The following is a 57,671-nucleotide window of genomic DNA, read 5'->3' on the forward strand; positions in this document are numbered from 1 at the left end:
TCAGCGTCATCGGTTTCCTTCAGCCGGGAAAGACCCCAGCGCTCGATTGCGAGATGCATCTCCTCGGCGAGCTCGAGGTCACCAATGCCAAGGTCGGCACGCTTCGGAAACTGCGCTGGCTCGCGACCGCGTTCCTTAACCGCACGTCGGTTTCATCCGGCAAGATGCTTGCGGTATCGGCAAACCGGATCCAGTCGATCCTCGACGGCCTTGCCCCATTCGATGGGCTGGTGCTCAATTCGGTGCAGTTGCCGGCCGCCTTCGCACAGGTCTTCCGACCCTATCCGTCCGTCTATGTCGCCCACAATGTCGAGGCCGATTCCGCCTTCGAGAATGCCGAGCGGGCAACGGGCACCATCGAGCGCTTTCTCTTTCGGCGAGAAGCGCAATATCTCGAACATTACGAGCAACACCTGGCGCAGAATGCCGTCGCCGTCTGGACTTTTGCAGAGGCGGATCGCTTCGGCTTCGGCCGCGCTGTCAGTGAGCGTGCCTTCGTTCTGCCACTGGTAACCGGCTGGGACGCGCCGGCCGCGCCGACTGGCGAACCTGATCAGGACCTCCGCCACGATCTCGGTTTGATCGGCACATGGAGCTGGCGGCCGAACAGGCTGGGTCTCGACTGGTTCCTCGCCGAAGTCGTACCGCATCTGCCCGAAGACATGTCGATCGCGATTGCCGGTCAGTTGGACGGCGTGCCTTCGGTTTCTCATCTCGGCGTCCGTTTCGTAGGGAGGGTGCCGGACGCGCGCGCCTTCGTCACCGAAAGCGCGGTCGTCCCGCTCATCAGCCGTGGCGGCAGCGGCGTGCAGTTGAAGAGCCTTGAGACCTTCGAACTCGGCATGCCGTGCGTGGCGACGCAGGCGTCGCTGCGTGGCATCGATGCGACCCCCGACAATTGCGCCACGACCGATGATCCCGCGGAATTCGCGCGCCTTCTGGTTGAAAAAGTCGCCAAGGTGCGGGCCGGCGACCGTCAACGTCTCGACGGCTCTGCCTTCCACCGTGCTCAGAAAGTGCGGCTGATGCGGGTGATGCGCAATGTGCTGGCCGGCCTGGCGCCTGCGAGCGCTGCGGAGGGACCGTCGCTGCCACCGGACTTGACGGTCCATGAAGGGGGGCGGTCGTGACGCAAATCGTTGCCACGAACAACGCTTCTCTGTCGCGGCGTCCGATCCTCGGAATGCCGGTCGTCGATCTCGGCTGGGCGAAGGCTTTCGCCTTTGCTGCCGAAGCGCTTTCGCGGCCAGGCGGGCAAACTGTCCTTGCCTTCCTCAATGCCAACAACGCCAACCTGATGATGCGCGATGCAGAGTATCGTGCGGCGCTGGCGCGCCAGGTTGTCTTTCCGGATGGGCACGGCGTCGATATCGCTTCCTATCTATTTTACGGGCGCATGTTTCCAGCCAATCTGAATGGCACGGATTTCGTGCCGTCACTGCTGACCTATCTCGAAAGGCCACTACGCATCGCGATGATCGGCGCGCGGCCCAAGGTGCTCGCCCGTGCCGCCGAGAATTTTCAGGCGCATGCGCCGTGGCATGAGTTCATGCCGGTTTCCGACGGTTTCTTCGACCGGGAACGGTCCCCGGAGATTCTCGCTGAGGTCCGCGCGTTGAAGGCAGATATCCTCTTGGTCGCGATGGGTAGTCCGGGCCAGGAGAAATGGGTCGATGCCCATGTCGGCCCTGAGGATGTCCGGCTGGTCATTTCCGTCGGCGCGCTTTTCGATTTCGTTGCGGAAGAGTTTCCGCGGGCGCCGAAATTCCTGCGCCGGCTGAGGTTGGAGTGGTTCTTCCGTCTGGCGATGGAACCGCGGCGCATGTGGCGCCGCTACGTTCTCGGAAACCCGCTTTTCCTGTGCCACGTCCTCTGGCACAAGCTGTCGGGACGCTCGCGCGAACCGATCGCCGACACCAGCCTTCGGACGGGAACATCGTGAACGGTCAGACCATGCGCACCGCGGTTGTCACAGCGTCCTACGCGAACGATTTCGAGCGTTGCCGGCTCATGTGCGAAAGCATGGACCGCAAGCTCCAGGGCGATTGGAAGCACTATCTGCTGGTGGCCGATTTTGACGTGAAGCTCTTCCGGCAACTTGAGGGGGCTCGGCGGGTGGTCGTCAGCGAGGGCGATCTCTTGCCCTGGTGGCTGCATCCGGTCACTGACCCATTGTCCGCCGGTCGCAGGAAGGTGTGGCTCAGTCCCTTCGGTCTGCCATTGCGTGGCTGGCATGCACAACAGCTGCGTCGCCTGGCGCTCGCGCGCCATATCGACGAGGCGGCGATGTTTGCGGTCGACTCCGACGTCGTGTTCCTGCGCGCCTTCGATCCCGCGAGCCTTTGGCAGGGGGATCGGCTGACGCTCTACCGCAACGACGGCGCGATCGACGCGCATATGCGCTCCAACCACCTTGAATGGCTCGCCCATTCCGATCGCCTTCTCGGCATCGGCCCCTATCACCTGCCGGCCAATGACTACATCAACACGCTGATCGCCTGGCGCACGGACACATGCCGGAAGCTGCTCAGCCACATCGAGGCGCAGCACGGCCGCAATTGGGTCCGCGCGATCACGCGGACCCGCGCATTCTCGGAATGCACGATCTATGGCCGCTACGTCGACGAGGTGCTCGGCGGGGAGGGGCACGTTCCTTCCGATGCTGCGCTCTGTCACGTGCTCTGGTTCGAGGACAGCTATAGGCAGGACCTCTCCGGCCTCAGGGATTTCCTGAGGGATATGGAGCCGCACCAGATCGGCATCGGCGTTCAATCCTTCGTCGGGCACGACCTCGACGATATCCGCCGCGCGATCGTCGAACTCGCCGCCTGAAGGTTCTACCGGCGTCAGATGACGCGTTCAGCGGGCTTCCTGAGCGCCGCGTAGGTCAGAACGAAGGAGAGGGCGTAGAGCGCGAAGAAGATCCCATTGAGCGACGGTGCCCATGCGGCTACATCCGTCGTTGTCCGCAGCAACAGCACCAGCAGCGCCACCTTGACGACGCCGGCGATCAGCAGGTTCAGCATGCGCCGCACCGTCCGGCCCGTCGCATAGAGCAGCTCGGAGTGGTACTCGATCAGGTTGCGGAATGAGGGAACGAGAAGGATCATCGCGATGATCGGAGCGGCGGCGGAGACGTTGCGGCCGAGGCCGTTCGGGAAGATCCAGAGATAGAAAGCCATGGCCGCGATGGCTGCAAGCGAGGCCAGCGCCACCAGGAGTTCGATCGACAACCTGGTCCGCCAGCGCGCGATCGCCTCGGGCGTGCGCATGATGCGCTGGACGAGCAGGGTGTTGAACGACCGCACGGGAAGTGCCGTCAGGTCCGCAAGCCGCATCAGGATGGCGTAAAGGCCGGAGACAGCCGGGCCGCCGATGGCAAGCACCGCGATCTTGTCGAATTCCGACTGGATGTAGAACAGCACCTCGGCACCGGCGACGGAGACGGAATCCGACCAGCGCCGGAAGTAGAGGCGGGGCTTCCAACGCAGCCGGACCCGGGGATAGAACCACAGGAGCGCCACGACGAGGCCGAGCGCATTGGCGGCCAGGTAAAAATAGGACCAGGCCTCAAGCGTCTTCCAGGATAGGAAAGTGAAGAGCAATGCAGCACCGGTGCGGATCGCGGTACCGATCACCACGAGCAGCGCCCCGCGCCCGAAACGGCCAAGGCCATTCAGCACGATGACCGCGGTTTCCAGTCCGCGCCAGCAGATGATCTCCGCCAGCATGAAGGCGGAAAAGGCGGTCGCCGTCATGTCTCGGGAAAATAGGGCAAGGAAGGTGACGGCGCAGATGATCGCGATCAGCGGCAGCGAGAGCACCGCGCCGACCAGGAAGCCGGCGCTATAGGTCCCGACCAGCAGCGGCTTTACGGTGGCCACCCGATAGAGCGGCGACATGAAGCCGAAGGCAAGGACGCGCGAGATCATGATGCCGGCCGCTGACGCCGTGGCAAAGAGACCGAAATCGGCGATGACAAGCGTGTTCGCGACGGCGATGAAGTAGATGAGTGACAACACGAGCCGCCCGGCCGAACCCCCGGTCATGGAGAGATAGGCGTGGATCAGCGCCTGGTGGCGGAGATAAAGCGCTTTGACGCGATGAGGCACGGCCGACGTTCCAATAGCGCGTTTCCCGTCGAGGCCGATGGAAGCGCTCTATCTCCTTGTTTTTACGCAGTTTCGGACGCAGGGCTTGCTGGCCTTCTGCTGAAACCGCTCTCCGCCTATCGTCATAGACGGGAAAGCTTAATAAGGCGTGAGATCGTCGCTGTTTGCGCGCGCCGGGCCCACGGATATTAACCATTTGTTTTCCATGTTTCCTTAGGTTGGCTTCACTATTCGGAATTCGCCGTCTCGGCAGCCGCGGGATCAGTCATGTTCAACATCGACGACGAGAAACGCCCGGTTCCGCGTGCATCGTTGCTCGATTTCGTAGCCGAGGACACGCGCGGTTCCGCGCGCGCGCAAAAGCCCCGCGCGGCCGATACGCCTGCGTCAAGTTCGCCTTTGCTCAATCGTCTGTCCGCAGCCGGCGGATCGTCCGGCCATTCCGGTGGACGAAACACGACCCGCCCAGCGGTGCAGCCGGCAACCGGTGTGAAAGTGCCCAAGGGAGCCAAGGCATCGGCCGAGCATCGCCGTGCCTTCAGCGGCATGGGCGACAGGCTGGTGCGCTGGTTGGCCGACAGCCGACCGAATGATACCCAGCCGCCGGCCACACCTGCCGATGGGAATTCGAGCGATCGGCCCCTCGTCGACATCAAGACCGTCCTGCGCTCCGTCTGGCAACTGCGCAAGATCATCATTGCGACGACCGCGCTCGGCGCCGTGGGCGGCGTTCTGCTCGCGCTCTCGACGCCCAGCGTCTACGTCGCCGAAAGCAAGCTCTACGTGGACCCGCGTGAGGTGCGGCTGACGGATTCCGATCTGTCGAAACAATCGCTGGCGACCGAAGGCATTCTCGCCCTCGTCGACAGCCAGCTTGAAGTGCTGCGCTCGCGCACCGTGATGGAGAAGGTTGCAGCCGGTCTGGACCTCGAGAAGGATCCGGAATTCGCAGGCAAGGCCGGCGGCGACGCATCCGCCCGTGTGCTGAAGAAGCTGGGAGAAGCCATCCAGGTCTGGCGCGACCCGAAGACCTTCATCGTCACGGTCGAGGCGCAGACGCGCGACCCCGAAAAGTCTGCACTGATCGCCAACCGGCTGGTCGAAACCTTCCTTGGCGAGGAAACCGCGGCACAATCCGGCTTCTTCCAGAAGACGACGGTGGCGCTCGACGCCCGGATCAAGGAATTGAAGGCCGAGCTCGACGCTGCCGAAAAGGCAGTCGAGGACTACAAGGCGACCAACGACATCGTCGGCGCCGGCGGCGAGTTGATTGCCGACAAGCAGCTCCTGAGCCTCAGCGACCAGGTCGCCGCCGCCCGCAACCGCATCGCCGAAGCAAAGGCGAAAGCAGAAGCCTCGGGCAAGGTGCAGTTGAATGACGTTTTGACCGGGGCCTACCCGGAGGAAATCAACTCGCTGGCGCTGTCCGAGCTGCGCAAGCAATTTGCCGCGACCAGGGCGCAACTGAGCGCGCTTGACGCGAGCCTCGGGCCACGCCACCCGCAAAGGATTGCCGCCCAGCAGGCGCTCGAAGCCTCGCGCTCCGAAATCGCCAACGAACTGCGTCGCATTGCGGCCGCGGCCGGGACCGAGCTCGATCGCGCCCAGCGCACCGAGCAGGACCTGCTGCAGCAGCTTGCGGTGCAAAAGGCGCGACAGATCGATTCGTCCGCCGAATTCGTCGCTTTGCGTGAACTGCAACGGAAAGCCGCAGCAACCCGCGAAATCTACGAATCCTTCCTGAAGCGCGCCGGCGAAACGCGCGAAGAGGAAAAGCTGACGGCCAAGAACATCCGGGTGATCTCCAAGGCCGAGCCGGCACTGCAGGCAAAAGGCCCCTCCCGCAAGATCATCGTGATCGCCGCCACCATGGCGGGCTTCTTCGCGGGTTTCGGCCTCGGCGTTTTGCTCGGCATCTATCGCAGCATGCGCGGTCTGTTTGCCGGCCCCGGTGCCGAGCCGAAGCGCGATCAGGATCCGGAGCCACCGGAGCCAGAGGGTGGTCCCGAACCATCGCAGCGCAAGCAGCTGCACGCCGATCCGGCTCCTGCCAGGTCCGATCTTCCGCCGCAGTTCAGCCCGGCGGCCCATCATGCGCAATCGTTGACTGCCGCTTACGCCGCCGCCCGTCGTGGCGAAGCGGGAGAGGCAACGGCCAAGCGCCCGCTGCCGTCTGCAGAAGCGGAGAGCGACACCGATATCGCCAAGGTGCAGGAAGATCTGCGGGCGTTGAGGTGCCGCGTCGAGCATTATTCGCGTCAGAAGCTGGCGCGTGGATAGACCATCGCCAAAGCGTGGCCTCCATTCACTTTGCGATTCTGGGGAGATCGCACTCTCACGATTTTGAGCGCCCCCATCTTCGCCTTTCACCTTTGAAAGGAAATGCCCCTGGCGGAACGAAACATCCGCCATCCTTGTCGCAGCCTCTTGCATTTATGCGTTTGGAACAGCATAGGGCGCTTTGAGGCCATCGCCTTTTCCCGGGCGAACTAGAGTGTGCCGCGTGAACAGGAAGCCAGGAGGAACATGCCGTGACGACTGTGATTGATGGCAAGAAAGTCGCCGCTTCGGTGATCGAGACCGTGAAGGCGGCGACCAAGGCGCTCGAGACGGATGCCGGTGTGCGCGCGGGTCTGGCCGTCGTGATCGTCGGCGACGATCCGGCAAGCCACGCCTATGTTTCCTCCAAGAGCAAGATGGCCAAGGAATGCGGCTTCCTGTCGATTCAGCATACGCTGCCTGAGGCAACGACGCAGGAAGAGCTCGCGGCGCTGGTTGCAGAACTCAATGCGGATCCCTCCATTCATGGCATCCTCGTGCAGCTGCCGCTGCCCAAGCACCTGAATTCCGAACCGATCATCCAGTCGATCCTGCCGGAAAAGGACGTCGACGGCCTTCATGTCGTCAACGCCGGCAAGCTGGCGACCGGCGATCTCGACGGCGGCCTCGTCTCCTGCACGCCGGCCGGCGCCATGGTCTTCGTGCGCCAGACCCATGGTGACGACCTCTCCGGCTTGAATGCCGTCGTCATCGGCCGTTCGAACCTGTTCGGCAAGCCGATGTCGGCGCTGCTTCTTGCTGCCAATGCGACCGTGACGACGGCGCATTCGCGCACCAAGGATCTGGCCGCCGTCTGCCGCAATGCCGATATCCTCGTTGCCGCCGTCGGCCGTCCGGAAATGGTGAAGGCGGATTGGGTGAAGCCCGGTGCGACCGTGATCGACGTCGGCATCAACCGCGTGCCGGCGCCGGAAAAGGGTGAGGGAAAATCCAAGCTGGTTGGCGACGTCGCCTTTGCCGAGGCCGCTGAGGTCGCAAGTGTGATCACTCCGGTTCCAGGCGGCGTCGGCCCGATGACCATCGCCATGCTGATGGCGAACACGGTGATTGCCGCTCATCGCAAGGCCGGCCGCAAGCCGCCGCGTTTCTGATCCCGGTTCACATGGAATTACAAGACGCGTCGCAAATGCGGCGCGTTGTCATTTTTGCGGGGCAGGTCCGGTCGAGGCGCGCACGATGAGTTCGGCCCGCCAGAGTTCCTGTTCCGGATAATCGCCACGTTTCAGGATGCCGCCGATCAGCCGTGTGGCGATGCGGGTACCGGCTGCCCTCAGCGACGAGCGCGTCGTCGTCAAAGGTACACTGAAATTTTCAGGCTTCAGCATCGGCAGCACGTCGTCGTGCGCGATCAGCGAGATATCGTCGCCGATCTTCAAACCGGCCTGATTGATCGCTCGCACCGCGCCGAGCGCCAGCACCGTACTCGAGCAGAGCACCGCGGTCGGCGGCTGCGCGTGCTGCAGGAAGCGCTGCATGCTGCGGTAGCCGTGCTCGTCGGTCATCAGCGAATGCTCGACCAGCGCCTCGTCGAGCGTGAGGCCGTGTTCGGTAAGCGCGCGCAGCATCCCCTTCTTGCGGCGGATGGAAAAGCTCAAGTATTCCGGCCCATTGATCAGCGCGATCCGCTGGTGCCCAAGCTGAATGAGCAGCCGCGCGGCATCGTAGAAGGCACTGGTGTTGTCGATGTCGAGGAAAGGGTAGTCCCGGCTTTCGCCGATCGATCGGCCATGCACGACGAATGGGATCGATAGAGATTTCAGCATGGCGATGCGCGGGTCGTTGGCGCGCATATAAGCAAGGAAGAGGGCATCGACATTGCCGCTTGCCGCCAACCGCCTGAAGGTGACTTCCTCGTCTTCCGGCGCGCTCGGGTTGAGCACGAAATGGAAGTCGTGCTTGACTGCCTCTTCCGCAAGGCCCGCGAGAAATTCGCCGAAATGCACGTCGGAATCGATGCCGGGCGCAATCGGCATGACCATGCCGATGGAAAAGGCTCTGCCGGTGGCCAGCCGTTGGGCGGCGCGGTTTGGCCGATAGCCGGTCTCGCGCACGGCCTGCAGCACGCGCTGGCGGGTCTCGGCGTTGACTTCCGGATAGCCGTTCAATGCGCGGCTGACTGTCGTCTGGGACAGGCCGAGCAGTTCCGCAAGTTGCTTGAGATTGACCGCCATGGTCAGGATTCCTCCCAAAGCGCTTTGGATATCCGTATGATTTTTGGTGTTTGGTCCCAGCGCCTAGGCGTTTGTGTAGCATCCGTTTTTCGAGCAACAAAGTGGAATTCAACCATTGCGCGGTGCAAAACGTTACCGCAAAGCACAAATTCGTCGCATTGAGGACAGGGATGGGAAATCTCTTGACTCCTCGCGTGTCGCAATGGTTTGTTAGCGAACTCAAAGCGCTTTGAATTTTTGCGCATTGTCGACTGCCCGGCGGGATCCGGGTTCATCTTGGGAGGAGAAGGACGTGAAGAGATCATTGCTGTTGGGCGTGGCGGCTTTTGCCCTGTTCGCAGGTGCCGCCGGCGCCGCGGACCTCAAGTTCAAGCCGGGTGAGGATTCGAAGTTCAACTGGGCGAGCTTCGAGGAATTCAAGAAGGGTCACGACCTCAAGGGCCAGACGCTGACCATCTTCGGTCCGTGGCGCGGCGAGGACGAGGCTCTGTTCAAGAGCGTTTATGCCTATTTCACCGAAGCGACGGGCGCCGAGATCAAGTACTCGTCGTCGGAAAACTACGAACAGCAGATCGTCATCGACACGCAGGCCGGCAGCCCCTCCGAAATCTCGATCCTCCCGCAACCGGGTCTGATCGCCGATCTCGCCTCCAAGGGCTACCTGACGCCGCTCGGCGACGACACCCAGAAGTGGCTGCTCGACAACTACGCCGCTGGACAGTCCTGGGTCGACCTCTCGACCTACAAGGGCAAGGACGGCAATGCCGCGCTCTATGCCTTCCCCTATAAGATCGACGTGAAGTCGCTCGTCTGGTACTCGCCGGAAAACTTCGAGGACGCCGGCTACGAAGTGCCGAAGACCATGGAAGAGCTGAAGGCGCTGACCGAGAAGATCGCCGCTGACGGCGGCAAGCCCTGGTGCATCGGTCTCGGCTCGGGCGGTGCGACCGGCTGGCCGGCAACCGACTGGGTCGAAGACATGATGCTGCGCACCCAGCCGGCCGACGTCTATGACAAGTGGGTCAAGAACGAGATTCCGTTCACCGACCCGGCTGTCGTGGGCGCAATTGACGAGTTCGGCTGGTTTGCCAAGAACGACAAATTCGTCGATGGCGGTGCAGCGGCCGTTGCTTCCACCGACTTCCGCGACAGCCCGAAGGGTCTGTTTGCCTCGCCGCCGAAGTGCTACCTGCACCACCAGGCGTCGTTCATTCCGTCCTTCTTCCCGGAGGGCACGGTGATCGGTGAGGACGCCGACTTCTTCTACATGCCGCCTTACGAGAGCAAGAAGGATCTCGGCAATCCGGTGCTCGGCGCCGGCACGCTGGCGATGATCACCAAGGACACGCCGGCAGCGCGTGCCTTCATCGAATTCTTGAAGACGCCGATCGCCCATGAAGTCTGGATGGCGCAGACGAGCTTCCTGACGCCCTACAAGAGCGTCAACGTCGACACCTATGGCAACCCGCCGCTGAAGAAGCAGGGCGAGATCCTCCTGAATGCCACCACCTTCCGCTTCGACGGTTCCGACCTGATGCCGGGCAAGATCGGTGCGGGTGCGTTCTGGACCGGCATGGTCGATTTCGTCGGCGGCAAGTCGTCGGCTGAAGTCGCCGATGGCGTTCAGAAGGCCTGGGACGCGATCAAGTAACAAACTCCGGGCGGCAGAAATGCCGCCCGTTACCGATCCGGGCACGATGCCAGAGCGGGGCGAGGAGAAGTGTATGCGGTTTTCCGCTCGCTTCCTGCTCCTAGCGATGAAACGCGGCGCGCCCCAATGAGAACGGCGACAATCGCCAGCCCTGCACGCGACCGTGCATCGAGGGGGAGGGACATGTCATGTTGTTTCAGCTTTTAAAGGCTGCAGGGTTCATGTTGGGCGGGGTCATCGGCTGCGCCGCCTATTTCTGGGGAACCAGTTTCATTCTCGACCTGATCTTTCCGTCGAAGGGAAAATCCGGTGCTATCGCCTCAAGAAACCTGCGTATCACCAATGCCATCCGTCCGTGGCTGTTCCTCGGACCGGCGCTCCTCGCACTCACAGTATACCTGATCTATCCCGTCTTCATGTCGCTCTGGTACAGCGTGCACGATCGCGCCGGCCAGAGCTTCGTCGGTGTCAGCAACTATGTCTGGATGGTCAATGACGGCGAATTCCGCCAGTCGATCTACAACAATTTCCTCTGGCTGCTGGTCGTTCCGGCGCTTGCAACCTTCTTCGGCCTGGTCATTGCCGCGCTCACCGATCGCATCTGGTGGGGCAATATCGCCAAGACCCTGATCTTCATGCCGATGGCAATTTCCTTCGTCGGCGCCGCGGTTATCTGGAAGTTCATTTACGACTTTCGCCCCGAGGGCGCGGAACAGATCGGTCTCCTGAATGGCATCGTCGTTGCTTTCGGTGGCGACCCACAGGCCTGGATCACGCTGCCCTTCTGGAACAACTTCTTCCTGATGGCGATCCTCGTCTGGATCCAGACCGGTTTCGCCATGGTCATCCTTTCGGCCGCGCTGCGCGGCATTCCCGAGGAGACGATCGAGGCCGCCGTCATCGACGGCGCCAATGGCTGGCAGATCTTCTTCAAGATCATGGTACCGCAGATCTGGGGCACGATCGCCGTCGTCTGGACGACCATCACCATCCTCGTCTTGAAGGTCTTCGATATCGTTCTCGCGATGACCAACGGTCAATGGCAGAGCCAGGTGCTCGCCAACCTCATGTTCGACTGGATGTTCCGCGGGGGCGGCGACTTCGGCCGAGGTGCGGCGATCGCCGTTGTCATCATGGTTCTCGTCATTCCGATCATGGTCTGGAACATCCGCAATGCGGCCAAGGAAATGAAGGGGCACTGAGATGAATCCTGCAACACGCTCCCCCCTCATGTGGGTTGTCCACTTCTCGGTCTTTTTGATCGTCGCGCTCTGGACGCTGCCGACTGCCGGCCTTCTGATCTCCTCGCTGCGCGACAAGGATCAGCTTGCCGTCTCCGGCTGGTGGACAGCCCTTTCGACCTCGTCGCAGAACATCGTCGCCCGGGCGCCCGGCCCGGATACCCAGGTCGAACGCGACGGCAAGTTCGTAATCTCGGGTAACCTGCTCGAAGGCCAGCAGGGCCAGATCTCCGCCTTCGGCTTCAACAGCCGCGAACCGACTGCGTTCAAGGCCGGCGAAACCGCCGAACTCAACGACGGCGAAAAGCTGACGGTCCAGGCGGATGGCAATTTCGAGATCGTCTCCGACAAGAAGATGGAAGGCTCGCGTGGCCAGCGCGTCTTCGTCACGGCCTCGTCGCCGCCGCGATTCACTTTCGACAATTATGCCGAGGTGCTCGGTGCCGAGAACATCGGCCGGTCCTTTATCAACTCGCTGACGGTTGCGGTACCGGCGACCATCATCCCGATCATGATCGCGGCCTTCGCTGCCTATGCGCTCGCCTGGATGCCGTTTCCGGGCCGGGCGATCCTGATTGCCGTCGTCGTCGGTCTTCTCGTCGTGCCGCTGCAGATGTCGCTGATCCCGCTTCTGAAGCTTTATAACGGCGTCGGAGCCTTCTTCGGCGTGTCGGCCAAGACCTATGTCGGCATCTGGCTCGCCCATACCGGTTTCGGCCTGCCGCTCGCGATCTACCTGCTTCGCAACTACATGGCCGGCCTGCCGCGCGAAATCATGGAATCTGCCCGCGTCGATGGCGCCAGCGATTTCGATATCTTCGTCAAGATCATCCTGCCGCTGTCCTTCCCGGCGCTCGCTTCCTTCGCGATCTTCCAGTTCCTATGGACCTGGAACGACCTGCTGGTGGCGATCGTGTTCCTGGGCGCAGGGCCGGACGAACTGGTTCTGACCGGCCGGCTCGTCAACCTGCTCGGCTCGCGCGGCGGCAACTGGGAGATCCTGACAGCCTCCGCCTTCATTACCATCATCGTTCCGCTGATCGTCTTCTTCAGCCTGCAGCGCTATCTCGTGCGCGGCCTGCTGGCGGGTTCGGTCAAGGGCGGCTGACAACCAGGGACTACCAGAGAAAATGAGCATGACCGAAATGAGCACTTCCACATTGCAGGCCGATCGGGACTGGTGGCGCGGCGCGGTGATCTATCAGATCTATCCGCGCTCCTACCAGGACTCGAATGGCGACGGTATCGGCGACCTCAAGGGCATCGTTTCCCGGTTGCCGCATATCGCCGCTCTCGGTGCCGATGCGATCTGGATTTCGCCGTTCTTCACCTCCCCAATGAAGGACTTCGGTTACGACGTCTCAAACTACACCGATGTCGATCAGATCTTTGGCAGCCTTGCCGATTTCGACGCCGTCATCGCCGAGGCGCACCGCCTCGGCATCCGGGTGATGATCGACCTCGTTCTGTCGCATACGTCAGACCAGCACCCCTGGTTCGTCGAAAGCCGCTCGAGCCGCGCCAACGCCAAGGCCGACTGGTACGTCTGGGCCGATTCCAAGCCCGATGGCACACCGCCCAACAACTGGCTGTCGATCTTCGGCGGCTCCGCCTGGGCGTGGGATCCGACGCGGCTTCAATATTACCTGCACAACTTCCTGACCTCGCAGCCGGATCTGAACCTCCACAATCCGGAAGTCCAGGATGCGCTGCTCGGCGTCGAGCGCTTCTGGCTGGAGCGCGGCGTCGACGGCTTCCGCCTCGACACCATCAATTTCTACTTCCACGACAAGCAACTGCGCGACAATCCGGCACTGGCGCCGGAACGGCGCAACGCCCAGACCGCGCCGGCGGTCAATCCGTACAACTATCAGGAACATCTCTACGACAAGAACCAGCCGGAAAACCTCGAATTCCTGAAGCGCTTCCGCGCCGTCATGGACGAGTTTCCGGCGATCGCCGCCGTCGGCGAAGTCGGCGACAGCCAGCGCGGTCTGGAGATCGCCGGCGAATACACCTCCGGCGGCGACAAGATGCAGATGTGCTACGCCTTCGAATTCCTGGCGCCGGAACCGCCGACACCGGCGACCGTCGCCGAGGTTCTCCGGAACTTCGAGAAGGCGGCACCTGAAGGCTGGGCCTGCTGGGCCTTTTCCAACCATGACGTCGTGCGCCATGTCAGTCGCTGGGGCGCAGGCGTTGCCGATCGCGATGCGCACGCCAAGCTGCTTGCAAGCCTGCTGATGTCGCTGCGTGGTTCGGTCTGCATCTATCAGGGCGAGGAACTGGCGCTGTCAGAAGCCGAGCTTGCCTATGAGGACCTGAAGGATCCCTATGGCATCCAGTTCTGGCCCGATTTCAAGGGCCGCGATGGCTGCCGCACGCCGATGGTCTGGGACGCTACCGCGATCAATGGCGGCTTCGGTGGTGCGAAGCCCTGGCTTCCGGTGCCGACCGAACATCTGGCACGCGCCGTATCGGCGCAGCAGGGTGAGGACACATCCGTCCTCGAGCACTACCGCCGCTTCTTGCATTTCCGTAAGGCCCATCCGGCCTTCGCCAAGGGCGAGATCGAGTTCCTGGATACGGATGGACAGGTGCTCGCCTTCGTGCGCAGCTATGGCAACGAGAAGCTCTACTGCCTGTTCAATATGGGTGGCGACCCAGCGACAGCCACGCTGCCGAACGAACCGGTTGCCGCACTTGAAGGGCACGGCTTTGCGGCCGAAGTGAAGGATAGAACGGTCAACCTGCCAGCCTGGGGCGCGTACTTCGCCCGGTTGGTGTGACGCCGGCTGAGCAATGATGAGAGCAAGAACTGACGGGAAGAACCGAAGGGGAGGGTGCAATGACAGGTCTGCTGCTTAAAGATATCCGCAAGTCCTATGGCGCGGTCGATGTCATTCACGGCATCAATCTCGACATCAAGCAGGGCGAGTTCATCGTCTTCGTCGGCCCTTCCGGCTGCGGAAAGTCGACGCTGCTGCGCATGATCGCGGGCCTCGAAGAGATCACCGGCGGTGACATGTTCATCGATGGCGAGCGGGTCAACACCGTGCCGCCGTCGAAGCGCGGCATCGCCATGGTATTCCAGTCCTATGCGCTCTACCCGCACATGACGGTCTACGACAACATGGCCTTCGGCATGCGGATCGCCAAGGAGTCAAAGGAGGAGATCGATCGCCGGGTGCGCAACGCCGCCGATATCCTTCAACTCACCAAGTATCTCGATCGCCTGCCAAAGGCACTGTCGGGCGGGCAGCGTCAGCGCGTCGCGATCGGCCGCGCAATCTGCCGTGACCCCAAGGTCTTCCTGTTCGACGAGCCGCTGTCGAACCTCGACGCGGCCCTTCGCGTCGCCACCCGCATCGAGATCGCCAAGCTCAGCGAGCAGATGTCGGACACGACGATGATCTACGTCACCCACGACCAGGTGGAGGCGATGACGCTCGCCGACCGCATCGTCGTGCTGTCGCAGGGCCATATCGAGCAGGTGGGTGCGCCGCTGGAACTGTACGAGCGGCCGGCCAATCTCTTCGTCGCGCGCTTCATCGGCTCGCCGGCGATGAACATCATTCCCTCGAGTGTTACCGCCACCGGCGCGCAAACCACGGTGAAGCTGACCGGCGGCAAGAGCGTGACGCTGGATATCCCGACGGACTCGTCGCAGAACGGCAAGACGGCGAGCTTCGGTGTTCGGCCGGAGGACCTGCAGGTCACGACCACCGACGACTTCTTGTTCGAGGGCACCATCTCGATCGTCGAAGCGCTCGGTGAAGTGACGCTGCTTTATATTGAGGGCCTCGTCGACAAGGAACCGATCATCGCCAAGATCCCCGGCATCCTGCCGGTTCATCGCGGCGACAAGGTGCGCTTCACCGCCGACAAGGCCAAGCTGCATCTCTTCGATGCCGACGGTCGCAGCTATCGTCGCTGAATCAATTCCAGGAAAAGTGCGTAGCGGTTTCCGTCCGGAATTGCGTGAAGATACATCTGCCCTCTCGACCCGCCCGTAAAATCGGGCGGGTTTTTTCAATGCAACCTGCAGATCAAACCCTCTGTTAAATCTCTGCCGCTAATCTGTCTCAAAAGGGGATAAGAAAGGCATATCGATGAGAGGCGCGGCGCCGGCAATGCAACAGCACTTCCTGAACAAGGAAGAGTCCTTCATGTACGATCGGGAAGCGAGTTTTCCGATGGAGGACACACGGAACGAGGCGCGGATCGAATATACCGAGAAGGGCATGACCCAGCTAAGCTCGCGCCGTTGCGAGATCCTCAAGCTGTCGAAAAGCGGCGCCGTCCTCGGCATCCTGACCCAGTATCAGCTGCCGCAGAACTTCTATCTGGATATTCCGAGCGCGCGAATCCAGATGGTCGGTTGCCTCTTGAAACGGGTGCATGCGAACAACGTCATCGAAGCGCGCTTCCTGCGCCTGCTGACGGATCGCGACCTCAATCGTATCTTCGTCTACAGCACCCATCCGAACCACCGCAACCGCACGCTCGACATCTATCGCTGAGGCGGGCGTCGGCCGGATGCGCGGGACTTGACCGTCCTGTTTGCTCAATGAATGGTTGTGGTCCTCATCAACGAATTTGGACCCTGGCCATGCAGCGACCCTATCGGCTTTCCTGCCACTGTGGCGACATCTGCTTTGAGGTCGATGAGGACTTGACCGGCCTCGTCGACTGCAATTGCTCGACCTGTCGGCGCTCCGGCTTCCTGCACTGGAAGGTCGACGCAGCCAACGTAAAGCTGCTCACCGAGAAGCGCCGCCTGTCGAGCTATATCTGGCGCGGGCTCAACGAAGGCCACCAGTTCTGTCCGACCTGCGGCACGCCGGTGCTGCGCAGCGGCTATCCGGACAACAAGATTTCGGTCAACGCGCGCTGCATCGAGAACATCGACGTCTTCACGCTCGAAATCGAACGCTACGACGGGCGCAACGACATGTTCCCTGGTCCGCTGCCGTAAGCGGACAGTGTGGGCGAATGGCTCACCGCTGGCGCGAAGAAAAGTTCGGCATAGAAGGGAGCGCCGCCTCGGCTCAGGAGAGCGGCGCTCTTTGCGTCTTAATGGAAGAGAACGCTAGCGCCGTGATCAGCAGCGCCCGCAATCGCTCGGAATGGGGCGAAAAGCTCTCGCCCCATGCCGAACTCGTTGTCCGAGAGGTCGGCATGCGCCGGCACCCGCGTCTTCAGCGCAATATCCTCGACCAGCACCTCGATCGTCCCGGCAACGGCGTCGATACGGACGATATCGCCTTCCTGAATGCGGGCGATCGGGCCGCCGTCCTTGGCCTCCGGCGTGACGTGGATTGCCGCCGGTACCTTGCCGGACGCGCCCGACATGCGTCCGTCCGTCAGGATGGCAACGCGCTGGCCGCGGTCCTGCAGAATGCCGAGAACGGTGGTCAGCTTGTGCAGTTCGGGCATGCCGTTGGCCTTCGGGCCCTGGAAGCGTACGACGGCGACGAAATCGCCTTCGAGCTTGCCGGCCTTGAAGGCGGCATTGAGCTCGGCCTGGTCGTGGAAGATCTTGGCGGGCGCCTCGATGACGTGGCGGTCCGGCTTGACGGCGGAGATCTTGATGACCGCCTTGCCGAGATTGCCGGTCAGCATCTTCAGGCCGCCCGTGTGCTGGAACGGCTGCTCCATGGTGGCAAGCACCTTCGGATCGGCACTTACCTTCGGCGTCGGCACACGTTCGACGTTGCCATTGGCGCCAAGCCGGACGTCGATCTTGTAGGCATCGAGACCCTGGCCGACGACCGTGCGGACATCGTCATGCAGGAGACCACCCCGAAGCAGCTGACTGATCAGGAAACCCATGCCGCCGGCGGCGTGGAAATGGTTCACATCGGCAAGCCCGTTCGGATAGACGCGCGCGAGCAGCGGCACGATGTCGGAAAGCTCGGAAATGTCCTGCCAGGTGAGCACGATGCCCGCGGCGCGCGCCATGGCGACCAGGTGCATCGTATGATTGGTCGATCCACCAGTCGCATGCAGGCCGACGACGCCGTTGACGATCGAACGCTCGTCGATCATCTCGCCGGCCGGCGTGAACTCGTTGCCCATGGCGGTGATCGCCAGCGCCCGCTTGGCCGCTTCCTTGGTCAGCGCATCGCGCAGCGGCGTGCCTGGATTGATGAAGGAGGCGCCGGGCAGATGGAAGCCCATGATTTCCATCAGCATCTGGTTGGAATTGGCGGTGCCGTAGAAGGTGCAGGTGCCCGGCCCGTGATAGGACTTGGACTCCGCTTCGAGCAGTTCGTCGCGGCCGACCTTGCCTTCTGCAAAGAGCTGGCGAACCCGCGCCTTCTCGTCGTTCGGCAGCCCCGACGTCATCGGCCCGGCGGGCACGAAGATCGCCGGCAGATGGCCGAAGGTGAGCGCCGCGATGACGAGGCCCGGCACGATCTTGTCGCAGACTCCGAGATAGACGGTGGAGTCGAACATGTTGTGCGACAGGCCGACGCCGGCTGCCATGGCGATCAGGTCGCGTGAGAAGAGCGACAACTCCATGCCTGGCTGCCCCTGAGTGACGCCGTCGCACATGGCCGGAACGCCGCCAGCCACCTGCGCCACGCCGCCTGCTTCGCGTGCGGCCTCGCGGATCATCGCCGGATAGGTCTCGAACGGTTGGTGTGCCGAGAGCATGTCGTTGTAGGAGGTGATGATACCGAGATTGGCCACGCGGTCACCCGCGAGCGCCACCTTCTCGGCGGGGGAACAGACGGCAAATCCATGCGCGAGGTTACCGCAGCCGAGCACGCTGCGATGCGGACCGCTCGATGCCGCCCGGCGGACGCGGTCAAGATAGGGTTCGCGGTGCGGTTTCGAGCGCTCGACGATGCGAGCGGTGATCGCGGCAATGCGGGAATCGGCGGACATGGCAAATCCTGTTCCGGAGCCTTGAAGCTCCTCATCTTCATCCAGTCATCGGTCCGGAACGCGGTGCGCTTGGGAGAACGCAGGTGCGTCCCGGCATTTCTCAGAAACACGCTTTCGTTCCGATGGGGCGCCACCGGCTGAACGTGTCTCCAAAGTTCCTATTGGGTCGGTTCGACCCAACATCATTCGATCTAGAGCGTCTGTCGCCCGTTCACAGGAACGGGCAACTTGCTACGGCGCCCAGTAAATCTGCACCGGTGAAGCGGCGCGGCGCAGCATCGCGCGGATCGGCATGTCCTTCTCGTCGCCGGCCTCTTCAGCCTTGGCGAGAACCGTCTTCTTGCCTTCGCCCTCGATGTGCAGCACCAGAAGCCGCGCATCCTGCAGGCTGGCGAAGGTAAGCGTCAGCCGGGTCTCGCCGGCGCCTTCTGCTTCCATGGTGATGACGCCGCGCGGCGTTGCCGGATCGATGGCGCGCGCAAGCTCAGACCCGCCTGGGAAGAACGATGCCGTATGCCCGTCCGTTCCCATGCCAAGGATCGCCACATCGAACGGCGCGCCGATGGCGGCGGTTTCCCGGCTTGCGATCTCAGCCGCAGCCTCGGCCGAGGGGGCGGCATGATAAAGCGGGAGGAATTTTGCCGCCGCCGCCTTGCCCTGAAGCAGGTTGGCGGCAACCAGGCCATGGTTGGAACGGTCGCTTTCCGGCGGCACGAAACGTTCGTCGACCAGCGTCACGGTTACCTTGTCCCAAGCGATGTCCTTCTTGGAAAGCGCCTGGAAGAACGCCTTGGGCGTCGAGCCGCCGGAGACTGCGATGCTCGCCGAACCGCGTGCCGCAATGCCGGCAGAAAGTGCGCTGCTTACGGCGTCAGCCAGGCCTTCCGCCAATGCCGCACCGTTTTCGAATGTATGAAGCTCTGTCGTCATGGTCGCACCTATATCGCGTCGTTCCAGGTGCGGCCGTCGCGCTCGATCAGCGCGATCGACTGGCTCGGACCCCAGGTGCCGGCGGTATAGCCCTGGACCTGTTGCCCGGTCTCCTCCCAGGCCTTCAGGATCGGGTCGACCCACTTCCATGCGGCCTCGACCTCGTCGCGGCGCACGAACAGCGTCTGGTTGTTGCGGACAACGTCGAAGAGCAGCCGCTCATAGGCGTCGGCATTGCGCACGGCAAACGCCTCGGCAAAGCTCATGTCGAGCGAAACGTTGCGCAGCCGCATGCCGCCAGGACCAGGATCCTTGATCATCAGCGACTGCTTCACGCCTTCATTCGGCTGCAGGCGGATGACCAACTGGTTGGCGGAGATACGGCCGGCATTGTTGTCGAAGATCGAGTGCGGGATCTGCTTGAAGGTGATGACGATTTCCGACATTCGGCCGGCGAGGCGCTTGCCGGTGCGGATGTAGAAGGGCACGCCGGCCCAGCGCCAGTTGCTGACTTCCGCCTTAATCGCCACGAAGGTCTCGGTGTTCGAAACGCCGCCTTCGAGCTCTTCAAGGTAGCCCTTGACCGGGCCGCCGGCGGAAGCACCGGCGCGGTACTGGCCGCGCACAGTCACCTGTTCGACGTTCGATGAAGTGATCGGTTTCAGCGCGCGCAGAACCTTGAGCTTTTCGTCGCGAACCGCTTCCGCGTCCATCGAGGTCGGCGCTTCCATGGCGACGAAGCAGACGAGCTGGAGGATGTGGTTCTGCACCATGTCGCGCAGCGCACCGGCCTTGTCGTAGTAGCCGGCGCGGTTTTCGAGGCCGACGGCCTCCGACACGGTGATCTGCACATGGTCGATATGGGCGGAATTCCACAGCGGCTCGTAGAGCGCATTGGCAAAGCGCAGCGCCATCAGGTTCTGCACCGTTTCCTTGCCGAGATAGTGGTCGATACGGAAGATCTGTTCTTCGCGGAAGACCTTGCCGATCGTGTCGTTGAGCTCGGTCGCCGAGGCGAGGTCACGGCCGATCGGCTTTTCGACGACGATGCGGGTGTTCTTGGTGATCAGCTTGTGATCGCGGATGCGCTCGGAAATGTCGCCGAAGATCGCCGGGCCGACGGCGAGATAGAAGGCACGGATGCGCTCCTTGCCCTCTTCGAGGATCTTCTTCAGCGCGTCCCAACCCTGGTCCGACTTGGCATCGACCGAAACGTAGAACAGGCGCGCAGCGAACTTCGCGACTTCCTCTTCCTTGTACTCGTCCGCCTTCAGATGTTCCTTCAGCGCGTCGACGGCGAACTTGCGATAGTCCTCATGGCTGAGTGCCGCACGCGACGCACCGATGATGCGGGTCGGCTCGGTGATCTGGCCTTCCAGTTGCCGGTGATAGAGCGCCGGCAACAGCTTGCGCTCCGCAAGATCGCCGGTGCCCCCGAACACCACATAGTCAAATGGTTCGACGGGAATGATCTGGCTGCTCATGGGATATCTCGATCTGTTCAGGTCACGGACACATATAATCTAATCGATTTAAACGCGCTAGGGTGCGGCGCAATAAAATGCCGCCGCGAGCGTTTCTTTAGAACCTGTCGCGTAATGCGTACCAGCTTAGCGCGAGGAAGAGAAGGGCGGAGCGGAACCGCGTACCACCGGGAAAAGCCGGGATTTTCAGGGCTTTCAAGAGATCGAGCTCGGTATCCTTGCCGAGCGCCAGGTCGGCATAGAGCTTGCCGCAATAGTTGGAAAGCATCACGCCATGGCCGGAATAGCCGCCGATCGACGTGACGCCGGGCATGACCTCGCGACAGAAGGGCGTGCGCGGCATGGTGATGCCGACGGAGCCGCCCCAGGCATGGGTGATCTCGATATTGGCGAGTTCCGGATAGATCTCGCTGATCTGCCGGCGGATATGGGTCGAGATATCCAGCGGGTTGTCGGCGGTATAGGCCTCACGGCCGCCGAAGAGCAGCCGTCCGTCCCGCGACTTGCGGAAGTAGCGCACGACGAAGCGTGAATCGTCGACCGATTCGCCGCCGGGAATGACGTTTGGGTGGTCGGAGAGCACCGTCGTCGCGCCGATGAAGGATCGGATCGGCATGACGTGGCTGGCGCTCACCGGCTCGAGGTTGCCGATATAGGCGTTGCAGGCGACGAGCACGCGATCGGCAGTGATCGTGCCACGGTCGGTGGTGATGACGATCGCGCCGCCTTGGCGATTGATCTTCAGGGCTTTCGTCTGTTCGAAGAGGTTGGCCCCGGCGAGTGCCGCCTGCTTCGCAAGGCCCACCAGAAGCTTCATCGGATGGATATGGCCGGTGCCGGCATCGCGGATGCCGAAATGGTAGTGGTTCGATCCGAGCCGGCTTGCGGTTTCCTCGCGCTCCATGAAGGAGAGATGCGGATAGCCGAAGCGTGTCGCCATCGCTTCCGCATGGTCGCGATAGTCCTTTTCGAGGCTCTTCTTGTGGCCAACCGAGAGCTGGCCGGGCACGAATTCGATGTCGATTTCGTGCGCGCTTGCGAAGTCGAGCACATAGCGCTTGGCATTCTCGGCCATGTCGAAGAGCGCCTGCGCCCGCTCATGGCCGAGACTTTCCTCCGTCTCGTCCGCCCAGGCCCGCTGTCCGGTGCCGAACTGGCCGCCATTGCGGCCAGACGCACCGTCGCCGAAGCGGCAGGCATCGATCAAGGTGACGTCAACGCCTTGCTTCGCGAGGTTCCAGGCGGCTTGCAGCCCCGTGTAGCCGCCGCCGACGATCGCGATATTGGCTTTGCGCGATCCCGGCATGGCGGGATACTCCGGTCGGTCTGGAACTGTTGCCTCATACCAGGAGAAACCGGGTGAGATCGGGCTTTGCCAGGGCATGGAGAACCTCTGAGGTCAGACGTTGAGAAGCAGGAATTCGCGTTCCCATGGACTGATGACCTGCATGAAGGTCTCGAACTCGCCGCGTTTGACGCCGGCATAGATTGCGATGAACTCAGGGCTTAGCACGTCTGCAAGCGACGGTGCCGATTCCAGCAGGGCGACCGCTTCGAGCAGGCCGCGCGGCAGGTCGATCTCGCCCTCGTTGGCCGTGTCCTCGGTCGGTGCCGTCGGCTCGCGCTGTTCGATGATGCCGAGATAACCGCAGGCAAGCGAGGCCGCGAGCGCCAGGTAGGGATTGGCGTCCGAGCTCGGCAGTCGGTTCTCGATACGCCGGGCGACCGGCTCCGACACCGGGATGCGGAAGGCGGTCGTGCGGTTGTCGTAACCCCATGCGGTGTTGACCGGCGCCGACATGTCGGGCGTCAGCCGGCGGAAGGAGTTCACATAGGGCGCCATCATGACCAGCGTGCGCGGCACGTAGTGCTGCATGCCGCCGATGAAGTGGAAGAACTCCTTCGATGCCGATCCATCCGGGTTCGAAAACAGGTTCCGGCCGGTGTTGATTTCGACCACCGACTGGTGGATGTGCATCGCCGAACCGGGCTGGCCCTGCATGGGCTTTGCCATGAAGGTGGCATAGATGCCGTGCTTCAGCGCCGCCTCGCGGATGGTGCGCTTGAACAGGAACACCTGATCGGCAAGCTCTATCGGATCGCCGTGGCGAAGGTTGATCTCGAGCTGCGCCGGACCCTCCTCGTGGATCAGCGTGTCGATCTCGAGGCCCTGCTTCTCGGAGAAGTGGTAGATGTCGTCGATCAGTTCGTCGAACTCGTTGATGCCGGCAATCGAATAACCCTGGCCGCCGAGGATCGAGCGACCGGAGCGGCCTTTCGGCGGATGCAGGGGATAGTCGGGATCGTCATTGGTGGCGACGAGGTAGAATTCGATCTCGGGCGCAACGACCGGCTTCCAACCTTTTTGCTTGTAGAGGTCGACCACGCGCTTCAGGACGTTGCGCGGCGTGTAGCTGATCTGCTCGCCCTGCGAACCGACGATGTCGCAGATCACCTGCGCCGTCGGGTCGGTCTCCCAGGGCACGACGGAAAGGGTCGAGAGATCGGGCACGAGCTTGATGTCGCTGTCGCGCGAATCGTACCGGAACTGCCCGGTTTCATCAGGATACTCGCCGGAGATCGTGTGCCGGTAGACAGCCGAGGGCAGGGCCAGCGAGGTGTTGGACGTGAATTTCGAGGTCGGCATCATCTTGCCGCGCGGCACGCCGGCAAGGTCTGGCGTGATGCACTCGACGTCTTCGATGCCGCGGATCTTGAGCCAGTCCGTGGCTTCCTTCCAGGTCTTCACACCGCGAAGGGAGTGCAGGGCGGGGGGTATTTTCGAAGTTTTGCTGATTTTCGTTGTTTGTTGGGCAGCACTTCTCTTTGAGGGCATAAATCACCGGTTTTGGCTTCGGATGACGCATCATAACCACAGATTGGCAATTGGCTAGATGGCCTTGGTCATTGACTTTCTTCTTTGCCACCGGGAAGGAAAGACAAAAGAGCTGGGGTGTTTCGTGGCTGAAAAGAAGGATGTGGTCATCATCGGCGCCGGTGCCGCGGGCATGATGTGCGCCATCGAAGCGGGCAAGCGCGGCCGCCGCGTGGCTGTGCTCGACCATGCCAAGGCACCCGGCGAGAAGATCCGCATCTCGGGCGGTGGCCGCTGCAATTTCACCAACATCCATGCGGGGCCGAAGAATTTCCTTTCGGCCAACCCCCATTTCTGCAAGTCGGCACTGGCCCGCTACACGCCGCGTGATTTCCTTGCGCTGGTCGAAAAGCATGGCATCGCCTGGCATGAAAAAACGCTCGGCCAGCTCTTCTGCGACCATTCGGCCAAGGACATCATCAGGATACTGCTTGCCGACATGCGCGAGGTGCATGCCGAGTTGCGGCTGGAGACAACGATCGAGAGCGTTGAGCGCCACGGCGCGGGCTTCCGCGTCATGACCGGCGAGGGGCCTATCGATGCGCAGTCGCTCGTCATAGCCAGCGGCGGCAAGTCGATCCCGAAAATGGGCGCGACCGGGCTCGCCTACCGGATCGCCGAGCAGTTCGGCCTTGGCATCGTTGAAACGCGGCCTGGTCTCGTGCCGCTGACCCTCGATCCGGCCCAGCTCGAAACGATCGGCGAATTGGCGGGGGTTGCTGCCGATGCCGAAGCCCGGATCGGCAAAGCGGCCTTTCGCGAGGCGGTGCTGATCACCCATCGTGGGCTCAGCGGCCCGGCGATCCTGCAGATCTCATCCTATTGGCGCGAGGGGCAGGAGATCGAGCTCAGGCTGATGCCCGATATCGACATCGCCGCGATCCTCAAGGAGATCCGCCGCACCCACGGCAAGCAGGCGGTGCAGACGGCGCTTGGCGATATCCTGCCACGCCGGCTCGCACAGTTTTTCGCCGATGGCGCGAAGCTCACTAGCCGTCAGCTGGCTGACCTCTCGGACAAGACGCTCAATCAGCTTGCGGCATCGATCCAGGCCTGGACGATCAAGCCCGCCGGCTCCGAGGGTTATCGTACCGCGGAAGTCACGCTCGGCGGCGTCGATACCAATGGGCTTGATTCCAAGACGATGCAGGCAAAGGCGGTGCCGGGGCTGTATTTCATCGGCGAATGCGTCGATGTGACCGGCTGGCTCGGCGGCTACAATTTCCAATGGGCCTGGGCATCGGGCTTTGCTGCCGGGCAAGATGCCTGATCTCCCCGCTTTTGGTGGCGCGCGCTTCAGCGATTGTTAACGGGTCTGATCGAACCTTGTTTATCGTCGGCACAGCCGGCGGTTGGTGAGATCGGATTGTCACATAAACGGAAATAACACTGTTTCCATTTTTTTGACTTTCCTCCGCCACGGCATGGCTGCAATATAATGTGACTGGCAAGCCGGTTCATCCGGGCCGATGTTTGCCGGTGAATGTGACAAGGACAGGATGCCATGAACCAACCACGCCGCCGTCCCCGCGCCATCGCGATCGCCCGCACCGATGAAAGCCGTCAGCAGAAGGCCGCGCTCACGCGCCTCGCCCTGATCGCTTTCTTCGCCGTAGCCGCACTTGCAGCCCTTCCGGCTCTTTGGTTCTGATCTCAGGCGACCGGCCCGAGACGGCCGGTTCCTTGGGCGCAGGTGAAGCGCCCCCGCGCCCCTTCGGATTTTCTGCCGTAGGTGAAACGCGCTTATATAAATTTTAATCGTTCAAAACAGATAGTACGACGATGTGAGTTTCGTCAGGTTCGCGTTGCCTGGGGGTGGACGCGAATCCGCAATGATTGCCGACGGACTTGCGGCGTGCGCCGTATGATTTTCCGAAAAACATCAGCCTGTTTGCGCATCGGGTGGCTCTCGATCGCTCGCGCCTTCACGCCCTGTCGTTGAAGGCGGAGACGTCTCGAGCTGCCGGGGGAGGCGAATGCGAGCTGCGAGCCAAGGTGTTTTCAATGTTCATTGATAGAATTCTTGCCCGTTTCAAGATCCAGACGAAGGTGCTCTTTTTCATCCTGCCTTTCGTCGTCAGCATCTGTGCCGTCGGTATCACCGGCCTCTATGCATCCGGCCTGCTTCAGGGCCGCATGGAGATCTCCAACAGCGTGCTGCAGACATTGAGCGGCTTCAAGGATGTCTATGCGGGCATGAACGCCTTCCTGCATTCGACGACCGAGGAAACCAGGCAAGCCGTCCAGTCGAAAATTTCGACCCAGAAGGACGTGCTTGCGGCGACGGCCGCACAGGTCGCCGGCCAGAGCGGCCAGGACGAACTGACGGCTGCAATCGCCGCGACGAACGACATCGAGGCGCGCATCGACGGTCTCTGGAAGCTGCATGTCGGCGAACAGGAACTGCGCACGGCGATGGCTGCGAACCTCGATGCGCTGCTGATCGAGCGCTCCAAGATCAACGAGGAATCGAACCGGCTGCAATATGCCGTGCGGAAAAACGAGAACGCCGCCAAGACCATGCTGCGCGAAGCCGAAAAGCTGATGCGCGCCAGCCGCTTCTTCAACGAGTTCGGCACCGAGGTCAGCAAGGCGATCACCGTCGACGACAAGCTGAAAGCGGTCAAGGAACGCTTCCCGATGATCGGCCGCACCGAGCGCGATATCTTCCGCCTGCTGCCGAAGGATGAGAAGTCGCTTGCCGAAACGATCACGTCGGCCTCGAGCGAGATCGGTTCGCTGCTGAAGGCGCCGGCCGGCCCGGAGACGCTTGCCGGTATTTCCAAGTATGTCGACCGCTTCCGCACCGCGAGCTTCCGCCTTGAGGCGGCGTCGGTCGGCAAGATGCGTGACGCGACGCGTATCTTCGCCGAACTCGACGAGCAGATCGTCACGACGGAATCGGTGTTGACTGCCACCCGCCGGCTCGCGGCTTCGATCACGGACATCCAGATTTCTGCCGCCACCTTCATGGGCCAGACGAACGAAGAGAACCGCCAGAAGCTGCTCGACAAGTCGCTTGCCGTTCAACAGAACATGGCGACGCTGCGTGGCGTTGCCAGCGACGGCGCGTCCTTCGACAAGATTGCCGATACGCTGATGCCGATCCTGACGTCGATGAAGAAGGATGCCGCAGCGCTCGTCGAAATCACCGTCAAGCGGACCAGCGACTTCGACGCTGCCGGCCAATCGATCGATCAGATCTGGGGCGACCTTACCGGCTTTGCGGAACAGCAGAAGGTGGCTGCCGGAACGGAACGCCAGGAGGCAAACCAGATCTCGGTGGCGGCGACCGTCGCCGGCGTCGTCATCGCGCTGCTCGCCGGCATTGCGTTGACGCTGACGCTGAAGAAGCCGATCGGTCAGATCACCGCTGCCATGCGTCGCCTCGCCGATGGCCGTCTCGACACGGCGATCGACGGCGATGCTCGTCGCGACGAGATCGGTGACATGGCGCGCGCGCTCGGCGTCTTCAAGGAGAACGCGCTTTCCAAGGTGCGCATCGAGGCCGAGAGCGAAGAACAGCGGACCCGCGCCGAAATCGAGCGCAGCCGCAACGATCACGAAAAGCGCGAACTCGACCGTCAGATCGATCTGGCCGTCACCGAGCTTGCCGCCGGCCTCGGCCGTCTCGCGCAGGGCGACCTCTCGCGCCAGATCGAGGTTCCGTTCCACGGTCGTCTTGAACAGTTGCGCGAAGACTTCAACGGCTCGCTGATCCGCCTGCAGGACACGCTCTCGCAGATCCGGGCCAATGCGCAGGCGATCCAGGAAAGCGGCTCCAGCATGCACCATGCCGCCGACTCGCTCTCGAAGCGGACGGAGGCCCAGGCGGCATCGCTTGAAGAAACCGCCGCCGCCGTCGACCAGATCACCGTGACGGTTCGCTCCTCGGCCGAGCGTGCCGGCGAAGCCAACCATGCCGTGATCCAGACGAAGCGCAGCGCCGACAGCTCGGCGACCGTCGTTACCAACGCGATAGCGGCCATGGGACGCATCGAGGAGGCCTCGCGCCAGATCGAGCAGATCATCGAGGTGATCGACGATATCGCCTTTCAGACGAACCTGTTGGCGCTGAATGCCGGCATCGAGGCGGCGCGCGCAGGGGAAGCGGGCAAGGGCTTTGCCGTAGTCGCCCAGGAAGTGCGTGAATTGGCGCAGCGGTCGGCAGAGGCTGCGCGCGAGATCAAGGGTCTCATCAACAAGTCGACGAACGAGGTCAATGCCGGTTCGCACCTGGTCAAGGAGACGGGCGAAGTGCTGGCATCGATCAGCGCGCAGATCGTCACCGTCAGCCAGCATGTCGAGATGATCGCGACCGCAAGCCGCGACCAGGCCGTCGCCTTGAACGAGGTCAACGGCTCGGTCAACCAGATGGACCAGATGACGCAGCAGAACGCTTCCATGGTCGAGGAGGCGACGGCGACGAGCCGGTCGCTCGCGCACCAGGCGGACACGTTGATGATGCTTGTCGAGCAGTTCCGGCTGGAGCCGGAGGCAGACGACTACAATTACCGCGCCGCCTGAGGCGTCGGGCTATCGAATTCGCTGATGGCGGACGTTCCGCCATCCGGCGAAGGCACGGCAAACCGGTATCGCCGTGCGATATAACAAGGGCAGGGGCTAACATTGCACCGCGTGGCCGCAGGGCTCCGCGGTGCTCTTTTTTTCAGCGCCAAGGTGTCTTGTGCGCCGCTCGGCAATTCGGACGGTCAGGGCGTTGAAAAGGCGGCGAAGATATCCCGGCGGCTTCGGATCGAAATCTGCGTCCCAACGCCGGTTCTTCAGGGCCATGTCGGCGATATAGACCATTGCCATCATTTCCATAGTGATGCTCCTCATTGGTGGGCATCATCTCCTTTATGCAGCAAAAGCAGTTTTACATACACAGAATGTCGGCCTATGTTTTTCAGAAATGAAAAACCTAGATTGGGATATTTACCGCTGTTTCATGAGCGTGGCGCGCACCGGCGGCCTGACCGGCGCCGCACAGGCGCTCGGTTCGAGCCCTGCTACAGTCGGACGGCGGATGCTGGAGCTCGAGGAGCGGACGGGCCGGGCGCTGTTCCTGCGCAGCCAGACCGGCTACCAGCTCACCGGCGATGGCGAGCTTCTTTTCGAACAGCTTCAGGAGATGGAAGCGGCGGCGCGCCGGGTCGAGAGCTGGCGGCGCGAGGGGGAAGGCGCGACTGTCCGCATCACCGCCGGCACCTGGAATGCCTGGCTGCTTGCCGAAAATTTCCCGGCGCTCTGCAGCGAGAGGGATGGTTTCAGCCTGGCGATAACGGTCGGCGAGACGCGCGCCAGCCTTGCCTATCGCGAGACCGACATCGGCATCCGCGCTTTCGAACCCGAGGAAGCCTATCTGGCGGCCAGCCTGGTTGGTGACGTCGCCTACGCAGCCTATCGCCAGAAGAACGCGCCGGCAGCTGCCAACAGCCGGTGGGTAGCCGTGGGGGAAGAGGAGGCGATCTCGGCCTATCTTCGCTGGCCCCATCAGCAGGCAGAGGGCAGGATCGTCGCGACGATTACACGGCCGCGTTCGCTTCTGGACCTCGCCCGTGCCGGCGCCGGGTGTGCCGTTCTTCCCTGTTTCGTCGGCGATCTCGATCCGTTGCTGGAACGGGCCGGCGAGGAGATCCCTGCGCTTCGGCACCGGCAGTGGATCGTGATGAACAACGAGGACAGGCACCGAAGGGAAATCCGCACCGTAGTCGACCGGATGACGAGGCTTTTGCGCAGCCATGCGGACGTCTTTGCCGGAAAAAGGCCGCGTCGCGGCTGAGCGTAGGTGGAGCAAAATCAAGTTCCTGCCGACGGCTGCAGGAGTGCAAAGTTGCACGACGGCGCTTTGCTCAATGCATCAGGAGCTTGACGAGGGCAGCCTGCGAGTTGACCCGGGTCTTGGCATAGATGCTTTTCAGCTGCGTACGGATCGTCTCATAGCTGACGCCATTGGCATGCGACATCTCCTTCAGCGTCAGGCCTGCGGCGACGCCGGAGGCGATGCGGATTTCGGCCGGCGTAAGGCCGTAGCTGTCTTTCAGGTGGTCGAGGCGTTGATCGCGAACGAGTGAGGTCGCCGGCTCGATCAGCACCGCGACGGTCGGCCCATCGAGAAGCTCGGTGAAGATACTGGCGCTTCGCCGAACCAGCGTGATCCGAAAGGCACCGTCCTCTGCTGTCCTGACGACGCGAACCTGCGGTTGCGCCGGGGCACCGAGCGGTGAGGCCAGAAGCCCCAGCGTCGCATTGGTCTCAGGCTCATCCATGAACAGGCGCCCGTTGATCGTAACGCGAAACGGAGAGCCCTTCGCCGCCATTCGTTCGGCGTTGTCGTTCATCGAGCGGATGCGAAGGTTGTCGCCGACATAGATGACACCGACGCCGATCGTATCGAGCAAGGTCCGGCCTTCATGTTGTTCGGCCATCATCAGGTCGCGACGCCGCAGGAAGTCGAAGGCGCGCTTAAGATGGGGGGCAAGAAGGGTGTACTGATCGGCCGCCTGCTGGTTGAGATCTTCGTCCGTCGACGACGTGCAGGTCGATACCAGTAGCGTGCGGGTCGGGCTGCGCACGATGGTTACGCCCACGGTGGTCTCGCAACCGGTCTGGCCCTTCAGCCAGTCATTGTAGAATTCCGACTTGATGAGGTCCGCGCGGGAGACGATGTGCTCGCCGGAGAGCCCGCGCCCCACCGGCACGAGCACCGATTTCGGTATCCACGGATTGATCGCCGCGAAGTGGTTGTTGAATTGGTCGATGGCATCAGGGGTAAAGCCGGAGACATAGGGTACGCATGCCGCTGGCGATGTGAGATCGTGGTAATGGAGCGCGGAGCGCCCGTCGGGCATCGTCGTCGTCAGCCGGTCGAGAAAGTCCTGCCAGCTGCAGTCGCCAAAGGCGGCGCCGTAGATCAACTCCGTCAATTCGGTCGTATCGGCAGCTTTCGTCGATCGATACATGCGTGCCCCTACCTAAGATAGGCTAGGCTAATATAACCCGCTGTAAGCCGATTGATCAACTTGAAATGGCAGCTCAAGGCAGAGGTTGTTTCACGATTCGGTGTCGCAACGCCGAATGGCCGGCATTCCCGCCGGCCATCCCGATCTCGTGCAACGTTGTATCTTCGCCGCGATAGGTGTGGTATTCAACTTGAAATTGCTATCGATACTCTCATTGCGGCCAGTGGCTGAAATGAAGCTAACGAGAGCAAACTCACCGCAAGCGTCATCGCAACGAGTGTCATGGCCTGCCCTGGGTCACGATGACCGGGATCAGAAGGTCGCCCCAGTTGCCTTCACCACCGTGATGGCGGGCCGAGCGGACGAGCTCGACCGATACGCCGGCATCGACGGCCTTCATGACGGACTGGTTGAGGCGGTGCAGGTCGTTGGCGACCATGCGGATCGCTGCCTGTTGGTCCGGGGTCATCGCCGAAGACTGTTCCTCGGCCCGTTCCTTGACGCGTGTCTGGACTGTCATTGGACTTCTCCTTGAGGTTCGAGGTTCTGAGTTGTTCGGGGAGCGCGGCGGGCAGGGATTGCCACGCTCCCCTTCCGTTCACTCTGCGGCCGGGCGGAACTGGTCGTGCTCGGTCGATTCTTTCATGGCGGTTGTCGAGGACTGGCCGCCGGTTATCGCCAGCGACACGGCGTCGAAGTAACCGGTGCCGACTTCGCGCTGGTGCTTGGTGGCGGTGTAGCCGTTGACCTCGGCGGCGAATTCCGCCTCCTGCAGCTCCGAATAGGCAGCCATCTGTCTCGCCTTGTAGCCGCGGGCCAGTTCGAACATGCCGAAGTTCAGCTGGTGGAAGCCGGCAAGCGTGATGAACTGGAACTTGTAGCCCATCGCGCCGAGCTCCCTCTGGAACTTGGCAATGGTCGCGTCGTCGAGGTTCTTTTTCCAGTTGAACGACGGCGAGCAATTATAGGCGAGCAGCTTGCCCGGATGCGCCTTGTGCACGCCCTCGGCGAACTTGCGGGCCTGTTCCAGGTCCGGCTTGGACGTCTCGCACCAGATGAGATCGCAATGCGGCGCATAGGCAATGGCGCGCGCAATGCAGGGCTCGATGCCATTTTTCACCTGGTAGAAGCCCTCGACCGTACGGCCGGCGTCATAGTCGACGAAAGGACGGTCGCGCTCGTCGATGTCCGAGGTCAGCAGCTTCGCCGCTTCCGCATCGGTACGGGCGATGACCAGCGTCGGCGTGCCCATGACGTCGGCGGCAAGTCGAGCCGCGTTCAGGTTGCGAATATGGGCTGCCGTCGGGATCAGCACCTTGCCACCGAGGTGGCCGCACTTCTTCTCCGACGCGAGCTGGTCCTCGTAGTGGACGCCGGCAGCACCTGCCTCGATGAAGGCCTTCATGATCTCGAACGCATTGAGCGGACCGCCGAAGCCGGCTTCGGCATCGGCGACGATCGGCGCGAACCAGGTGTCGACCGAAAGGCCCTTGCCTTCGGAGGTCTCGATCTGGTCGGCGCGCTGCAGCGTGCGGTTGATGCGCTTGGCAAGCTCCGGCGCTGCATTGGCCGGATAGAGCGACTGGTCCGGATACATCGCCGAAGCGGTGTTGGCATCGGCAGCAACCTGCCAGCCGGAGAGATAGATGGCCTTCAATCCGGCACGGACCATCTGCATGGCCTGGTTGCCCGAGAGCGCGCCGAGCGCGTTGACGAAGTCTTCCTCGTGAATGAGTTTCCACAAGCGGTTCGCGCCCATTTCGGCCAGCGAATAGCGGATTTCGACCGACCCGCGCAGCCGCTTCACGGTCTCCGCGGTATACGGGCGTTCGACGCCATCGAAGCGGCCTTGCGGTGCGCTGGGAACGAGCTTGTAAAAATCAGTCATTGCATCCTCCTGTCAAAATCGGACATCCATTCGACTTTTGTCGTACGGCGCGTTGTGTTTCGAGTTCATGTGACAGTTTTTACATTGCGCTGCGGCAATCGGCTATTGGAAACAATGAAATGGCTGGATCAAAAGGGTTATCTTGTCTTGCCTTTGACAAGGGCGCGAAGTAAATTTGTAAAGACTGTAAAGCGGCGCATGCTTTGTGGATTGTAAAGGTAGTTACAAATGGCCGAGAACAAGATCTTCGCCGGTCCGCGGGTCAGGCGCATTCGCAATGGTCTGTCACTGACGCAGACGGCCATGGCCGAGGCGCTCGGCATCTCACCGTCCTACCTCAACCTGATCGAACGCAACCAGCGGCCGCTGACGGTGCAGCTGCTGTTAAAGCTGGCGTCGGTCTACAAGGTCGATCTCGATGAATTGCAGGGAGAAACCGGCGGCAGCCTCACGCAATTGCGCGAGGTTTTTGCCGATCCGCTGCTGTCAGCCGAATTGCCCGGGGAGCAGGAACTGATCGAGGTGGCGGAAGCCGCCCCCAATGCCGCGGGCGGTGTCGTCAAGCTCTATCGTGCCTATCGCGAGCAGGCAGCACGCCTCAAGGACCTCGCTGACCTGCTGGCGGGGCAGGGGCATATGGAGGCGCTTTCGGGCACGCGGCTGCCGATGGACGAGGTGCGCGAGACCTTCGAGGCGCGGCCCAATCATTTCGCTGCGATCGAGGCCGCGGCGGAAACCTTTCACGAGGCGCTGTCGCCGGGCGATGATCTCGTGGGCGCGCTCAAGGACTGGCTGAAGAAGGAGCACGGCCTGGTGGTGCGCAGCCTGCCGGTTCATGCCATGCCCAATCTGCGCCGCCGCTTTGACCGGCATTCCATGCGCCTTTTCATCTCCGAGCGGCTGTCGCCCTATGATCAGTTGCGAGAGATCGCCATGGAGGCGGTGTCGATCGCCTGTCACGAAGCAATCATCGCCGAACTCGAGCCCTTGCGTTTCTCGACCGCGGAGGCGCGCCGTATCGCCCGCTTCGAGCTGGCGCGCTATGGCGCGCATGCGCTGATGATGCCCTATGCCGCCTTCCTCGCCGCCGCGCAGCGCGCGAAGTATGATGTCGACGTGCTGCGTGCCCGGTTCCAGGTCTCCTTCGAGCAGGCCGCCAATCGGCTGACCATGCTGCAGCGGCCGGGCGCGCAAGGCGTGCCCTTCTTCCTGATGGAGATTGACAATGCCGGCCACCGCTTGCGTCGGGCCGGCGCATCGGGCTTCCCGCAGGCGAAGTTCGGTGGCGGCTGCCCGAAGCTCAACATCCACGCTGCCTTCTCGGTGCCGGCGCAGGTGCTGGTGGATCGTGTCGAAATGCCCGATGGCGCCGCGTTTCTGACGATGGCGCGCACATTGGATGGTCCGCAGGCGGCGTTCCAGGAGCGCGTTCGGCGCACGGCCCTGCTCCTCGGTTGCGAAGCTTCCTTCGCCGATGAGGTGGTCTACGGCACGGCCTCGTCGGCAGCGGTCGCGGTTGGTGCCGCCTGTCGGCTCTGCGAGCGGCAGGGCTGTCTGGCGCGCGCCGAACCGCCGGTTACACGGCCGCTCGGGCTCGACGAGATGGCGACCGGGCTCAGCGTTTTCGATTTTCAGTAACTGACGGGGTGCTGGTTCGGCAGCAGCGGCGCGTTCGGCCCGAAACATTCGGCCGGAAGGCCGGTCGTGTAGCCACGGGTGATGTGGGCCGTGGCCGCATAGGCCTTGTTGCGCATCAAGATCGCGTGCAACTCCGGCAGATTGTAGAAGGGCACGCCCGGATAGAGATGGTGCTCAAGGTGATAGTTGATGTTGTGGGGGGCGAAGAACAGCTTTTCCCAAGAATACGGATAGACCGTGCGTGAACTCGTCAACTCGTCACGATAGTCCATGCTGCCGAAATGCTCGGCGACGCTGCGTATATAAAGGAACAGGCAGAAGAAGGTGAGGAACGGCACCACCCAGTAGAGTGCCACTTCCCGCCAGATGCCGAGGAGCGTGAAGATCGCCGCGGCGGCCACGTAGAAGCCGATGCGCAGCAGCTTGTATCGAGGCGTCGAGCGATCGTTCTTTCCCATGCGCTTGGCCATGTGCAGCATGTCGCGCAGCGAATTGACCGCGACGAGGTAACCGAGCAACTGCATGATGCCGCGGGCAAGCTTCTGCGGGAAGGTGAATTGCGGCATGCCGAGTTTCGCGGTCCAGTCCGGATCCTCGTCGGTATTGGCATGCCGGTGGTGGGCGAGATGGTTCTGGCGATAGCCGTCGACGGTGGCAAGCACCGGCCAGGCAAGCAACAGGTCGCTCATCCAGTCGCTGACCTGCCGGTTGCGGATGATACGGTAGTGCGCCGCCTCGTGGATCATGCAGCCGAGCGCATGCATGCGTCCGGCGATCAGCACCACGGCGACCAGATAGACGAGGGGGTTTCCGGCATATTCGCTGACGGCGATCGCGGCTGCGATCATCGCCCAATCGAACGCGATTGCACCCAACGCCTTTCGCGGCTCGAGCACCGAAAGGCGTTTCAGTTCCTTGGGTTCGATCCTGCGGTTCCGTCCGCTCATGGCCCTTTCGCCAACGATCTTTTCGCCCATCGCAATACCCAAGCCTTGATCTGCAACCGGCGAGAAACTCGCACGGTGATCATGGTTAATCAATTGTAAACGTCGGTCCGTACATGTCGAGCATCGACATGGTTAACTGCGGCAGATTGCATCGCTCGGTTTACGTGGCGGCACGGCATTCGCCATAAGTGCCCGATTTTCCTTGGCTTGTGAAAAGCGCAGACCGTTGCGGCCGCGCCTTGTATTGGCACGAAAGCGCTTGAGGTTATCGAGAAACATGCCTAACCTCCGGCCCTGAGCGAAGCGATTGGACGGTGTCCCGGCATGCTGGGCCCGCAATGAAAAATCAAAAGGGGAGTTGTATGTCCAAGCTCATCGTCACAACCCTGGCGGCAGCCGTACTGGCCGGTTCGACCATGCTGGCCTCGGCGCAGGAGCGCGTGGTTAACGTCTATAACTGGTCGGATTACATCGATAGCAGCATTCTTGAGGACTTCACCAAGGAAACAGGCATCAAGGTCGTCTATGACGTCTTCGATTCCAACGAGATCCTGGAGACCAAGCTGCTCGCGGGCGGTTCGGGCTACGACGTCGTCGTGCCGACGGCGACCTTCCTGCAGCGCCAGATTGCTGCCGGCGTATTCCAGAAGCTCGACAAGTCGAAGCTGCCGAACCTTTCGAACATGTGGGACGTGATCATGGAGCGTACGGCCAAGTACGATCCGGGCAACGACTACGCCGTCGATTACATGTGGGGCACGACGGGCATCGGCTACAACGTCGAAAAGATGAAGGCGATCCTCGGGACGGACGAAAAGCCGAGCTGGGACGTACTCTTCAAGCCGGAACTGGCCGCGAAGTTCAAGGATTGCGGCATCCACGTCCTCGATTCTCCGACCGACGTCATGCCTTCGGCGCTGGCCTATCTCGGCCTCAATCCGGATAGCCACGACGCTGCTGACCTTGAAAAGGCTGCCGATCTTCTGGCGAGCATCCGTCCCTACGTGCGCAAGTTCCATTCGTCGGAATACATCAACGCGCTCGCCAACGGTGACATCTGCCTTGCGCTCGGCTTCTCGGGCGACGTCTTCCAGGCCCGCGACCGCGCGGCCGAGGCCAAGGCCGGCGTAACCGTCGACTATGCGATCCCGAGCCAGGGCGCCCAGATGTGGTTCGACATGCTGGCAATCCCCGCCGATGCCCAGCACGTCGAGGAAGCGCACGCGTTCCTGAACTACATGATGAAGCCGGAAGTGGTGGCCAAGGCCTCGAACTACGTCTTCTACGCCAACGGCAACAAGGCCTCGCAGCAGTTTCTCGACAAGGCGGTGCTCGAAGACAGCGCCATCTATCCCTCGGACGAGGTGATGCAGAAACTGTTCACGGTGACGCCCTTCGAGGCGAAGCAGCAGAGGGTGTTGACCCGACTCTGGACAAAGGTCGTAACCGGCCAGTAAGAGCGGAAACGAATTGCCCGGACCTCAAAATCCGGGCAATTTTCTTAATGGGCGCCGGGGAAAACAAGAGCGCCCGATCGGCTGTATCATTCGGGGATAGATGATGAAGTCTCTCGGCAGTATCCGGCGGTCCTTTGCCCCCTGGGCGGATCCCGCTTCCAAGCCATTCATTTCCTTCAAGAACGTCACGAAGAAGTTCGGCGATTTCGTCGCGGTCGACGACCTTTCGCTGGATATCTACACGCGCGAGTTCTTTGCGCTGCTTGGCGCATCGGGCTGCGGAAAGTCGACGCTCCTGCGCATGCTCGCCGGCTTCGAACAGCCAACCTCCGGAGAGATCATTCTCGACGGGCAGAGTCTCGCCGGCATCCCTCCCTACCGGCGCCCGGTCAACATGATGTTCCAGTCCTATGCGCTCTTTCCGCACATGACGGTCGAGAACAACATCGCATTCGGCCTGAAGCAGGACGGCATGCCGAAGGCGGACATCGCCGCGCGCGTTGCGCAGATGCTGAAGCTCGTCAAGCTCGAGAAGTTCGCCCAGCGCAAGCCGCATCAGCTTTCCGGTGGCCAGCGCCAGCGCGTCGCGCTTGCCCGCTCGCTCGCCAAGCGGCCGAAGGTGCTGCTCCTCGACGAGCCGCTTGGCGCGCTCGACAAGAAGCTGCGTGAGGAGACCCAGTTCGAATTGATGGACCTGCAGCAGGAACTCGGCCTTACCTTCGTGGTCGTCACCCACGACCAGGAGGAGGCGATGACCATGGCCGACCGCATCGCGGTCATGAGCCACGGCAAGGTCATCCAGGTCGCGACCCCGGCCGAGATCTATGAGGCGCCGAATTCCCGTTTCGTTGCGGACTTCATCGGCGACGTCAACATTTTCGAGGGGGCGGTCGCTGGAGCCGAGGGCGGCTATGTCCGCCTTGAAGGCACGAATGGTTTCCCCATCCGCATGGCGTCCCCCGAAACGCCGGCCACAGGCGGCAAGTCGGCCGTTGCCGTCCGTCCGGAAAAGATCCGCGTGGGCCGGCAGCCACCGGCCCACGCCCCCGTGAACACTGTCCAGGGCGAGATCTGGGATATCGGCTATCTCGGTGACATGACCGTCTTCCATGTGCGCCTGAAGGATGGACGCGTGATCAAGGCATCGTCGCTGAACGCGGTGCGCGCGGCTGAGGATCCGCTTGGTTACGACCAGGAAGTCTGGGTTTCCTTCGGCGAAGACGCCGGCGTCGTTCTGAAGGATTGAGACCATGACACGCGTCGCATCCGCTGTCTTCAGCCGCCTCGTCATCATCATCCCCTATGCCTGGCTGCTGTTTTTCTTCCTGATCCCCTTCTTCATCGTTTTCCGTATTTCGTTGTCGCAGACGGCAGTGGCGATGCCGCCCTACACCCCGGTCTTCGACCTCTTCGGTGGCCTGTCGGGAATCCTTGAAAAGGCGCGGGAGTTCTCGTTCGACAACTATGTCTGGCTGACGGAAGATGTTCTCTACTTCAACGCCTATGTATCGAGCGTCATCATCGCGGCGATTTCGACTGTCCTGACGCTGCTGATCGCCTATCCGGTCGCCTACGGAATGGCGAAGGCGCCGAAGACCATCCGGCCGACGCTCTTGATGCTGGTGATCCTGCCGTTCTGGACGAGCTTCCTGATCCGCGTTTACGCCTGGATTGCGATCCTGAAGCCCGAGGGGCTGCTCAACCAGTTCCTGATGAGCGTCAACGTCATCGACCAGCCGCTGATCATCCTCAACACCAATTGGGCGATCTATATCGGCATCGTCTATTCCTATCTGCCTTTCATGGTCCTGCCGATCTATTCCTCGCTGGAGAAGATGGACCACTCGCTGACCGAGGCTGCCCTCGATCTTGGGTGTACGCCGTTCACCGCCTTCTGGCGGGTGACCTTCCCGTTGTCGCTGGCGGGCGTGGTCGCGGGCTGCCTGCTCGTCTTCATCCCCGCGGTCGGCGAGTTCGTTATCCCCGATCTGCTCGGCGGTTCGGAGACGCTGATGATCGGCAAGACGCTCTGGAACGAGTTCAACGCCAACCGCGACTGGCCGGTTTCTTCGGCCGTGGCGACGATCCTGCTTCTGATTCTGGTGCTGCCGATCGTCTACTTCCAGAACGCGCAGGCGAAAGCCGATGGCGAGGGGAGGTAGGTCATGGGCAACTGGTCACGTTTCAACATCGCCTCGATCGTGCTCGGCTTTGGATTTCTGTATCTGCCGATCGTGCTCCTGGTGATTTTCTCCTTCAACGAGTCGAAACTGGTCACGGTCTGGGCCGGCTTTTCGACCAAGTGGTACGCGCAGCTCTGGCACAATCAGGCACTGCTCGATGCCGCCTGGGTAACGATCCGCGTCGCGCTGATCTCGGCGACCTGTGCAACCGTGCTTGGAACGCTCGCGGCACTGGCGCTCGTTCGCTACACGCGTTTCCGCGGCCGCATGCTGTTTTCGGGCATGGTCTATGCGCCGCTCGTCATGCCCGAGGTGATCACCGGCCTGTCGCTGCTGCTGCTCTTCGTCGCCATCGGCCTCGACCGCGGCTTCTGGACGATCACGCTGGCGCACATCACCTTCACCATGTGCTTCGTCGCTGTGGTGGTGCAATCGCGGCTGCTCAGCTTCGACCGATCGATCGAAGAGGCAGCGCTCGATCTCGGCGCCACACCGGTCACGACCTTCTTTGCGATCACCTTGCCGGTCATCGCACCGGCAGTGTTTTCGGGCTGGGTGCTGGCCTTCACCCTGTCGCTGGATGATCTCGTGATTTCGAGCTTCACGACGGGGCCGGGGGCCACGACCCTGCCGATGAAGATCTACAGCCAGGTGCGGCTCGGTGTGACGCCGGAAATCAATGCGATCTGTACGATCCTCATCGGCGTTGTCGCAATCGGGGTCGTCCTTGCCTCCATCGTCACCAAGCAGCGTGAAGCTCAGCGCGAGCGAGACGAGCGGGCAGCCTTCGCTCAAACCTGAGCGGGAGCTGTCGCCACGCTTGGCGTGGTTCGGCATTTGTCCGTTGTGAACCGCAAACCAACGGCCGGTGTCCTACTGCATGTTTCCTTTGATCCTAGCCGATTGAAGGACAAAAACATGCAGCAATTCAAAGTGCTACAGCGACCTTTGCGCGTCCAATAAGACGCGCCGCGCTGTAGACGCCGGCCGTTTTCAGTTGGGTTCGCCGAGGACCGACAGAGGCGAGATCACCGCATTCGGCCAGGATCCGCCGACGAAGAAGCGCAGCCTTTGTCCGGCATTGAGCATGTCGATGAACGTGCCGGCGAGCGCCAGGCTGCCGGTGCGATAGGGAATGACGCCATTGACCGAGAGACTGCCGGTTTGGCCGGTGAAAAGCGCCTGGTTCAGCCGCGCCGACCCCTGGCCGAAGCTCGCTTCGATGTCCGCCCTCTGGAAAGCGAAGCTGCCATCGCTTGCCTGAGCCAGCGAGAAGAACTCGCCCGCCCTGACCAGGTCCGCGAAGGCGTTCGCGTCGAAGCCGGAGAGGCTGCCGTTGGCGAGCGAGAGCCTGATGCGGCCCGAAGCCTCGGCCGCCTGCTCAGTCCAGAACGGATGCTCGGTCACCAGATCGAAGTTGACGTTGCCGCGGCCGGTCGGGATCGGGCCGGTAAATCCGAAGTCTGCAAGCGCTGCGGCGAGGTCGGCATTCTTCAGGACAAGCTCCAGCTTGCCGCCCTTCGCCAATCCCGCTTCCGAGACGGCGATCCGGCCGCTGAGCCGGCCATTGGCGTAGGTACTGTCGGCGATGTCGATGGAGGCACGCCCGTGGTCGACGATAATGCCGGCCGCAAGGTCCACCAGCCGCAGCGGGCCGATCAATGCCTCCTGCGCCGATAGGCGGACGTCAGCGCGCCAGGTCCGCGCGAAAGCGTCCCCGAGCTGCTTGGCGACGTCGTCGGGCTCCACCGGCAATTGATCGATGAGTGGTTGCAGCCCGTTGAGGCTGATATGGTCGAAGGCGAGCGTGCCCTCTATGCGGGGTGTATCGTTGGCTGATGTGGAGACGTCGAGAACACCGGTTGCATTGGCGCCGCCCAGGGCAAGCTGCAGCTCGTCGAATTTCAACGAGCGATCACTTGTCGTGACATTGGCGCTGAGGTTGATGCTGCTGTCGGGCAGGGTGCGATCGGTCTTGCCCTGATACCAAGCGGCAAGCGTTTGCAAGGATGCCGTCGAAAGCTGGAGCCGGCCCGAACTGATCGGCGTCTGCGAGAGACTGCCGATGCCTTCGAAAGAGAGATTCAATGGCGTCGAGGCAAACGATGTCCTGAGCGTCGTGTTGCGGCCGGCAAGCAGAGCCAGTGGCTCGTCGCAGTCGAGCGTCCAGGTCACCGGCTGTCCACTGAGGCTGCCCGAGAACTGCGCGCCCAGAGGCTCGGAGAACGATGGCCACTTGACCGTTCCGGAGATGCCCGAGAATTCGCGGGTCTGATTGGTGATGAGGTCGATGACCTGCAGGCGTCCGTTTTCCACCGTGACGTCGCCGAAGGGCGTATCGTCTCCGGAAGTCGGTCGCTCCGGCGACGTCAACCAGTGCGGGCGTTGCCAGTTGAGCGTGCCGTCTGTCCGTCTTTCCAGCGTGACGACCGGTTCGATCAGACGGATGTCCTCGAGGTCCGGGTCGCCATCGATCGCCGAAAGCAGGCTGAAGGACGCGGTTATGCTGCCGATATGCGCGAGCTTGCGTGACGTGCCATCTGCCGTCTCGATTGTCGCGGCGCGAAGCGTGAGGGTCGGTTCGGGCCAGAAGCTGATCTCGGGATTGCCAGCGATCCGGCTTTTTCCACCGGACCAGGCGTCGAGCATGTGTTCTACAGTCGGGCGCACGTCGGCGGTGGAGATCACCAGAGGCAGCGCGGCGTTGTAGGCGACGGCAAGCCCCACACCGATCGCTGCGGCCCAGAGGAAGTGGCGACGGCTGAGCGGCGACCGCAGGCGTGCGTCGCGCATCTTATGCAGGAAATTCCGTGTCATGTCTGCCTGGTCGCCATCGCTTGGATCACGCATGTTGGATAGGCCTTCGATCTTCAGAAATCAAATGCGATGGACAGGAAACAGACAGGTAAATGTCGTCTGCGCGATGCCGGGGTGACTGCAGGTACTGTTTATTTTGCGATGCAGCATGGTATAGAGAGCGCGGAGCAGGAGTGGAGGAAAGCATGCAAGCAGAGCAGCCGTTGTGGGTTCCGAGTCCCGAGATCCGTGTGCATAGCCCCATGGCTGAATTTATCGCCTGGTGCAGCGAACGCTTCGGCAGAACCTTTGCGGATTATGACGCGTTCCATGCATGGTCGGTGGCCGAGCGTGGTGACTTCTGGACCGCAGTCTGGGAGCATTGCAATGTCATCGGCGAGCGCGGCGCGACCGCTCTCGTCAACGGCGACCGGATGCTCGATGCCCGTTTTTTCCCCGAAGCGAAGCTGAACTTCGCCGAAAACCTGCTTCGCGAAACCGGTGACGGCGATGCGCTCGTCTTCCGCGGCGAGGACAAGGTCGACTATCGCCTGTCGTGGAATGATTTGCGTGCCCTTGTATCGCGCCTGCAGCAGGCCTTGAATGCGCAAGGTATTGGCCCTGGCGATCGCGTCGCGGCGATGATGCCGAATATGCCGGAAACCATCGCGCTGATGCTGGCGACCGCCTCGATCGGGGCGATCTGGTCCTCCTGTTCTCCCGATTTCGGCGAGCAGGGCGTTCTCGATCGCTTCGGCCAGATCGCGCCGAAGCTGTTCATCTCCTGCGATGGCTACTGGTATAACGGCAAGCGTCAGGACGTCGACGCGAAGGTGCGCGCGGTCTCCGCAAACCTAGCCGTGCCGGTATTGATTATCCCCTATGCTGGCGACAGTGCGGCGCTTGCGGCCTCGATCGCGGGCGGCAATACGCTTGGAGAATTTATCGCTCCGTTCGAGGCGAAGGCGCTGACCTTCGAACGGCTGCCGTTCAGCCATCCGCTCTATGTGCTGTTTTCGTCGGGCACGACGGGTGTTCCGAAGTGCATCGTGCATTCGGCCGGCGGAACCTTGCTGCAGCACCTGAAGGAACATCGCTTCCACTGCGGCCTTCGTCGCGGTGAAAAGCTCTTCTACTTCACCACCTGCGGCTGGATGATGTGGAACTGGCTGGTCTCGGGCCTGGCGGTCGGCGCCACGCTTTGCCTCTTCGACGGCTCGCCCTTCTATCCCGATGGCAACGTGCTCTTTGACTATGCCGCTGCCGAAAGGTTCGCTGTGTTCGGCACCTCGGCCAAGTACATCGATGCGGTCCGCAAGGGCGGTTTCGTGCCGGCCAAGACTCATGACCTCTCGACCCTGCGGCTGCTCACCTCCACCGGTTCGCCCTTGTCGCCGGAGGGCTTCTCCTTCGTCTATGAAGGGATCAAGTCGGACGTCCAGCTCGCTTCGATTTCCGGTGGCACGGATATCGTCTCCTGCTTCGTGCTCGGCAATCCCTTGAAGCCGGTCTGGCGCGGTGAGATCCAGGGCCCGGGCCTCGGGCTGGCTATCGACGTCTGGAACGATGACGGGCAGTCCGTGCGTGGTGAAAAGGGCGAACTCGTTTGCACCAAGGCGTTCCCGTCGATGCCGGTGATGTTCTGGAACGACCCGGAAGGCGCCAAGTATCGTGCCGCCTATTTCGAACGTTTCGACAATGTCTGGTGCCATGGCGACTTTGCCGAGTGGACACAACATGGCGGCATCATCATCCACGGTCGTTCCGACGCGACGTTGAACCCCGGCGGCGTGCGCATCGGCACCGCGGAAATCTACAATCAGGTCGAGCAGATGGAGGAGGTTGCAGAAGCCCTCTGCATCGGGCAGGACTGGGAAGACGACGTGCGCGTTGTTCTCTTTGTTCGGCTCGCATCCGGTGTCGCGCTGACCGACGATCTGACCAAGGCGATCAAGAACCGAATCCGCGTCGGGGCGTCGCCGCGCCATGTGCCGGCGAAGGTGATCGCGGTCGCCGACATCCCCCGCACCAAGTCTGGCAAGATTGTCGAACTCGCCGTTCGTGACGTCGTGCACGGCCGTCCGGTGAAGAACAAGGAGGCGCTTGCCAACCCCGAAGCGCTCGACCTTTTTGCGGGGCTCGAAGCCCTTAAGAATTGAGGGCGCGTTAACTTGTTGGCGCTCCCGGAATTAACCAAGCCTTCAGACTTGCTGAAAAATCACTAAAATTGCTGAGTCGCCTGGTAAGGTCTTGTTAAGAATTGGGGGCGCATGGTCAAGTCAACTTGAGGCCGGTCGATGTAGGTCGGCGCCCGGCAGCGATGCCGGCGCGGACATGATGTCATCCCTTCTCGAGCACTTGTTGATTTAGCATTCGACTATCGAGGTGGCCTCCCAGCCACCTTTTTTTTATGCCGTTTCTGCCGTCAGAATGTGCAAGGCGGGCTGCCCCAATCGTGTCAGGAGCGGCCTTCGAGAGAACGCGACACGGCAATGACCGGGATCATGCCGGCGATGACGATGATCATGGCGGCAACTGAAGCGTCCTCGACCTTCGCCCGCGAGGCATCCTCGTAGACGAGGGTGGCGAGCGTGTTGAAGTTGAAGGGGCGCAGCATGATTGTGGCGGACAGCTCCTTCATCGTTTCGATGAAGACGAGCAGGGCCGCAGTCAGAACGGCTGGGCGCATCATCGGCAGCAGCACGGTGCGCAGGGTCTGTCCGCCCGTGCGCCCGAGTGCGCGCGCGGCCATGTCGAGATGCGGAGAGAGCTTCTGGAAGCCCGCTTCGAGCGAGCCTTCCGCCATGGTCAGAAAGCGCACGCTGCAGGCATAGATGATGGCAAAGCCGGTGCCGGTCATCATCAGGCCGGTGGAGATGCCGAAGGTCTCCCGCATGCCGGCATCGATTGCGTTGTCGAGGGCCGCGAGCGGAAAGAGCACGCCGATCGCCAGTACCGTGCCGGGCACGCCGTAGCCGAAGGAGGCGAGCCGTCCCGCAATATCCGAGACCCGGGAGTGCCCGGTGCGGGCCGCATAGGCCAGCACAAAGCCGAGCAGCACCGTGGCCACCGCCGTCGCGCCCGAAACCAGGATGCTGTGGAAGAGCGCGTTCAGAAGGCGAGGCTCCACGAACTGGTCGATCCGCTTAAGCGCGAAATTGCCGAGGATGAAGAACGGCACGGCGAAACCCGAGAGGACAGGCAGCAGGCAGGCGAACATCGCCGCCCATTTCTTCCAGCCGGTCAGCGACAGCCGGACGGCGTCGTGAACGGCCGAAGTCGTCTTCTGGCTGGAAAAGCGTTGGCGGCGCCGTGCCGCGCGTTCGATCATCATCAGCCCGATCACGAAGACCAGCATGATGCAGGCGATCTGTGCGGCGCCCGCAAGACTGCCGCGGTTCAGCCAGGTATCGAAGATCGAGAAGGTCAGCGTCTGCACGCCGAGGAATTCTACGGCGCCGATATCGTTCAAGGTCTCCATCGCCACCAGCGTCAGGCCGATCATGATCGCCGGGCGGGCCATCGGAATCTGGATACGGAAGAACACTTTCAGCGGACCGGCGCCGAGCGTGCGTGCGACGTCCGCGGCCGCCCGTCCCTGCATCAGGAACATCGAGCGGCAGGCGAGATAGATATAGGGGTAGAGCACCGAGCTCAGCACCAGCACCGCGCCGCCGAGCGAACGGATATCGGGAAACCAGTAGTCGCGACTCGTCTTGAAGCCGAAGATGACGCGGATCAGGCTCTGCACCGGTCCGGTAAAGGTGAAGAGTTCACCGAAGGCATAGGCCGCAAGATAGGCGGGAATGGCGAGCGGCAGAACCAGGGCCGCGGACAGGAAACGGCGGAGCGGAAACTCGCAGCTTGCCACCAGCCATGCGGTCAGGATGCCGATGACGGCAGTGGTAGCCCCCGTCAACGAAACGAGTAGGAGCGTCCGCCCGGTCGCACGCGGAATGACGTTTTCCATGAGATGCGGCCAGTTGCCGCCCCCGCCCGATACGGCGAGCCATGCGATCGCGATGATCGGCATCAGCACGATCACCGACGTCAGGCCGGCCCAGGTCGCCAGGAGAGGGTGGGAAAGACCGGTTCCTGCCCGTGCAAGACGCCGCTTTGTGCTCTGAGTGGTGGACTGCAATCGATCGATTCCGAAGCGAGACGGCAGGAATGGCTAACCGGCAGCCAGCAAACTGGCCGCCGCAAGTCAACATTTCCTTATAACATCCGGTCTCAGTTCGCCAAGACGCGTTGTGACGGGAAGGAGATTTCCACCAGCGTGCCTTCGTTCGGCGCCGAAGTGATCGAGAAGTGCGCCCGGTTCGCTTCCGCCATGGCCTTGGTCAGCGGCAGGCCGAGTCCGGTGCCATCGCCACGCTTGCGCGCGCCCGTCGTCACCTGCCGGAACGGTTTCATCGCCTGGTCCAGCTCGCTGCGCGTCATGCCGACGCCGGTGTCGCGAATCCGCAGGATGACGCTGCCGTTTGCCTCGTAGGAGGTCGACACGACGATCTGGCCGCCTGAGGGCGTGAAGCGGATGGCATTGGCCAGGATGTTGAGCGCGATCTGCTTGATCGAGCGACCGTCGGCAACGACGTTCGGCACGGCCGCCGACAGAGAAGTGCGGATGATGACACGCTGGCTGTTGGCCTGCGGCTGGACGAGCGATACGGCCTCGGAAACCGCCTCGTTGATCTCGACGGCGCCGAAATCCAGCTCCATTTCGCCGGCTTCGATCTTCGAGATATCCAGGAGATCGTTGACGATATCGAGCACGTGGCGGCCTGAGCGGCCGATATCGCCGGCATATTCGATATAGCGCGGGTGGCCGACCGGGCCGAAGTGCTCGCTCGCCATCATGTCGGAGAAACCGATGATGGCGTTGAGCGGCGTGCGGATCTCGTGGCTGACGCGCGCGAGGAACTCGGTCTTGTGGGCATTTGCCGTTTCGGCTGCGCGCTTGGCGTTCCGGAGCTCTTCCTCGGTCCGCTTCCATTGGGTGATGTCGCGGATCACGGCGCAGAAGCCGTTGGAGGCCGACAGCCTTCCGATGGTCATGAACAGCGGGATGAAGCCACCATTGGCCTCCCGCCCGATCACCTCGCGGCCGTCGTTCAACACGCTCGCCACGCCGTGGCCGGAAAGACCGTGCAGATAGTCGATCACCGCCTTCTGGCTTTCGTGGGCGAAGAGCGCGGCGAAGGGTTTGCCGCGGATCTCGCCCTCGTCATAGTTGAAGAGGGCGCTCGCCGAACGGTTCACCGAACGGATATCACCGTCATGGCCGAGAACGACGACGCCATCGGTGGCGGTTTCGAGGATGGATTTGAGCTCGTCGATTTCCGTCTTCAGGCGGTCGACCTGTTCGCCGCCGGCGACCGTCTCGTCACCCTTGGCCGGCTCAGCGCTCGGCACACTTGCCGGCGTCAATGCCAGCATCAGGGCGCTCTTGCCGTCCCAGCGCATCGAGTGCAGGCGCGCGGTGACCGGCCGCAGCTGGCCGTCCTTGCGGATCAGCGTCATCGTTCCGTCCGGCTCGCCATCGACAGCCTCTTCGCCATTGGCAAAGAGCGCGTCTATGCCGCCTTCCTGTGCGAAATCGTCGAGATCGCCATAGGCGGTGAGCCGCAGAAACTCCGGATTGGCGTGCAGCAATTGGTCGCCACGATGGACCAGCATGCCGATCGGCAGGCTGTCGAGGATCTCACCGCTGAGGCCGATGTCGGCCGCTTGCTGCTGGACTTCGGCTTCGCCGGGGGCGTCCTCGCCTGTCTCCGCATCAATCTCGGTTTCGTTTTCGCTTGTCTGGATAGGCGCAATGTCCTCAAGCGGCGGCTCGTCCAGCGTTGGCTGCGGCGAAGCGGTGTCGTCGTTCTCGCTCGGGAGGACGGGCTCGTCTGTTGTCGCGCTGGCTGTTTCCGCGCTTTCCGGCGCCGTTTCTCCGTCTTCGTGCGGTTTGCCGAAATTCTCGCCCAGTTGCCGGGCGATCTCGCGAAAGGCCGCCTGTTCGCCGCGCGTCAGAGCGCTCGCCGCACGGTGCTGCTCCAGTTCGACGATCTTGTCGGAAGTCCGTCGGCCGGGTGTCTCGACGACCCGCAGCGCCGGACGCTCGCCCTGGAAAGGATCCGACGCGGCCAGGGGCCCTTCAACGAGGCTTTCTTCTTCAGCGGGAAAATCCGCGGCTTCCGGCGCGGCCGAGAAAAGCGGCAGGTCTTGCGGTTCGGCAGCGCTGCTTTCACCCAAGATAGGCTCTGCCGCAACTTCATGCTCGGGTTGCTCGTCGAGCTGCAGATCGGCGGCAACCTGGTCTTCGGCCTCCACTTCGCCAGCTGGACCGTCGCTTTCGTCCCGTTCTGCCAGGGCCGCGTTCGTCTCCGCCTCCGTGAGGCCGAGCGCAAGGCCGTTGGCGTTCTCGTCATCGACCGCATCTGCCAGGCGCACGATGCCGAAGCCGCGGAAGCCGTCGAATTCACGCGAGCGGGAATAGGTGGGCAGAGCGGCGAGATCGACCGGAACCTTGAGGCTCGTGCCTTGAATGGGCCAGAAGATCGTTTTGCCGGACCAGGTGTCGCGACGCTGCAGCAGCGTGCCGATCTTGTGGTCGCGGTCGAGATCGTAACGCGCCGCAACATCAGTGAAGCTCGCGCCGATCACGTCGGCCGCGCGCGGGCCGACCGCAGTCGCGAATTCCTCGGAGATTTCGCTGAATCGGCCCTCGGCATCGATTTTCCAGACGAAACGCACCGCACGACCGCCGGGCGTGAAAACGAAATCCGCCTGCTCTTCGGGAGCCGTGGCCAGTTCGGTGATTTCGGCCGTCTCAACTTCGGTCTCTGCCTGCTCGGCGGCAGCCGCTTCGACGGTTTCGACGGTGGTCTCGGCGCTCAGGTTCTCGGCGTCGCCTTCGTCCTCGGACGGCGCAATTGTCGCCTCATCGGTGGCGCTGGACGGCTCAGGCTCGATGACGTCGTCCGCTGCGGCGCGGATTTCGTCCGTGACGCCGGCACTGTCGTCGGCCTGTGGTTCGACGTCCTGTGCCTCGGGTTCGTCAGCCGTTTCCAACGGCTCGACCGGCACCGGGCCTGCGGCCGTTTCTTCGCCCATTTCGTCGGTTGCCGGTTCGGCATCGGTGGCAATCTCGCTTGCACGAAGGCCCTGATGCTGCACGAGCGGCAGCGCCGGCGCTTGCTCTGCTTCAGGAGAATCGTCCTCGGCGTCGAGAGTGCCGAGAATGGTCTCGACGGCAAAGAGCAGGTGCAGCGACGGGTCATCGGCGATCTTGCCGACGGCCGCCGGAAGATGACCCTTGCGGGTGGCGACCGGCCGTTTGATCAGCCAGTCGTGATCGCGAGAGACGGCGACGACGAGTTGCTTGCGCGTCTCGTCCGACATGCCAAGGTCGGGAAAGCCTGGCGAATGCGCGACGATGGCGCCATCGCCGTCGAGCACCGCCATGTGGGTGTCGGGGCCGTCCAGACCGGCGATCATGCGTGCGGCCCGATCTTCGATCGAAAGTGGTGCGCCCGCATGCGGCGCAGTGAAGAGCACGGCATCCTCGTCCGGCCGAACGCGGATCATTTCGACGGCGACATTGAGCGGCGTACCGCGAAAGCCCGAGTACTTGCGGATCGAAAGCTGGCGGCGGTCACCGACGCGCACGAGCTGTGCCGCGACGGCGCGCAACTGGCGCAGCGAAAGATCGTTCTGTTCCGGCCCGGCATCGATGAAGTCATAGATCGATCCGGCACCGAAGAACGCAGCACCCTGATCGTTTGCCCAGAGGATGCGTGCGAAATCCCGCGAAAACAGGATCGCCGCATCGCCGCGGGCGAAATGCTCTCGCACCCGCGCATGCACGGCGATGTCGATGAAAGGATACTGTCTTGCGGGCATGGACTGGCCTATTGACGGATCACTTGCGGGTTAACACTCTATTAATACCCGGCGGATCCGTAAGGGTCCAGCGAGGCCCGAAGCTTCGTCCCGGCTTTCACCGCGAAAGGTTAATGCGGCGGTTTTTGTGCGTTGCACAATTTTATTGCAATGCACAAGGGGATCGACTATATAGTGCGCATCAAGCAACGGCGCCTCAGAAGAGGGCCAGACACCAAGGAGCGCTTTGATGGCTACCAAGAAGACCGACGACGTATTTTCCCTTTCCTCGTTCGACCCGGCGAAGTTCACCGACAGCTTCCGCGATTTCGCGGAAAAGGGTGCAGCCCAGTCGAAGGAAGCCTATGCCAAGATGAAGACGGCCGCCGAAGAGGCGACGAAGACCGTCGAAGCCACGCTTGAAAGCGCTCAGACCGGCACCGTCGAAATCGGTCTCAAGGCGATCGAAGCGCTGCGCACCAATGCCGAAAACTCGCTCTCGCACATGGAAGCGCTGCTCGGCGTGAAGTCGCTCTCCGAACTCGTCGAGCTGCAGACGGGCTTCATCCGCAAGCAGGCCGAACTCGCCGTCGAGCAGGCCAAGACCATGCAGGAAGCGACCAAGAAGGTTGCCGAGAACGTCGTAAAGCCGGGCAAGGAAGCTGCCGAAAAGGCAATGTCCTCCTTCAAGAAGGTCTAACCAGGCCGATCGTGCTGCCTGGCCCGTGACGACAGTCGCTGCCGCCCTCGGATTTGCCGGGCGCGCCGAAATTCAAAAAGACCGGATGGGTTGCCATCCGGTTTTTTTGCAGGATAATCTCAAGTTAAGGCTTGCAAAGAGACGGAAGTCTCCGTATGTGAGCCGCCAAGCGACACACGTCGCTGCCGTGCGGTTGTAGCTCAGTTGGTTAGAGCGCAGGTTTGTGGCACCTGAGGTCAGTGGTTCAACTCCACTCAACCGTACCATTTCTTCCTCATCTCGTTGATATTGAAGCGTTTCGTGGCCATTGCCCGCAACGTCCGCATTCTCAAAACAACTTGGCCATCGCTCTCAGCGCCACCATGTCATTTACACCGTTCTGGTAAAGCTCGAGCAGCCGGACTGCGAGCGCGGTGGCCTCCGATGAGCGTCGCGAGAGATTTCTCTCTCTTATCGCATCCTTGAAGACGTCTTCGATCTTGATGAATTCACCCGGCAGGATTGGCCGGCTCGTAGCAGCAACAAGCATCGTTCCATCCTCCTTCCTCGAATCCAGGTACGAGCCGCTTTCGCAGAGAGTTCGCCTGTCCCGGCCGTTGCCCCGAGCCATTGCCCGGGTTTTCCCATGGATCAGAAACGCTGGAAGACAACGCTCTGTTCCTGCCGCTGCGCTACCCAAATCGGGCTAGTGGGCGGTAGGGCTGCTGGCTGGGTGAGGGAGCGGCAGTCCAGCTCGGGCTAGCTGCCGATGCGGGCCTCAGGCGCTCGCGGTCAAGCAGTGACCGGCCGCAGATCGAATAGACATCAGGCCCATCCGCCGGTAAAATTTCGAGAAAGGATTCTCGGAAGGCACCGCAATCCATGGCCAACGAATCCATCATGCGCAGGCTCGCCGCCATCCTGGCTGCTGACGTCGTCGGCTACAGTCGGCTGATGGAGCGTGACGAGAAGAATACCTACACGCAACTCATGGCGCGCTGGAAAGAGGTGCTGGAGCCACTTGTCGCGAGCCATCAGGGTCGGGTCTTCAAGACGACAGGGGACGGGGTGCTCGTCGAGTTCTCCAGCGCCGTCAATGCGGTCGAATGTGCGGCAGCCCTTCAGCGGGCCATGGCGGCCGCAAACAGGGACGTTCCGGCGGACCAGGCCATCGTGCTGCGCGTCGGGGTCAACATGGGCGACATCATGGTCGCCGACAGTGACCTTTATGGCGATGGCGTCAACGTCGCGGCCCGGATAGAGGCGCTCGCCAGACCCGGCGGCGTGGCGATTTCGGACGGGGTGCACGAATATGTGCATGGCCGCATCGACCTCGAATTCATCGACAGCGGCCACCACGAGGTCAAGAACATCGAACGCCCGGTGCACATCTGGAGCTGGTCGCCGGATGAGTATGGGGACGCGCCTGCGAAGGTCGTTCCCGAAGCACCGCCGCAACTCCCGAGCCGGCCATCGATCGCCGTCCTGCCGTTCGACAACATGTCCGGCGATCCGGAACAGGGTTACTTCGCCGATGGTATCACCGAGGATATCATCACCGATCTTTCGAAGGTCTCCGGTCTCTTCGTCATCGCCCGCAATTCCTCCTTCGCCTACAAGGGCAAGTCGCCCGACATCCGCCAGGTCAGTCGAGATCTCGGCGTTCGCTACGTGCTTGAAGGCAGCGTTCGCCGTGCCGCCAATCGCATCCGTATCAACGCCCAGATGATCGACGGCACGACAGGTGGTCATCTCTGGGCCGAGCGCTACGACCGCGGGATCGAAGACATCTTCGAAGTTCAGGACGAGGTGACCCGCACGATCGTCACTGCGCTCAAGGTGAAGCTGACCACCGGCGAGGAAGAGCGGCGTGAGGGCCGCAACAAGGTCGATCCGGAGGCCTATGACCTGCTCGTGCGCTCCCGTCAGGCGATCCTTAGGTTCGATGCGCGATCCTCCGCCGAGGCACGCAGTATGCTTGAGCGCGCCATTGCCATCGATCCGGGGCTTGCCGCCGCCTACGCCTCACTCTCGATCATCGCCTTGACCGACTATATCAATCGCTGGAACGGTGGAGCGTTCGACAATGTGTCGCGTGCGCTCGAACTCGCCCAGAAGGCCATCGATACCGACGACAACGAGGCGCATGGCCATCACGCCCTGTCGCTGGCACTCTGCTGGGGACGACGTTTCGACGAGGCGGAACGTGCAGCGCAGCATATGCTGAAGCTCGATCCAAATTCCGCCAGCGGTCATACGGCGCTCGGCTCGATCCGAGATTTCCAGAGTCAGTTCGAGGAAGCGCTACCCTATTACACCCGGGCCCACAGGCTCGATCCGCAATTCGACCTGTCGCTGCATTTCCTCGGACGGACCCTGCTCAATCTCGGCCGCTTCGACGAAGCCGAGATTGCCTTCAAGCGGCGGTTGGCCCTGGCGCCGCGCTCGGATATGACGCGTTTCTATCTTGCCTGCCTTTATGGTCGCACCGGGCGCGCCGAAGAAGCGCGGCGCTACTGGCATGAGGTCTTCGAGGTCAATCCGAGCTTCTCCATCGATCATTTCAAGCGCGCGATGCCTTACAAGGATCCGACCGTGCTCAACCGTCTGATCGACGGCTTGCGCGAGGCCGGCATTTCGCTCTGACCCCTGCGCAAACGACCGGGCTTCGCGGCCACTGGCTGGTCAGATGAAGATCTGGTGTTCCGCCGTTATCAACTCCTGCAGAAAGGCCACCACCGTGCGCACCCGCACGAGGTCGCGGGCACTTTCGTGATAGGTCGTCCAGTAGGCGCGGCGGATGGTCGTCTCCGGCAGGATGCGTTTGAGTTCCGGCGTGTGGCGGGCGATGTAGTTGTGCAGGATGCCGATACCGGCGCTGGAGCGCACTGCCTCCGTCTGGCCGGTGGCGCTGGAGATCTCGAACGACGCGTCCCAGCTGCGCATGATCTCGGCCGAGAAGTTCAGCGATGGGGTGAAGATCAGGTCCTCGACATAGCCGATGCGGCGATGGTCCCTGAGGTCATCGATCGTTTGCGGCGTGCCGTGCTTTTCGAGATAGTTCGACGAGGCGTAAAGGCCGAGCGTGTAGTCCGTGAGTTTTGAGGAAACGAGACGCCCCTGTTCCGGCCGCTCGATGGTAATCGCGATATCGGCCTCGCGCTGCGACAGCGAGAAGGACCGCGGCACCGGCACGAGCTGCAGTTTCAGTTCCGGATAGCGCGCGGTCAGGCGGCCGAGCCGGGGCGCCAGGAAAGAAACGCCGAAGCCGTCGGGCGCGCCGATGCGCACAGTGCCGGCGATCGCCGTGTCGATCCGGCCGATCTGCGATTGTGCCGCCAGCATCTCGGTCTCCATCCGCTCTGCGGCCGTCAGGAAGATCTCGCCTTCGGCCGTCAGTTCGCATCCGTTCGGCCGGCGCACGAGAAGCCGCGTCTTCATCGCTTCCTCGAGCGCCGTCACCCGGCGGCTGAGGGTCGCGTGGTTGAGACCGAGCCGTTTTGAGGCGGCGAGGATCTGGCCCGTGCGCGCGACGGCTAGAAACATTCTGACATCGTCCCAGTTCATAGTGTCGAGGCCTCGGTTTGCAGCCGTGGACTTTAATTTCTGCACAACGGTTGCTGAATATCGGAAATTGATTTGTTGAAATCGTAGTGCGATCATGCCGCCACAATCAAGGTCTGGAGGAACCATCCATGTACGAATTGGGTCATTTCATCGATGGCAAGCGCGTTGCCGGCAAGAGCGGCCGCGTCAGCAACATCTTTAACCCGGCAACCGGCGAAGTGCAGGGCACCGTGGCGCTCGCCAGCGACGCGGAACTGGCGGCAGCCGTCGAAAGCGCCAAGGCAGCGCAGCCGAAGTGGGCGGCCACCAACCCGCAGCGTCGCGCCCGCGTCTTCATGAAGTTCGTCGAGCTTCTGAACGCCAACATGAACGAGCTCGCCGAGATCCTCTCGCGCGAACACGGCAAGACGATCGAAGATGCCAAGGGTGACCTTATCCGCGGCCTCGAAGTCTGCGAATTCGTCATCGGCATTCCGCATCTGCAGAAGAGCGAATTCACCGAAGGTGCCGGCCCCGGCATCGACATGTACTCGATCCGCCAGGCCGTCGGCATCGGCGCCGGTATCACACCGTTCAACTTCCCGGCGATGATCCCGATGTGGATGTTCGCCCCGGCGATCGCCTGCGGCAATGCCTTCATCCTGAAGCCGTCCGAGCGTGACCCATCCGTTCCGATCCGCCTTGCCGAACTGATGATCGAAGCCGGCCTGCCGGCCGGCATCCTCAACGTCGTCAACGGCGACAAGGGCGCGGTCGACGCAATCCTGACGCATCCGGATATCGCTGCCGTCTCCTTCGTCGGCTCGACGCCGATCGCCCGCTACGTCTATGGCACCGCGGCGATGAACGGCAAGCGCGCCCAGTGCTTCGGCGGCGCCAAGAACCACATGATCATCATGCCCGACGCCGACATGGACCAGGCCGCCAACGCGCTGATGGGTGCCGGCTACGGGTCGGCCGGCGAGCGCTGCATGGCGATCTCGGTCGCCGTGCCGGTCGGCGAAGACACCGCCAACCGCCTGATCGAGAAGCTGACGCCGATGGTCGAAAGCCTGCGCATCGGTCCCTATACCGACGACAAGGCCGACATGGGCCCGGTCGTCACCAAGGAAGCCGAACAGCGCATCAGAAGCCTCATCGACAGCGGTGTCGAACAGGGCGCCAAGCTCGTCGTCGACGGCCGCGACTTCAAGCTTCAAGGGTATGAGAAAGGCCACTTCATCGGCGGCTGCCTGTTCGACAACGTCACGCCCGACATGGACATCTACAAGACCGAAATCTTCGGACCGGTTCTCTCGGTCGTTCGCGCCAAGAACTACGAGGAAGCCCTCGATCTGCCGATGAAGCACGAATACGGCAACGGTGTCGCGATCTACACCCGCGACGGCGATGCTGCCCGCGACTTCGCCTCGCGCATCAACATCGGCATGGTTGGCGTCAACGTGCCGATCCCGGTTCCGCTCGCCTACCATTCCTTCGGCGGCTGGAAGTCCTCGTCCTTCGGCGACCTCAACCAGCACGGCCCGGACTCGATCAAGTTCTGGACCCGCACGAAGACGATCACCGAGCGCTGGCCCTCGGGCATCAAGGATGGTGCCGAGTTCGTCATGCCGACGATGAAATAACGGGATACGATATCCTCCCGCCTCAGGGCCTCCTTCGGGAGGCCCTTTTTTGTTGCAATCGGAGACGCAGCACAACTAGTTTGAGAATCGCGGATGGCTGGCGCGAACATTGATCGGGCGCCAACCACTTGTTGTATTAGCTGGTGAGCGGGGGCACACCAAGCGGCTTATTATTGATTATATTCAGTTGAAACAGGGCTGCGGATTCTAAAGCCGACTCCGCAGGGGATGGACCGAGGGGGCCCAGCATGGTCGTAGCTGAAACGGCGTCGATTCAAGCGGCGCCGGCACGTGGGGTGTCGCGCGATTTTCACAGTTTCTCATTCACCGGAAGCGGCAAGGAGTATTTCGGCATCTGGATCGTCAACGTGTTTCTGACGATCGTGACGCTTGGCATCTATTCCGCTTGGGCGAAGGTCCGGCGCAACCGATACTTTTACGGAAGCACGGTTCTGCTCGGCCGTGCCTTCGAGTACCACGCCAAGGGCAAGCAGATCCTGATCGGGCGGGTGATCGTTTTCGGTTATCTGATCGCCTACAATCTCTTGCTGACCTTCGTTCCCATCGTCGGCATCGTCCTCGTCCTGCTTTCGCTCTTCTTCGTTCCCTGGCTGGTTGCCCGTGGATTGCGCTTCAACGCACGAGTGACGAGCTACCGCAACGTTCGCTTCGACTTCGTCGGCACCACGGGTGGCGCCTTCAAGGCCTTTATCCTCGGTGGCTTCCTTTCCGTAATCACATTGGGGTTGCTGACGCCGCTCGCGAGCCGTTGGGTGGGGCGCTACGTCGGCTCGAACATGCGCTTCGGCGGAAAGGCCTTTGACACGAACCCCGCGTTCGGCCCCCTTTATCGTGGTTTGTTTCTTGGCGTGGGGCTGGCGTTGGTCGTGGCGCTCGTTGTCTTGGCGATCGTGATGGGCACACTGCGCATGGCACCCGGCCTGTTCAACCCACCAGCCTTCAATCCGTCCGACATCCAAATCTGGCAATGGGTGATTGTTGTTGCCGGCTATCTGGCGACGGCGTGCCTCTACGGGATCGTGGCATTGTTTTACAGCGCGGCCGTGCGCAATGCGGTCTGGCGCTCGACGGTCTTTGACGGGAAACACAGGTTCTCCAGCCGTCTGTCACGGGGCCGCTACACCTTGATCGCCATCTCGAATCTTCTTGCCACAATCTTGACGCTGGGCCTGTTGCGTCCCTGGGCGGCGGTGCGCATGGCGCGCTACAAATGGACCTTGACGGGTGTGACCGTCGTTGGAGCCGTCGGAACGCTGATGAGCGAGATCGAAGCACAATCGTCCGCCGTTGGTGCAGAGTTCATGGATTTCGAAGGGTTCGATTTTGGCTTCTAGCAGTACCGAGATTGCGCGTGGCGAATGGCATCCGGCCGGATCGAGCCACTCGGTGCCCTCACGGCTGGTGGAAGAGGGCGGCAGCCTGAAAGCGCTGGACGGATCGAGCACCGAACTCGCAAGTGGCGTCTTTGCAGCCGTCGATATTTCCGACCGCGTCGGGGCGATTCCACGTCGTGTCGAGTTCGCAGACGGTTCGTTGTTCGAAACGCCGGACAACGAAGCCGTCGATCGTTTTCTGAAGCTGAAAGGCAGGGTTGACCACATCCACGAATGGGAGCGCTTCCGCCCGCGTCTCATTGCCGTCGTCGCGGCGACCATGCTTTGCGGCATCGCCATCTATCGCTACGCCGTGCCTGCGCTTGTCGAGGTTGCGGTGCTGGTCACGCCGCCGATCGTGCCGCAGATCATGTCGACCAGCACGATGGAAACGATGGACCGCACAGTGTTCAACCACACGCAGCTGACCGACGAACGGCAGAACCGGATCCGCGAGGGGTTCAGGGCGATTGTCACTTTCTCCAATCGTGGCGAGGGCGGATACACACTCAACTTCCGCAAGGGCGGCGTGATCGGGCCGAATGCCTTTGCGCTGCCGGATGGCACGCTGGTCGTCACCGATGAGCTCATCGAGCTTGCCGGCGACGACACGGAAATGATTGTGGGCATTCTGGCGCATGAGATCGGCCACGTCGATCTCGAGCACAGTCTCCGGCAAATATACCGCGCCGCAGGCGTTGCCGGTCTTATCATGATGATCGGTGGCGACATCGGTTCCGGCGCTGAGGATATCCTGGTGCAAGGCGCCGGTCTTCTTTCGCTGTCCTATTCACGGGGCGCCGAAAGCGCTGCCGACAGGCATTCGGTCGAACTGATGCAGAAGGCGGGCAGGGATCCGACGGCGGCTGCGCGCTTCTTCGATTTGCTCGAAGAGAAGCTTGGCGATCACGGCGATACAAGCATCCTCTCGACGCATCCCGGTACGCCCGAGCGACGCA

The 57,671-nt window shown here is 62.1% G+C and carries 45 protein-coding genes and 1 tRNA gene (2 of these 46 only partly in view); 28 read left to right on the top strand and 18 right to left on the bottom strand.

The features are described from left to right. The 3 genes in view from PWG15_RS01595 to PWG15_RS01605 are tightly spaced (each overlapping or abutting the next) and all read left to right on the top strand, a layout consistent with a single transcriptional unit that may run on beyond the window. Positions 1 to 1,130, top strand: the 3' portion of a protein-coding gene (locus tag PWG15_RS01595; protein WP_275022756.1) for a glycosyltransferase family 4 protein. Its footprint begins 109 nt before the window's first position; 1,130 of the gene's 1,239 nt are visible here — the last part of the coding sequence; its start codon lies off the left edge, out of view; it ends in the stop codon at positions 1,128 to 1,130. Next, entirely contained in the window at positions 1,127 to 1,942 is an 816-nt protein-coding gene (locus PWG15_RS01600; RefSeq protein ID WP_275022757.1) for a WecB/TagA/CpsF family glycosyltransferase, read from the top strand. Before PWG15_RS01595 ends, PWG15_RS01600 begins: the two co-directional genes overlap by 4 nt. Then, complete coding sequence (locus PWG15_RS01605; protein WP_342457046.1) at positions 1,939 to 2,832, top strand: DUF6492 family protein; 894 nt, start codon at positions 1,939 to 1,941, stop codon at positions 2,830 to 2,832. The genes PWG15_RS01600 and PWG15_RS01605 overlap by 4 nt, the downstream gene beginning before the upstream one ends. Positions 2,833 to 2,846: 14 nt before the next feature. Here PWG15_RS01605 and PWG15_RS01610 read toward each other — a convergent pair whose 3' ends face one another. Continuing rightward, the gene (locus tag PWG15_RS01610) at positions 2,847 to 4,112 is read right to left on the bottom strand and encodes a lipopolysaccharide biosynthesis protein (protein ID WP_275022758.1); all 1,266 of its coding nucleotides are present in this window, start codon (positions 4,110 to 4,112) and stop codon (positions 2,847 to 2,849) included. Positions 4,113 to 4,379: 267 nt separating this feature from the next. Between PWG15_RS01610 and PWG15_RS01615 the strand changes: the two genes are divergently transcribed. Both PWG15_RS01615 and folD read left to right on the top strand, forming a co-directional pair. Further along, the gene (locus PWG15_RS01615) at positions 4,380 to 6,392 is read left to right on the top strand and encodes a GumC family protein (protein WP_275022759.1); all 2,013 of its coding nucleotides are present in this window, start codon (positions 4,380 to 4,382) and stop codon (positions 6,390 to 6,392) included. Between the two features lie 251 nt (positions 6,393 to 6,643). After that, entirely contained in the window at positions 6,644 to 7,543 is a 900-nt protein-coding gene (gene folD, locus PWG15_RS01620; RefSeq protein WP_275022761.1) for a bifunctional methylenetetrahydrofolate dehydrogenase/methenyltetrahydrofolate cyclohydrolase FolD, read from the top strand. 48 nt (positions 7,544 to 7,591) lie between these two features. Here folD and PWG15_RS01625 read toward each other — a convergent pair whose 3' ends face one another. Continuing rightward, positions 7,592 to 8,623, bottom strand: coding sequence for a LacI family DNA-binding transcriptional regulator (locus PWG15_RS01625; RefSeq protein ID WP_275022762.1), 1,032 nt, complete (start codon positions 8,621 to 8,623; stop codon positions 7,592 to 7,594). Between the two features lie 292 nt (positions 8,624 to 8,915). Between PWG15_RS01625 and PWG15_RS01630 the strand changes: the two genes are divergently transcribed. From PWG15_RS01630 to PWG15_RS01660, 7 genes are all read left to right on the top strand, one after another. After that, positions 8,916 to 10,274 (top strand): ABC transporter substrate-binding protein, encoded by a 1,359-nt coding sequence (locus PWG15_RS01630; RefSeq protein ID WP_275022763.1) that lies wholly within the window; start codon positions 8,916 to 8,918, stop codon positions 10,272 to 10,274. A 188-nt stretch (positions 10,275 to 10,462) separates the two neighbouring features. After that, positions 10,463 to 11,476 (top strand): carbohydrate ABC transporter permease, encoded by a 1,014-nt coding sequence (locus PWG15_RS01635; protein ID WP_425536727.1) that lies wholly within the window; start codon positions 10,463 to 10,465, stop codon positions 11,474 to 11,476. Between the two features lies 1 nt (position 11,477). Beyond that, positions 11,478 to 12,623: a carbohydrate ABC transporter permease gene (locus PWG15_RS01640; RefSeq protein WP_275022764.1), complete on the top strand. Its 1,146-nt coding sequence runs from the start codon at positions 11,478 to 11,480 to the stop codon at positions 12,621 to 12,623. Positions 12,624 to 12,651: 28 nt separating this feature from the next. After that, a complete protein-coding gene (locus PWG15_RS01645; RefSeq protein ID WP_425536728.1) occupies positions 12,652 to 14,304 on the top strand; it encodes a beta-galactosidase BglA in 1,653 nt (550 codons plus the stop codon). A gap of 59 nt (positions 14,305 to 14,363) precedes the next feature. Continuing rightward, positions 14,364 to 15,452 carry an ABC transporter ATP-binding protein gene (locus PWG15_RS01650; RefSeq protein WP_275022766.1) on the top strand — a complete coding sequence of 363 codons (1,089 nt, stop codon included), beginning with the start codon at positions 14,364 to 14,366 and terminating at the stop codon, positions 15,450 to 15,452. Between the two features lie 175 nt (positions 15,453 to 15,627). After that, on the top strand, positions 15,628 to 16,038 hold the full coding sequence (locus tag PWG15_RS01655; RefSeq protein ID WP_275022767.1) for a hypothetical protein: 411 nt from the start codon (positions 15,628 to 15,630) through the stop codon (positions 16,036 to 16,038). Positions 16,039 to 16,127: 89 nt separating this feature from the next. Continuing rightward, positions 16,128 to 16,493 (top strand): GFA family protein, encoded by a 366-nt coding sequence (locus PWG15_RS01660; RefSeq protein WP_275022768.1) that lies wholly within the window; start codon positions 16,128 to 16,130, stop codon positions 16,491 to 16,493. Between the two features lie 98 nt (positions 16,494 to 16,591). Here the strand turns inward: PWG15_RS01660 and edd are convergent, their stop codons facing one another. The 5 genes from edd to PWG15_RS01685 form a co-directional block, all read right to left on the bottom strand. Continuing rightward, positions 16,592 to 18,412 (bottom strand): phosphogluconate dehydratase, encoded by a 1,821-nt coding sequence (edd, locus tag PWG15_RS01665; RefSeq protein ID WP_275022769.1) that lies wholly within the window; start codon positions 18,410 to 18,412, stop codon positions 16,592 to 16,594. Positions 18,413 to 18,643: 231 nt separating this feature from the next. Continuing rightward, complete coding sequence (pgl, locus tag PWG15_RS01670) at positions 18,644 to 19,342, bottom strand: 6-phosphogluconolactonase (protein ID WP_275022770.1); 699 nt, start codon at positions 19,340 to 19,342, stop codon at positions 18,644 to 18,646. 8 nt (positions 19,343 to 19,350) lie between these two features. Next, the gene (gene zwf, locus PWG15_RS01675) at positions 19,351 to 20,826 is read right to left on the bottom strand and encodes a glucose-6-phosphate dehydrogenase (protein WP_113536391.1); all 1,476 of its coding nucleotides are present in this window, start codon (positions 20,824 to 20,826) and stop codon (positions 19,351 to 19,353) included. Positions 20,827 to 20,923: 97 nt separating this feature from the next. Next, positions 20,924 to 22,210 carry an NAD(P)/FAD-dependent oxidoreductase gene (locus PWG15_RS01680; RefSeq protein WP_275022771.1) on the bottom strand — a complete coding sequence of 429 codons (1,287 nt, stop codon included), beginning with the start codon at positions 22,208 to 22,210 and terminating at the stop codon, positions 20,924 to 20,926. A gap of 15 nt (positions 22,211 to 22,225) precedes the next feature. Continuing rightward, complete coding sequence (locus PWG15_RS01685) at positions 22,226 to 23,662, bottom strand: glutamine synthetase family protein (RefSeq protein WP_275022772.1); 1,437 nt, start codon at positions 23,660 to 23,662, stop codon at positions 22,226 to 22,228. Between the two features lie 124 nt (positions 23,663 to 23,786). On the opposite strand from PWG15_RS01685, the gene PWG15_RS01690 reads away from it, so the two are divergent. The 3 genes from PWG15_RS01690 to PWG15_RS01700 all read left to right on the top strand — a co-directional run bounded on the left by PWG15_RS01690 (position 23,787) and on the right by PWG15_RS01700 (position 28,228). Beyond that, positions 23,787 to 24,971, top strand: coding sequence for a BaiN/RdsA family NAD(P)/FAD-dependent oxidoreductase (locus PWG15_RS01690; RefSeq protein WP_275022773.1), 1,185 nt, complete (start codon positions 23,787 to 23,789; stop codon positions 24,969 to 24,971). 234 nt (positions 24,972 to 25,205) lie between these two features. Continuing rightward, complete coding sequence (locus tag PWG15_RS01695) at positions 25,206 to 25,352, top strand: hypothetical protein (RefSeq protein WP_275022774.1); 147 nt, start codon at positions 25,206 to 25,208, stop codon at positions 25,350 to 25,352. 353 nt (positions 25,353 to 25,705) lie between these two features. Beyond that, a complete protein-coding gene (locus PWG15_RS01700; protein ID WP_275022775.1) occupies positions 25,706 to 28,228 on the top strand; it encodes a methyl-accepting chemotaxis protein in 2,523 nt (840 codons plus the stop codon). 96 nt (positions 28,229 to 28,324) lie between these two features. On the opposite strand, the gene PWG15_RS01705 is transcribed toward PWG15_RS01700, so the two are convergent. Beyond that, positions 28,325 to 28,528 carry a hypothetical protein gene (locus PWG15_RS01705; RefSeq protein ID WP_275022776.1) on the bottom strand — a complete coding sequence of 68 codons (204 nt, stop codon included), beginning with the start codon at positions 28,526 to 28,528 and terminating at the stop codon, positions 28,325 to 28,327. 88 nt (positions 28,529 to 28,616) lie between these two features. Between PWG15_RS01705 and PWG15_RS01710 the strand changes: the two genes are divergently transcribed. Next, positions 28,617 to 29,486 carry a LysR family transcriptional regulator gene (locus PWG15_RS01710; RefSeq protein WP_275022777.1) on the top strand — a complete coding sequence of 290 codons (870 nt, stop codon included), beginning with the start codon at positions 28,617 to 28,619 and terminating at the stop codon, positions 29,484 to 29,486. Positions 29,487 to 29,556: 70 nt separating this feature from the next. Here the strand turns inward: PWG15_RS01710 and PWG15_RS01715 are convergent, their stop codons facing one another. From PWG15_RS01715 to aceA, 3 genes are all read right to left on the bottom strand, one after another. Further along, positions 29,557 to 30,666, bottom strand: a complete 1,110-nt coding sequence (locus PWG15_RS01715; RefSeq protein WP_275022778.1) for a helix-turn-helix transcriptional regulator — start codon at positions 30,664 to 30,666, stop codon at positions 29,557 to 29,559. A 280-nt stretch (positions 30,667 to 30,946) separates the two neighbouring features. Then, entirely contained in the window at positions 30,947 to 31,186 is a 240-nt protein-coding gene (locus PWG15_RS01720) for an SMc00767 family acetate metabolism repressor (protein ID WP_034800815.1), read from the bottom strand. A gap of 78 nt (positions 31,187 to 31,264) precedes the next feature. Further along, a complete protein-coding gene (aceA, locus tag PWG15_RS01725) occupies positions 31,265 to 32,554 on the bottom strand; it encodes an isocitrate lyase (protein WP_275022779.1) in 1,290 nt (429 codons plus the stop codon). A 228-nt stretch (positions 32,555 to 32,782) separates the two neighbouring features. On the opposite strand from aceA, the gene PWG15_RS01730 reads away from it, so the two are divergent. Further along, positions 32,783 to 34,192 carry a helix-turn-helix domain-containing protein gene (locus tag PWG15_RS01730; RefSeq protein ID WP_275022780.1) on the top strand — a complete coding sequence of 470 codons (1,410 nt, stop codon included), beginning with the start codon at positions 32,783 to 32,785 and terminating at the stop codon, positions 34,190 to 34,192. Here PWG15_RS01730 and PWG15_RS01735 read toward each other — a convergent pair. Both PWG15_RS01735 and PWG15_RS01740 read right to left on the bottom strand, forming a co-directional pair. After that, positions 34,186 to 35,139 (bottom strand): fatty acid desaturase family protein, encoded by a 954-nt coding sequence (locus PWG15_RS01735; protein ID WP_275022781.1) that lies wholly within the window; start codon positions 35,137 to 35,139, stop codon positions 34,186 to 34,188. The two genes, PWG15_RS01730 and PWG15_RS01735, sit on opposite strands and share 7 nt — an antisense overlap. Before the next feature lie 132 nt (positions 35,140 to 35,271). Beyond that, positions 35,272 to 35,418: a hypothetical protein gene (locus tag PWG15_RS01740; RefSeq protein ID WP_275022782.1), complete on the bottom strand. Its 147-nt coding sequence runs from the start codon at positions 35,416 to 35,418 to the stop codon at positions 35,272 to 35,274. Between the two features lie 83 nt (positions 35,419 to 35,501). Between PWG15_RS01740 and PWG15_RS01745 the strand changes: the two genes are divergently transcribed. The 4 genes from PWG15_RS01745 (at position 35,502) to PWG15_RS01760 (ending at position 39,580) form a co-directional block, all read left to right on the top strand. Next, positions 35,502 to 36,596, top strand: coding sequence for a polyamine ABC transporter substrate-binding protein (locus PWG15_RS01745; protein ID WP_275022783.1), 1,095 nt, complete (start codon positions 35,502 to 35,504; stop codon positions 36,594 to 36,596). 103 nt (positions 36,597 to 36,699) lie between these two features. After that, positions 36,700 to 37,842 carry an ABC transporter ATP-binding protein gene (locus PWG15_RS01750; protein WP_275022784.1) on the top strand — a complete coding sequence of 381 codons (1,143 nt, stop codon included), beginning with the start codon at positions 36,700 to 36,702 and terminating at the stop codon, positions 37,840 to 37,842. Between the two features lie 4 nt (positions 37,843 to 37,846). After that, positions 37,847 to 38,758 carry an ABC transporter permease subunit gene (locus PWG15_RS01755; protein WP_275022785.1) on the top strand — a complete coding sequence of 304 codons (912 nt, stop codon included), beginning with the start codon at positions 37,847 to 37,849 and terminating at the stop codon, positions 38,756 to 38,758. A 3-nt stretch (positions 38,759 to 38,761) separates the two neighbouring features. Then, positions 38,762 to 39,580 (top strand): ABC transporter permease subunit, encoded by an 819-nt coding sequence (locus PWG15_RS01760; protein WP_275022786.1) that lies wholly within the window; start codon positions 38,762 to 38,764, stop codon positions 39,578 to 39,580. 192 nt (positions 39,581 to 39,772) lie between these two features. On the opposite strand, the gene PWG15_RS01765 is transcribed toward PWG15_RS01760, so the two are convergent. Continuing rightward, positions 39,773 to 41,596, bottom strand: a complete 1,824-nt coding sequence (locus PWG15_RS01765; RefSeq protein ID WP_275024482.1) for an AsmA family protein — start codon at positions 41,594 to 41,596, stop codon at positions 39,773 to 39,775. A gap of 185 nt (positions 41,597 to 41,781) precedes the next feature. Here PWG15_RS01765 and PWG15_RS01770 point away from each other — a divergent pair, with 185 nt between their 5' ends. Then, a complete protein-coding gene (locus PWG15_RS01770) occupies positions 41,782 to 43,734 on the top strand; it encodes an acetoacetate--CoA ligase (RefSeq protein ID WP_275022787.1) in 1,953 nt (650 codons plus the stop codon). 299 nt (positions 43,735 to 44,033) lie between these two features. Here the strand turns inward: PWG15_RS01770 and PWG15_RS01775 are convergent, their stop codons facing one another. Together PWG15_RS01775 and PWG15_RS01780 are read right to left on the bottom strand one after the other, a co-directional pair. After that, positions 44,034 to 45,716 carry an ABC transporter permease gene (locus tag PWG15_RS01775; RefSeq protein ID WP_275022788.1) on the bottom strand — a complete coding sequence of 561 codons (1,683 nt, stop codon included), beginning with the start codon at positions 45,714 to 45,716 and terminating at the stop codon, positions 44,034 to 44,036. 92 nt (positions 45,717 to 45,808) lie between these two features. Next, entirely contained in the window at positions 45,809 to 49,468 is a 3,660-nt protein-coding gene (locus PWG15_RS01780) for a PAS domain S-box protein (RefSeq protein WP_275022789.1), read from the bottom strand. A gap of 229 nt (positions 49,469 to 49,697) precedes the next feature. Here PWG15_RS01780 and PWG15_RS01785 point away from each other — a divergent pair, with 229 nt between their 5' ends. Next, the gene (locus PWG15_RS01785) at positions 49,698 to 50,147 is read left to right on the top strand and encodes a phasin (RefSeq protein WP_275022790.1); all 450 of its coding nucleotides are present in this window, start codon (positions 49,698 to 49,700) and stop codon (positions 50,145 to 50,147) included. A 189-nt stretch (positions 50,148 to 50,336) separates the two neighbouring features. Beyond that, a tRNA-His gene (locus PWG15_RS01790) sits at positions 50,337 to 50,413 on the top strand. A 62-nt stretch (positions 50,414 to 50,475) separates the two neighbouring features. Here the strand turns inward: PWG15_RS01790 and PWG15_RS01795 are convergent. Next, entirely contained in the window at positions 50,476 to 50,676 is a 201-nt protein-coding gene (locus tag PWG15_RS01795; protein WP_275022791.1) for a hypothetical protein, read from the bottom strand. Between the two features lie 332 nt (positions 50,677 to 51,008). On the opposite strand from PWG15_RS01795, the gene PWG15_RS01800 reads away from it, so the two are divergent. Then, on the top strand, positions 51,009 to 52,772 hold the full coding sequence (locus PWG15_RS01800; protein WP_275022792.1) for an adenylate/guanylate cyclase domain-containing protein: 1,764 nt from the start codon (positions 51,009 to 51,011) through the stop codon (positions 52,770 to 52,772). 39 nt (positions 52,773 to 52,811) lie between these two features. Here PWG15_RS01800 and PWG15_RS01805 read toward each other — a convergent pair whose 3' ends face one another. After that, positions 52,812 to 53,693: a LysR family transcriptional regulator gene (locus PWG15_RS01805; protein ID WP_275022793.1), complete on the bottom strand. Its 882-nt coding sequence runs from the start codon at positions 53,691 to 53,693 to the stop codon at positions 52,812 to 52,814. 128 nt (positions 53,694 to 53,821) lie between these two features. On the opposite strand from PWG15_RS01805, the gene PWG15_RS01810 reads away from it, so the two are divergent. The 3 genes from PWG15_RS01810 to PWG15_RS01820 all read left to right on the top strand — a co-directional run. Beyond that, positions 53,822 to 55,318 (top strand): CoA-acylating methylmalonate-semialdehyde dehydrogenase, encoded by a 1,497-nt coding sequence (locus PWG15_RS01810; protein ID WP_275022794.1) that lies wholly within the window; start codon positions 53,822 to 53,824, stop codon positions 55,316 to 55,318. Between the two features lie 248 nt (positions 55,319 to 55,566). Beyond that, a complete protein-coding gene (locus tag PWG15_RS01815) occupies positions 55,567 to 56,673 on the top strand; it encodes a YjgN family protein (protein WP_275022795.1) in 1,107 nt (368 codons plus the stop codon). Then, positions 56,663 to 57,671, top strand: the 5' portion of a protein-coding gene (locus PWG15_RS01820; protein ID WP_275022796.1) for a M48 family metallopeptidase. The gene runs 47 nt beyond the window's last position; the window shows 1,009 of its 1,056 coding nt (coding positions 1-1,009); it begins with the start codon at positions 56,663 to 56,665; its stop codon lies beyond the right edge, outside the window. Before PWG15_RS01815 ends, PWG15_RS01820 begins: the two co-directional genes overlap by 11 nt.

This window comes from Ensifer adhaerens, from assembly GCF_028993555.1.
Lineage (GTDB): Bacteria > Pseudomonadota > Alphaproteobacteria > Rhizobiales > Rhizobiaceae > Ensifer > Ensifer adhaerens_I.

Excerpts from the sequence above, each read along its gene's own strand:
- PWG15_RS01615 (WP_275022759.1), top strand. The coding sequence starts at position 4,380 with ATGTTCAACATCGACGACGAGAAACGCCCGGTTCCGCGTGCATCGTTG.
- PWG15_RS01625 (WP_275022762.1), bottom strand. The coding sequence starts at position 8,623 with ATGGCGGTCAATCTCAAGCAACTTGCGGAACTGCTCGGCCTGTCCCAG.
- PWG15_RS01635 (WP_425536727.1), top strand. The coding sequence starts at position 10,463 with ATGTTGTTTCAGCTTTTAAAGGCTGCAGGGTTCATGTTGGGCGGGGTC.
- PWG15_RS01640 (WP_275022764.1), top strand. The coding sequence starts at position 11,478 with ATGAATCCTGCAACACGCTCCCCCCTCATGTGGGTTGTCCACTTCTCG.
- PWG15_RS01645 (WP_425536728.1), top strand. The coding sequence starts at position 12,652 with ATGACCGAAATGAGCACTTCCACATTGCAGGCCGATCGGGACTGGTGG.
- PWG15_RS01650 (WP_275022766.1), top strand. The coding sequence starts at position 14,364 with ATGACAGGTCTGCTGCTTAAAGATATCCGCAAGTCCTATGGCGCGGTC.
- PWG15_RS01655 (WP_275022767.1), top strand. The coding sequence starts at position 15,628 with ATGAGAGGCGCGGCGCCGGCAATGCAACAGCACTTCCTGAACAAGGAA.
- PWG15_RS01660 (WP_275022768.1), top strand. The coding sequence starts at position 16,128 with ATGCAGCGACCCTATCGGCTTTCCTGCCACTGTGGCGACATCTGCTTT.
- edd (WP_275022769.1), bottom strand. The coding sequence starts at position 18,412 with ATGTCCGCCGATTCCCGCATTGCCGCGATCACCGCTCGCATCGTCGAG.
- pgl (WP_275022770.1), bottom strand. The coding sequence starts at position 19,342 with ATGACGACAGAGCTTCATACATTCGAAAACGGTGCGGCATTGGCGGAA.
- zwf (WP_113536391.1), bottom strand. The coding sequence starts at position 20,826 with ATGAGCAGCCAGATCATTCCCGTCGAACCATTTGACTATGTGGTGTTC.
- PWG15_RS01680 (WP_275022771.1), bottom strand. The coding sequence starts at position 22,210 with ATGCCCTGGCAAAGCCCGATCTCACCCGGTTTCTCCTGGTATGAGGCA.
- PWG15_RS01685 (WP_275022772.1), bottom strand. The coding sequence starts at position 23,662 with ATGCCCTCAAAGAGAAGTGCTGCCCAACAAACAACGAAAATCAGCAAA.
- PWG15_RS01695 (WP_275022774.1), top strand. The coding sequence starts at position 25,206 with ATGAACCAACCACGCCGCCGTCCCCGCGCCATCGCGATCGCCCGCACC.
- PWG15_RS01700 (WP_275022775.1), top strand. The coding sequence starts at position 25,706 with ATGTTCATTGATAGAATTCTTGCCCGTTTCAAGATCCAGACGAAGGTG.
- PWG15_RS01705 (WP_275022776.1), bottom strand. The coding sequence starts at position 28,528 with ATGGAAATGATGGCAATGGTCTATATCGCCGACATGGCCCTGAAGAAC.
- PWG15_RS01710 (WP_275022777.1), top strand. The coding sequence starts at position 28,617 with ATGAAAAACCTAGATTGGGATATTTACCGCTGTTTCATGAGCGTGGCG.
- PWG15_RS01715 (WP_275022778.1), bottom strand. The coding sequence starts at position 30,666 with ATGTATCGATCGACGAAAGCTGCCGATACGACCGAATTGACGGAGTTG.
- PWG15_RS01720 (WP_034800815.1), bottom strand. The coding sequence starts at position 31,186 with ATGACAGTCCAGACACGCGTCAAGGAACGGGCCGAGGAACAGTCTTCG.
- aceA (WP_275022779.1), bottom strand. The coding sequence starts at position 32,554 with ATGACTGATTTTTACAAGCTCGTTCCCAGCGCACCGCAAGGCCGCTTC.
- PWG15_RS01730 (WP_275022780.1), top strand. The coding sequence starts at position 32,783 with ATGGCCGAGAACAAGATCTTCGCCGGTCCGCGGGTCAGGCGCATTCGC.
- PWG15_RS01735 (WP_275022781.1), bottom strand. The coding sequence starts at position 35,139 with ATGAGCGGACGGAACCGCAGGATCGAACCCAAGGAACTGAAACGCCTT.
- PWG15_RS01740 (WP_275022782.1), bottom strand. The coding sequence starts at position 35,418 with ATGTTTCTCGATAACCTCAAGCGCTTTCGTGCCAATACAAGGCGCGGC.
- PWG15_RS01745 (WP_275022783.1), top strand. The coding sequence starts at position 35,502 with ATGTCCAAGCTCATCGTCACAACCCTGGCGGCAGCCGTACTGGCCGGT.
- PWG15_RS01750 (WP_275022784.1), top strand. The coding sequence starts at position 36,700 with ATGAAGTCTCTCGGCAGTATCCGGCGGTCCTTTGCCCCCTGGGCGGAT.
- PWG15_RS01755 (WP_275022785.1), top strand. The coding sequence starts at position 37,847 with ATGACACGCGTCGCATCCGCTGTCTTCAGCCGCCTCGTCATCATCATC.
- PWG15_RS01760 (WP_275022786.1), top strand. The coding sequence starts at position 38,762 with ATGGGCAACTGGTCACGTTTCAACATCGCCTCGATCGTGCTCGGCTTT.
- PWG15_RS01765 (WP_275024482.1), bottom strand. The coding sequence starts at position 41,596 with ATGACACGGAATTTCCTGCATAAGATGCGCGACGCACGCCTGCGGTCG.
- PWG15_RS01770 (WP_275022787.1), top strand. The coding sequence starts at position 41,782 with ATGCAAGCAGAGCAGCCGTTGTGGGTTCCGAGTCCCGAGATCCGTGTG.
- PWG15_RS01780 (WP_275022789.1), bottom strand. The coding sequence starts at position 49,468 with ATGCCCGCAAGACAGTATCCTTTCATCGACATCGCCGTGCATGCGCGG.
- PWG15_RS01785 (WP_275022790.1), top strand. The coding sequence starts at position 49,698 with ATGGCTACCAAGAAGACCGACGACGTATTTTCCCTTTCCTCGTTCGAC.
- PWG15_RS01795 (WP_275022791.1), bottom strand. The coding sequence starts at position 50,676 with ATGCTTGTTGCTGCTACGAGCCGGCCAATCCTGCCGGGTGAATTCATC.
- PWG15_RS01800 (WP_275022792.1), top strand. The coding sequence starts at position 51,009 with ATGGCCAACGAATCCATCATGCGCAGGCTCGCCGCCATCCTGGCTGCT.
- PWG15_RS01805 (WP_275022793.1), bottom strand. The coding sequence starts at position 53,693 with ATGAACTGGGACGATGTCAGAATGTTTCTAGCCGTCGCGCGCACGGGC.
- PWG15_RS01810 (WP_275022794.1), top strand. The coding sequence starts at position 53,822 with ATGTACGAATTGGGTCATTTCATCGATGGCAAGCGCGTTGCCGGCAAG.
- PWG15_RS01815 (WP_275022795.1), top strand. The coding sequence starts at position 55,567 with ATGGTCGTAGCTGAAACGGCGTCGATTCAAGCGGCGCCGGCACGTGGG.